Origin of the sequence: Caballeronia hypogeia (assembly GCF_001544875.2) — a bacterium.
GTDB lineage: Bacteria > Pseudomonadota > Gammaproteobacteria > Burkholderiales > Burkholderiaceae > Caballeronia > Caballeronia hypogeia.
The window spans coordinates 167,638-223,397 of sequence record NZ_FCOA02000009.1; the positions used below are offsets into that span (position 1 = coordinate 167,638).

56 protein-coding genes (2 of these 56 only partly in view) are annotated in these 55,760 nt (G+C 64.5%); 36 read left to right on the plus strand and 20 right to left on the minus strand.

The window, feature by feature from the left end; all coding sequences use genetic code 11:
* The 4 genes from AWB79_RS16120 to oxlT all read left to right on the plus strand — a co-directional run.
* Nucleotides 1–783, plus strand: the 3' portion of a protein-coding gene (locus AWB79_RS16120) for an ABC transporter ATP-binding protein (protein WP_061168410.1). 216 nt of this gene lie to the left of the window's left edge; 783 of the gene's 999 nt are visible here — the last part of the coding sequence; the start codon falls outside the window, past its left edge; the stop codon is at nt 781–783.
* A complete protein-coding gene (gene oppF / locus AWB79_RS16125) occupies nt 776–1,759 on the plus strand; it encodes a murein tripeptide/oligopeptide ABC transporter ATP binding protein OppF (protein ID WP_061168411.1) in 984 nt (327 codons plus the stop codon). Before AWB79_RS16120 ends, oppF begins: the two co-directional genes overlap by 8 nt.
* A gap of 202 nt (nt 1,760–1,961) precedes the next feature.
* Nucleotides 1,962–3,383 carry an OprD family outer membrane porin gene (locus AWB79_RS16130; protein WP_374728545.1) on the plus strand — a complete coding sequence of 474 codons (1,422 nt, stop codon included), beginning with the start codon at nt 1,962–1,964 and terminating at the stop codon, nt 3,381–3,383.
* Between the two features lie 348 nt (nt 3,384–3,731).
* The gene (gene oxlT, locus AWB79_RS16135; protein WP_096031548.1) at nt 3,732–5,048 is read left to right on the plus strand and encodes an oxalate/formate MFS antiporter; all 1,317 of its coding nucleotides are present in this window, start codon (nt 3,732–3,734) and stop codon (nt 5,046–5,048) included.
* Nucleotides 5,049–5,108: 60 nt separating this feature from the next.
* Here the strand turns inward: oxlT and AWB79_RS16140 are convergent, their stop codons facing one another.
* The 7 genes from AWB79_RS16140 to hmpA form a co-directional block, all read right to left on the minus strand.
* Nucleotides 5,109–5,873 (minus strand): acyltransferase family protein, encoded by a 765-nt coding sequence (locus tag AWB79_RS16140; protein WP_157695791.1) that lies wholly within the window; start codon nt 5,871–5,873, stop codon nt 5,109–5,111.
* Between the two features lie 81 nt (nt 5,874–5,954).
* Nucleotides 5,955–6,155 (minus strand): acyltransferase, encoded by a 201-nt coding sequence (locus AWB79_RS39530; RefSeq protein WP_157695792.1) that lies wholly within the window; start codon nt 6,153–6,155, stop codon nt 5,955–5,957.
* 203 nt (nt 6,156–6,358) lie between these two features.
* Nucleotides 6,359–6,502 carry a hypothetical protein gene (locus AWB79_RS40095; protein WP_198399038.1) on the minus strand — a complete coding sequence of 48 codons (144 nt, stop codon included), beginning with the start codon at nt 6,500–6,502 and terminating at the stop codon, nt 6,359–6,361.
* Between the two features lie 78 nt (nt 6,503–6,580).
* Complete coding sequence (locus AWB79_RS16145) at nt 6,581–7,810, minus strand: NnrS family protein (protein ID WP_061168413.1); 1,230 nt, start codon at nt 7,808–7,810, stop codon at nt 6,581–6,583.
* A gap of 27 nt (nt 7,811–7,837) precedes the next feature.
* Nucleotides 7,838–8,233: a cupin domain-containing protein gene (locus tag AWB79_RS16150; protein WP_061168414.1), complete on the minus strand. Its 396-nt coding sequence runs from the start codon at nt 8,231–8,233 to the stop codon at nt 7,838–7,840.
* A gap of 10 nt (nt 8,234–8,243) precedes the next feature.
* Nucleotides 8,244–8,681 carry a carboxymuconolactone decarboxylase family protein gene (locus AWB79_RS16155; RefSeq protein WP_061168415.1) on the minus strand — a complete coding sequence of 146 codons (438 nt, stop codon included), beginning with the start codon at nt 8,679–8,681 and terminating at the stop codon, nt 8,244–8,246.
* Nucleotides 8,682–8,886: 205 nt separating this feature from the next.
* Nucleotides 8,887–10,068 carry an NO-inducible flavohemoprotein gene (gene hmpA / locus AWB79_RS16160; RefSeq protein ID WP_061168416.1) on the minus strand — a complete coding sequence of 394 codons (1,182 nt, stop codon included), beginning with the start codon at nt 10,066–10,068 and terminating at the stop codon, nt 8,887–8,889.
* A gap of 125 nt (nt 10,069–10,193) precedes the next feature.
* Between hmpA and norR the strand changes: the two genes are divergently transcribed.
* From norR to AWB79_RS16205, 10 genes are all read left to right on the plus strand, one after another.
* Nucleotides 10,194–11,792 (plus strand): nitric oxide reductase transcriptional regulator NorR, encoded by a 1,599-nt coding sequence (gene norR, locus AWB79_RS16165; RefSeq protein ID WP_061168417.1) that lies wholly within the window; start codon nt 10,194–10,196, stop codon nt 11,790–11,792.
* A gap of 339 nt (nt 11,793–12,131) precedes the next feature.
* The gene (locus AWB79_RS16170; protein WP_082862382.1) at nt 12,132–12,869 is read left to right on the plus strand and encodes a c-type cytochrome; all 738 of its coding nucleotides are present in this window, start codon (nt 12,132–12,134) and stop codon (nt 12,867–12,869) included.
* 13 nt (nt 12,870–12,882) lie between these two features.
* Nucleotides 12,883–14,145: a c-type cytochrome gene (locus tag AWB79_RS16175; protein ID WP_061168418.1), complete on the plus strand. Its 1,263-nt coding sequence runs from the start codon at nt 12,883–12,885 to the stop codon at nt 14,143–14,145.
* A gap of 26 nt (nt 14,146–14,171) precedes the next feature.
* Nucleotides 14,172–14,336: a hypothetical protein gene (locus tag AWB79_RS39110; protein ID WP_096031549.1), complete on the plus strand. Its 165-nt coding sequence runs from the start codon at nt 14,172–14,174 to the stop codon at nt 14,334–14,336.
* A gap of 24 nt (nt 14,337–14,360) precedes the next feature.
* Nucleotides 14,361–14,927, plus strand: coding sequence for a cupredoxin domain-containing protein (locus AWB79_RS16180; protein ID WP_061168419.1), 567 nt, complete (start codon nt 14,361–14,363; stop codon nt 14,925–14,927).
* Nucleotides 14,917–16,542, plus strand: a complete 1,626-nt coding sequence (locus tag AWB79_RS16185; RefSeq protein WP_061168420.1) for a cbb3-type cytochrome c oxidase subunit I — start codon at nt 14,917–14,919, stop codon at nt 16,540–16,542. Before AWB79_RS16180 ends, AWB79_RS16185 begins: the two co-directional genes overlap by 11 nt.
* The gene (locus tag AWB79_RS16190) at nt 16,539–17,345 is read left to right on the plus strand and encodes a c-type cytochrome (protein ID WP_061168421.1); all 807 of its coding nucleotides are present in this window, start codon (nt 16,539–16,541) and stop codon (nt 17,343–17,345) included. The genes AWB79_RS16185 and AWB79_RS16190 overlap by 4 nt, the downstream gene beginning before the upstream one ends.
* Before the next feature lie 145 nt (nt 17,346–17,490).
* Entirely contained in the window at nt 17,491–18,543 is a 1,053-nt protein-coding gene (locus tag AWB79_RS16195; RefSeq protein WP_061168422.1) for an NAD(P)/FAD-dependent oxidoreductase, read from the plus strand.
* Nucleotides 18,540–19,250: an extensin-like domain-containing protein gene (locus AWB79_RS16200; protein WP_082862383.1), complete on the plus strand. Its 711-nt coding sequence runs from the start codon at nt 18,540–18,542 to the stop codon at nt 19,248–19,250. The genes AWB79_RS16195 and AWB79_RS16200 overlap by 4 nt, the downstream gene beginning before the upstream one ends.
* A gap of 164 nt (nt 19,251–19,414) precedes the next feature.
* Complete coding sequence (locus AWB79_RS16205) at nt 19,415–19,939, plus strand: hypothetical protein (protein WP_061168423.1); 525 nt, start codon at nt 19,415–19,417, stop codon at nt 19,937–19,939.
* A gap of 28 nt (nt 19,940–19,967) precedes the next feature.
* Here AWB79_RS16205 and AWB79_RS16210 read toward each other — a convergent pair whose 3' ends face one another.
* Nucleotides 19,968–20,261 carry a hypothetical protein gene (locus AWB79_RS16210; protein WP_061168424.1) on the minus strand — a complete coding sequence of 98 codons (294 nt, stop codon included), beginning with the start codon at nt 20,259–20,261 and terminating at the stop codon, nt 19,968–19,970.
* A gap of 202 nt (nt 20,262–20,463) precedes the next feature.
* On the opposite strand from AWB79_RS16210, the gene AWB79_RS16215 reads away from it, so the two are divergent.
* From AWB79_RS16215 to AWB79_RS16225, 3 genes are all read left to right on the plus strand, one after another.
* Entirely contained in the window at nt 20,464–21,117 is a 654-nt protein-coding gene (locus AWB79_RS16215) for an OmpW/AlkL family protein (RefSeq protein ID WP_198399039.1), read from the plus strand.
* A gap of 192 nt (nt 21,118–21,309) precedes the next feature.
* Complete coding sequence (locus AWB79_RS16220; RefSeq protein ID WP_061168425.1) at nt 21,310–21,834, plus strand: hypothetical protein; 525 nt, start codon at nt 21,310–21,312, stop codon at nt 21,832–21,834.
* A gap of 116 nt (nt 21,835–21,950) precedes the next feature.
* On the plus strand, nt 21,951–22,349 hold the full coding sequence (locus AWB79_RS16225; protein WP_061168426.1) for a GFA family protein: 399 nt from the start codon (nt 21,951–21,953) through the stop codon (nt 22,347–22,349).
* A 4-nt stretch (nt 22,350–22,353) separates the two neighbouring features.
* Here the strand turns inward: AWB79_RS16225 and AWB79_RS16230 are convergent, their stop codons facing one another.
* A complete protein-coding gene (locus AWB79_RS16230; RefSeq protein ID WP_061168427.1) occupies nt 22,354–23,364 on the minus strand; it encodes a zinc-binding alcohol dehydrogenase family protein in 1,011 nt (336 codons plus the stop codon).
* A gap of 205 nt (nt 23,365–23,569) precedes the next feature.
* Here AWB79_RS16230 and AWB79_RS16235 point away from each other — a divergent pair, with 205 nt between their 5' ends.
* Nucleotides 23,570–24,397, plus strand: a complete 828-nt coding sequence (locus AWB79_RS16235) for an NAD-dependent protein deacetylase (RefSeq protein WP_061168488.1) — start codon at nt 23,570–23,572, stop codon at nt 24,395–24,397.
* Here the strand turns inward: AWB79_RS16235 and AWB79_RS16240 are convergent.
* Nucleotides 24,394–25,650: an aminotransferase class V-fold PLP-dependent enzyme gene (locus tag AWB79_RS16240; RefSeq protein ID WP_061168489.1), complete on the minus strand. Its 1,257-nt coding sequence runs from the start codon at nt 25,648–25,650 to the stop codon at nt 24,394–24,396. The genes AWB79_RS16235 and AWB79_RS16240 overlap by 4 nt on opposite strands.
* Between AWB79_RS16240 and AWB79_RS39535 the strand changes: the two genes are divergently transcribed.
* A complete protein-coding gene (locus AWB79_RS39535; RefSeq protein ID WP_157695793.1) occupies nt 25,649–25,876 on the plus strand; it encodes a hypothetical protein in 228 nt (75 codons plus the stop codon). The two genes, AWB79_RS16240 and AWB79_RS39535, sit on opposite strands and share 2 nt — an antisense overlap.
* The gene (locus tag AWB79_RS16245) at nt 25,873–27,558 is read left to right on the plus strand and encodes a methyl-accepting chemotaxis protein (RefSeq protein ID WP_061168428.1); all 1,686 of its coding nucleotides are present in this window, start codon (nt 25,873–25,875) and stop codon (nt 27,556–27,558) included. Before AWB79_RS39535 ends, AWB79_RS16245 begins: the two co-directional genes overlap by 4 nt.
* A 58-nt stretch (nt 27,559–27,616) precedes the next feature.
* On the opposite strand, the gene AWB79_RS16250 is transcribed toward AWB79_RS16245, so the two are convergent.
* The 4 genes from AWB79_RS16250 to AWB79_RS16265 form a co-directional block, all read right to left on the minus strand.
* Nucleotides 27,617–28,054, minus strand: a complete 438-nt coding sequence (locus AWB79_RS16250; RefSeq protein ID WP_061168429.1) for a PRC-barrel domain containing protein — start codon at nt 28,052–28,054, stop codon at nt 27,617–27,619.
* Nucleotides 28,055–28,221: 167 nt separating this feature from the next.
* Nucleotides 28,222–28,437 carry a hypervirulence associated TUDOR domain-containing protein gene (locus AWB79_RS16255; protein WP_061168430.1) on the minus strand — a complete coding sequence of 72 codons (216 nt, stop codon included), beginning with the start codon at nt 28,435–28,437 and terminating at the stop codon, nt 28,222–28,224.
* A gap of 55 nt (nt 28,438–28,492) precedes the next feature.
* A complete protein-coding gene (locus tag AWB79_RS16260) occupies nt 28,493–28,915 on the minus strand; it encodes a DUF1810 domain-containing protein (RefSeq protein WP_061168431.1) in 423 nt (140 codons plus the stop codon).
* Between the two features lie 10 nt (nt 28,916–28,925).
* Nucleotides 28,926–29,849 carry an aldo/keto reductase gene (locus AWB79_RS16265; protein WP_061168432.1) on the minus strand — a complete coding sequence of 308 codons (924 nt, stop codon included), beginning with the start codon at nt 29,847–29,849 and terminating at the stop codon, nt 28,926–28,928.
* Nucleotides 29,850–30,087: 238 nt separating this feature from the next.
* On the opposite strand from AWB79_RS16265, the gene AWB79_RS16275 reads away from it, so the two are divergent.
* The gene (locus AWB79_RS16275) at nt 30,088–31,326 is read left to right on the plus strand and encodes a glycosyltransferase family 9 protein (protein ID WP_061168434.1); all 1,239 of its coding nucleotides are present in this window, start codon (nt 30,088–30,090) and stop codon (nt 31,324–31,326) included.
* On the opposite strand, the gene AWB79_RS16280 is transcribed toward AWB79_RS16275, so the two are convergent.
* From AWB79_RS16280 to AWB79_RS16290, 3 genes are read right to left on the minus strand one after another with little or no spacing between them, the layout of a single operon-like run.
* On the minus strand, nt 31,313–33,097 hold the full coding sequence (locus tag AWB79_RS16280) for a chloride channel protein (RefSeq protein ID WP_061168435.1): 1,785 nt from the start codon (nt 33,095–33,097) through the stop codon (nt 31,313–31,315). The genes AWB79_RS16275 and AWB79_RS16280 overlap by 14 nt on opposite strands.
* Nucleotides 33,098–33,115: 18 nt before the next feature.
* On the minus strand, nt 33,116–33,526 hold the full coding sequence (locus AWB79_RS16285; RefSeq protein WP_061168436.1) for a MarR family winged helix-turn-helix transcriptional regulator: 411 nt from the start codon (nt 33,524–33,526) through the stop codon (nt 33,116–33,118).
* 28 nt (nt 33,527–33,554) lie between these two features.
* The gene (locus tag AWB79_RS16290; RefSeq protein WP_061168437.1) at nt 33,555–34,712 is read right to left on the minus strand and encodes an HPP family protein; all 1,158 of its coding nucleotides are present in this window, start codon (nt 34,710–34,712) and stop codon (nt 33,555–33,557) included.
* Nucleotides 34,713–34,934: 222 nt separating this feature from the next.
* Here AWB79_RS16290 and AWB79_RS16295 point away from each other — a divergent pair, with 222 nt between their 5' ends.
* Nucleotides 34,935–36,806 (plus strand): DUF3857 domain-containing transglutaminase family protein, encoded by a 1,872-nt coding sequence (locus tag AWB79_RS16295; RefSeq protein WP_061168438.1) that lies wholly within the window; start codon nt 34,935–34,937, stop codon nt 36,804–36,806.
* 3 nt (nt 36,807–36,809) lie between these two features.
* Here AWB79_RS16295 and AWB79_RS16300 read toward each other — a convergent pair whose 3' ends face one another.
* The gene (locus tag AWB79_RS16300) at nt 36,810–38,732 is read right to left on the minus strand and encodes an SUMF1/EgtB/PvdO family nonheme iron enzyme (protein ID WP_074169385.1); all 1,923 of its coding nucleotides are present in this window, start codon (nt 38,730–38,732) and stop codon (nt 36,810–36,812) included.
* Nucleotides 38,733–39,061: 329 nt separating this feature from the next.
* On the opposite strand from AWB79_RS16300, the gene AWB79_RS16305 reads away from it, so the two are divergent.
* From AWB79_RS16305 to AWB79_RS16355, 11 genes are all read left to right on the plus strand, one after another.
* The gene (locus AWB79_RS16305) at nt 39,062–39,499 is read left to right on the plus strand and encodes a DUF4399 domain-containing protein (protein ID WP_061168440.1); all 438 of its coding nucleotides are present in this window, start codon (nt 39,062–39,064) and stop codon (nt 39,497–39,499) included.
* Between the two features lie 27 nt (nt 39,500–39,526).
* Nucleotides 39,527–39,985 (plus strand): DUF4399 domain-containing protein, encoded by a 459-nt coding sequence (locus AWB79_RS16310; RefSeq protein ID WP_061168441.1) that lies wholly within the window; start codon nt 39,527–39,529, stop codon nt 39,983–39,985.
* A gap of 350 nt (nt 39,986–40,335) precedes the next feature.
* Entirely contained in the window at nt 40,336–40,623 is a 288-nt protein-coding gene (locus tag AWB79_RS16315) for a hypothetical protein (RefSeq protein ID WP_061168442.1), read from the plus strand.
* 54 nt (nt 40,624–40,677) lie between these two features.
* Nucleotides 40,678–40,977: a hypothetical protein gene (locus tag AWB79_RS16320; RefSeq protein ID WP_063963504.1), complete on the plus strand. Its 300-nt coding sequence runs from the start codon at nt 40,678–40,680 to the stop codon at nt 40,975–40,977.
* A gap of 24 nt (nt 40,978–41,001) precedes the next feature.
* Nucleotides 41,002–41,289: a hypothetical protein gene (locus AWB79_RS16325; RefSeq protein WP_061168444.1), complete on the plus strand. Its 288-nt coding sequence runs from the start codon at nt 41,002–41,004 to the stop codon at nt 41,287–41,289.
* 280 nt (nt 41,290–41,569) lie between these two features.
* On the plus strand, nt 41,570–43,018 hold the full coding sequence (locus AWB79_RS16330) for an efflux transporter outer membrane subunit (RefSeq protein ID WP_061168445.1): 1,449 nt from the start codon (nt 41,570–41,572) through the stop codon (nt 43,016–43,018).
* Nucleotides 43,019–43,278: 260 nt separating this feature from the next.
* Nucleotides 43,279–45,804 carry an FHA domain-containing protein gene (locus AWB79_RS16335; RefSeq protein WP_061168490.1) on the plus strand — a complete coding sequence of 842 codons (2,526 nt, stop codon included), beginning with the start codon at nt 43,279–43,281 and terminating at the stop codon, nt 45,802–45,804.
* Nucleotides 45,782–47,155, plus strand: coding sequence for a beta-barrel domain-containing protein (locus AWB79_RS16340; protein WP_061168446.1), 1,374 nt, complete (start codon nt 45,782–45,784; stop codon nt 47,153–47,155). Before AWB79_RS16335 ends, AWB79_RS16340 begins: the two co-directional genes overlap by 23 nt.
* Before the next feature lie 72 nt (nt 47,156–47,227).
* Nucleotides 47,228–47,980 (plus strand): peptidylprolyl isomerase, encoded by a 753-nt coding sequence (locus AWB79_RS16345; protein WP_061168447.1) that lies wholly within the window; start codon nt 47,228–47,230, stop codon nt 47,978–47,980.
* Nucleotides 47,981–48,005: 25 nt separating this feature from the next.
* Nucleotides 48,006–51,065 (plus strand): peptidase domain-containing ABC transporter, encoded by a 3,060-nt coding sequence (locus AWB79_RS16350; protein ID WP_061168448.1) that lies wholly within the window; start codon nt 48,006–48,008, stop codon nt 51,063–51,065.
* The gene (locus AWB79_RS16355) at nt 51,062–52,366 is read left to right on the plus strand and encodes a sigma-54 interaction domain-containing protein (RefSeq protein ID WP_061168449.1); all 1,305 of its coding nucleotides are present in this window, start codon (nt 51,062–51,064) and stop codon (nt 52,364–52,366) included. Before AWB79_RS16350 ends, AWB79_RS16355 begins: the two co-directional genes overlap by 4 nt.
* A 5-nt stretch (nt 52,367–52,371) precedes the next feature.
* Here the strand turns inward: AWB79_RS16355 and AWB79_RS16360 are convergent, their stop codons facing one another.
* Complete coding sequence (locus AWB79_RS16360) at nt 52,372–53,142, minus strand: PP2C family protein-serine/threonine phosphatase (RefSeq protein ID WP_061168491.1); 771 nt, start codon at nt 53,140–53,142, stop codon at nt 52,372–52,374.
* A gap of 109 nt (nt 53,143–53,251) precedes the next feature.
* Complete coding sequence (locus AWB79_RS16365; RefSeq protein ID WP_061168450.1) at nt 53,252–53,539, minus strand: hypothetical protein; 288 nt, start codon at nt 53,537–53,539, stop codon at nt 53,252–53,254.
* Nucleotides 53,540–54,011: 472 nt separating this feature from the next.
* On the opposite strand from AWB79_RS16365, the gene AWB79_RS16370 reads away from it, so the two are divergent.
* The 3 genes from AWB79_RS16370 to AWB79_RS16380 form a co-directional block, all read left to right on the plus strand.
* A complete protein-coding gene (locus tag AWB79_RS16370) occupies nt 54,012–54,512 on the plus strand; it encodes a lecithin retinol acyltransferase family protein (RefSeq protein WP_061168451.1) in 501 nt (166 codons plus the stop codon).
* Nucleotides 54,513–54,549: 37 nt separating this feature from the next.
* Complete coding sequence (locus AWB79_RS16375; RefSeq protein WP_061168452.1) at nt 54,550–54,798, plus strand: hypothetical protein; 249 nt, start codon at nt 54,550–54,552, stop codon at nt 54,796–54,798.
* A 160-nt stretch (nt 54,799–54,958) separates the two neighbouring features.
* A protein-coding gene (locus tag AWB79_RS16380; RefSeq protein ID WP_061168453.1) for a 4-hydroxyphenylpyruvate dioxygenase family protein crosses the window boundary here: on the plus strand, nt 54,959–55,760 show its 5' portion. The gene runs 296 nt beyond the window's last position; the window shows 802 of its 1,098 coding nt (coding positions 1–802); its start codon is at nt 54,959–54,961; its stop codon lies off the right edge, out of view.

Here is a 55,760-nt window from a genome sequence, read left to right on the forward strand (position 1 = left end):
AACCTCATCGGCATGTCGCACAAGGCGATGAACCGCATACGCGGCAATCGCCTGTCGATGATCTTCCAGGACCCGATGAGCTCGCTCAATCCGTATCTCACGATCGAGCGGCAGATGACGGAAGTGCTGGAGCTGCACAAGAACGTCACGCGCCGCGAGGCGAAGAAGCGCGCGATCGCGATGCTCGAAGCCGTGCGCATTCCCGAGGCGGCGCATCGCATTTCGCAGTATCCGCACGAGCTGTCGGGCGGCATGCGCCAGCGGGTGATGATCGCGATGGCCTTGCTGTGCGAGCCCGAAGTGCTGTTCGCCGACGAACCCACCACCGCGCTCGACGTCACCGTGCAGGCGCAGATCCTGCAATTGCTGCGCAATCTCCAGCATGACTTCGGCACGTCCATCGTGCTGATCACGCACGACCTGGGCGTCGTCGCCGGGCTGTGCGAACAGGTCATGGTCATGTACGGCGGCCGCGTGATGGAGCAATGCGACGCCAGCACGCTGTTTTCGAAGCCTTCGCATCCGTACACCATCGGCCTGTTGCGCGCGTTGCCGCGTCTGGATCACGACGGCGGCGAGCTCACCGGCATTCCCGGCAATCCCCCGAACATGGCGCATCCGCCGGCGGGCTGCCCGTTCCACGAGCGTTGCGCCGATGCGACCGATGACTGCGCGACGAACGCGCCCGCGCTCAAGGCCGTCGATGGCGTGCACTGGCTGCGCGCCTGCCATCGTCCCGTCGACGAGATGAAAACCCGCTATCAGGAAACAAGCCATGTCTGACGCGACGATTCTCTCCGTGCGCGACATGCGCGTGCATTTCCAGGTGAAGTCGAAGAACCGCCTGCCGTGGGCGCCGCGCCGCACGCTCAAGGCCGTCGATGGCGTGAGCTTCGAGCTTGCGGCGGGCGAGACGCTCGGCGTTGTCGGCGAATCGGGTTGCGGCAAGTCCACGCTGTCGCGCGCGATGCTGAATCTGATTCCCGCGACGAGCGGCGAAATCGTGTGGATGGGCTCGCGACTGTCGAACGCATCGAAGCGCGAGTGGCATCGCGTGCGCGCCGACGTGCAGATGATTTTTCAGGACCCGCTCGCCTCGCTCGATCCGCGCATGACGGTCGGGCAGATCATCGCGGAGCCGCTCGTCGAGCACCGGCCGGACATGCACAAACGCGAAATCGACGCCCGCGTGCGCGCGATGATGGCGCGCGTCGGCCTGCGCGAGCAGATGATCAATCGTTATCCGCACGAGTTCTCGGGCGGACAGTGTCAGCGCATCGGCATTGCGCGGGCGCTGATCGTCGAACCGAAGCTCGTGATCTGCGACGAACCCGTCTCCGCGCTCGATGTCTCGATTCAGGCGCAGATCGTCAATCTGCTCAGGTCGCTGCAGAAGGAGATGAAGCTCGCGCTCATCTTCATCGCGCACGACCTGGCCGTGGTGCGCCATATCTCCGATCGCGTGATGGTGATGTATCTCGGCCGCGTGATGGAGCTCGCGCGGAAACACGCGCTCTACGATTCGCCACGCCATCCGTACACGCGCGCGCTGCTCTCGGCGGTGCCGGTGCCCGATCCGGCGGTCGAACGCGGCAAGGTCGTGCAGATTCTGTCGGGCGACATCCCTAGTCCGATCGACCCGCCTGCGGGTTGTGTGTTCCATACGCGCTGCCCGATGGCGCAGGCGCGCTGCGCGCAGGAAGTGCCCGCGTTGCGCACGCTCGGGCCAGATTCGCAGGCGGCGTGCTTGTTCGCTTGAGCCGCTGCCGCGCTGATTAAAAAACCAATGACATTCGAGGAAACGACGTTCCCGCAATAAACCACGCCCCATAAAACGAGGCGGCCCGCGCCGCCCGCTTCCCGGTTCGACAATTCGCCTGTCCATCTCGATGCTTCGCATCGCCGGATGAGGCGATTTGCAATCCTTAGTTTTGTATAAGCCGTCAGCAGCTAGAAAATAAATGGAGATCTTTGTCGTGCAAAAACAAAAACGCTCACTCGCGCTATCGATTTTGCTGTTCAGCGGTGTCATGGCCGTGACGCCCGCCGCGCGCGCCGATGACACGCCACCGCCGCCCGACGCGCCTTCGCGTCATACAGAAGCGCCGCCCGATGCGCCGCCGAACACCGCAGCCGATGCGCCCGTGAGCAGTCAGGCGAAGTCGAATGGTTTCATCGAGGATTCGCATCTGAACCTGCTGTTCCGCTCGTACACCGAACACGACGACTTGAAGGGCGCGGGCAAGAAGGATGCGTGGGTGCTGGGCGCGCAGGCCGTGTTCGAATCGGGCTACACGAAAGGGCTGATCGGGCTGGGCGGCGACGTGTCGCTATTCGGCGCGTTCAAGCTGAACGGCGGCATGGGCGCGGGTAATCGCGTGCACGTCGGCACGGACGGTGGCGGGTCGAATCAGCTCGCGTGGGCATACCCCGGCGTGTGGGACGTGAAGGCGCGCGTGTCGAACACGGTGCTCAAGTACGGTCAGCAACTCTTCGACAACCCGTTCCTCGTGCCGCACGACAACCGTGCATTGCCGCCAACGTATCGCGGCTTCTCGCTCGCCAGTAATGAGATCAAGAATCTGACGCTCAAGGCCGGCACGGTCGACGCGGTGCTGGCGCGCGGCATGACGACCACGAGCCAGTTGCTGACCGAATACGGCGGCACCCACGTTTCGCGCTTCACGTACTTCGGCGGCGACTGGACGCGCGGCGACGATACGGCCGTCTCGCTGTATGGCAGCGTCGCGAACAACGTGTGGCAGCAGTACTATCTGACGGCGACGCAGAGCATCGGCGATCCGAAGTCGATTCGCTGGACCGGTTCGTTGAACTACTACTACACGAGCGCGATAGGTGACAAGCTGCAAGGGCCGATCAACAACAACGCGTATTCGCTGGCGCTCGCCGGCACGCACGGCGCGCATACGGTGCAGGTCGCGTTCCAGCAGATCGTCAGCGACCAGACCTTCGACTACATGGGCCAGTCTGCGGGCGACTATCTCTCGAACTCGCTCGATGTGGACTACAACCAGCCGCATGAAAAATCGCTGAGCCTGTCGTACACGCTGAACCTGAAGGAGTACGGCGTGCCGGGCTTAAAGTTCACGCTGTGGACCGCATACGGCTGGGGCGCCGATGGCAGCAACATGGCTTACGGCGGCAGTTCGCAGGCGGCCAAGTACATGGTCGGCGGCCAGCCGATCGGTGGCACGCACTACGAAGTCGGCGTGATCCCGAGCTACACGGTGCCGGACGGCAAGTTCAAGAACACCTCGGTCAAGTTCTATTACATGCACCATCACAGCAACAGCCCGTACTATCCGGATGGCACGAGCGACGTGTATCGCCTGATGGTGAACGTCCCTGTGAACGTGTTCTGACGGCAGCAATACGCGCCGCGGCGTAAACCCTACAAAAATACCCGTTTACATTACGTTTAGCTTTCGTATATAAAGGATGTGCGTGCTGCGGATTGCCATGTCTCGCCACGCTCATCCGCCCGGCAGGCCTGTCTCTGCCGGGCTTTTTTTTGTCCGCAATTGCGCATCTTACTGCAGCTTTCATACCTTACGAGAAAGCTGTTCGTAATGGAAAGCCCCGCCATTTCTTTCGCTTGACTTACTTGATATATCACATACTGTGTATATGCGGCGACGCATGAAAATCTCGTCGCGGGAGACGCCGTTCGGCGTCCGCATACACAAGGCAATGTTGCCAAGGAGACAGGCATGGGAATGAACCAGATGGACCGCCGGGAAGGGGCGTCGCGTCTCGCGTCGTCGTGGGTGCAGTTGGTTTTCGGCGTGATTTGCATGGCGATGATCGCCAACATGCAGTACGGCTGGACGCTGTTCGTCAATCCGATCGACGAGAAGTATCACTGGGGCCGCGCGGCCATTCAGGTGGCGTTCACGATTTTCGTCGTGACGGAAACCTGGCTGGTTCCGGTCGAAGGCTATCTGGTCGACAAGTACGGGCCCCGTCCCGTGGTCGTCGGTGGCGGTTTGCTGTGTGCGATCGCGTGGGTCATCAACTCGTTCGCGGCGTCGTTGCCGATGCTGTATTTCGCGGCGGCGGTCGGTGGCGTCGGCGCGGGAGCGGTGTATGGCACCTGCGTGGGCAATGCGCTCAAGTGGTTCCCGGAGCGGCGCGGACTCGCGGCGGGCATCACGGCCGCGGGCTTCGGCATGGGGTCGGCGGCGACCGTCGTGCCGATCGCGCACATGATCAAGTCGAGCGGCTACGAATCGACCTTCCTGTGGTTCGGTCTGGGACAGGGGCTGGTGGTCTTCCTGCTCGGCATGGCGCTGTATGCGCCGTCCGCGCAACTGATCGCATCGGTGAAGAGCACGGTCAAGGCCGCGGCCTACAACGCGAGCCCGAAGCAGGTGCTCGCCTCGCCGATCTTCTGGGTCATGTACCTGATGTTCGTCATGATGGCCGCCGGCGGCCTGATGGCGACCGCGCAGCTCGGGCCCATCGCGAAGGACTTCGGGCTGCATGACTCGCCCGTGTCGATTCTCGGTCTGACCTTGCCCGCGCTGACCTTCGCGCTCACCATCGACCGCGTGCTCAACGGGCTGACACGGCCGTTCTTCGGCTGGGTGTCGGACCGAATCGGACGCGAGAACACGATGTTCGTCGCGTTCGCGATCGAGGCGGTCGGCATTGTCGCGCTGTCGAAATACGGGCACAACCCGGTGGCCTTCGTCGTGCTGACCGGCATCGTGTTCTTTGCGTGGGGTGAGATCTACAGCCTGTTTCCGGCGACATGCGGCGACACCTTCGGTCCGAAGTTCGCGGCGACCAATGCGGGCCTGCTGTATACGGCGAAGGGCACGGCGGCTCTGCTGGTGCCGTTCTCGAGCGTCATCACGAACATGACCGGAAGCTGGCACGCGGTCTTCATGCTCGCGGCGGGCATGGCGGCGATCTCCGCGTTCCTCGCGCTCTTCGTGCTCAAGCCGATGCGCAACGCGCACACCCAGAAGCACGCGCGCGCGGCGTCGCTCGACATGGCGTACACGCCGGCCGTGAAGGAATGACGTGTTGAAGTGAGCAGGGCGGGCGACGCGGTGCGTCGCCCGTCTTTAGCCGGTCCGGACTTAAACGACTGCCTTCAAAGGCATCGCTTCCTGTGCTGGCTGGTCGACACGAAGCTTCAGCCGCAAGGCGGGACCTTCGATGAGGTGCCACGACAGGAATGCGAGCGCGAACGTGATGAGAGTCGATGCCGCCAGTTGCATGCCGTACGACCAGTGATTTCCGCAAAGGCAGACGAGCGTCTGTTGCACCGGAAATGCGTAGATATAAATGCCGTATGAGAAGTCGCCGAAGCGCCCGGCATGCCTGATGAACGGAGATGAAGCGGAGCCGAAGAAAATCACGGCCGGCGGCAGGATCAGAAACAGGGCGGCATATTCTCTTCCGGATGCGTACAGAGCCATCGCGGCGATACCGGCCACGGCCAGGATCACTCGCTTGCGAATGGCCCAGAGGTCGCGAAAGTAGTAAAGACACAGGCCATAGCAAAAGAACGTCCCGTATTCCAGACCGACCGATACGCCGGGCTTGTGTTGCACATCCTTGATCTCGAAGACGTAGGCGGCGAACGCGACGGCGCACAGCGCAAGCAACGGGCGCACACGCACCAGCCGGACGACGCCAAGACCGCGCAAGATCAGATACCAGTGGAACTCGAAAGGCAGAGACCACAACGAGCCGTTGACTGCGCGAGGAAACGGGTTATCGGCAAACACGCCCGGGAGTTCGTAGCGCATCGTCAGCTTCAGGACGCGAAAATATTCCCAGGTCTGGGTGTCGCTGAAGTACTGGTCGGCTGGTAGCGTCGTAAGCAGCGGACCGAGCACGAAAACAGTCAGAAGCAGGACGACGATCAGCCCTGGCCAGGTTCGCAGAACGCGTTTCATCAGAAACCGCGCTACGGAGGGTCAGTTATCCCAGCTCTTCGTCACCAGATAACCGCTGATCGAAAAGACGACCATCACGCCGATCAAGCCGAGATCCTTCACGGGCAGATTGGGGCCTGCCCGACCCATCAACGCGAATTGATGGCTGAACAGAACGAGATAAGCGGCGCCGAGACGGAGAAGTCGAAGTTGTTGGACGTGTTCTTGTGCATGCTGCGGCAAGCGTGCTCTCGCCTGCTCGGTTATGTGTTTTTTTAGTATTCGAGAGGGCGAAGGCAATGCTGCCGCAAGCACAATCGAAGCAGCAGCGAAGCGGGCATCGACGCGCGGTCGTTCAGCGGGCGCGATTTTCTCTGACGCAGCTTGTCGATGTCAATAATTGTCGCGTTGCGATAGCTGTCTCGCGCTTTTCGCAACGGGCACGATCAGAACCGCATACCCACGTTGCAGCCGCCGAAGCCGCCGCCATTGGTTGCGAATCCGGCGCAGCCGAACAGGCCGCAGCCGCCGAGTGCGAGACAGGCGGCGACGACAATTGCCGCGGCGCGAAGAGAGGGGAGGTGTTTCATGCTGACATCGGGAATCGGGGAAGCCGGATGCGATTGTCGGCGAACTCGCGCATCCCGATGTCAAAAAGCATTGCGCGATCAGCCAGGCTTGCCGTCCTCGCGCGGCCTGAAGAGCGGCGCTGCATAAGCCGCGACATACAGCGCGAACGCGAGCACCCAGCACACACCAGCGCTCGTGATCCAGGTCGAATGCCACGAAGGCGCGACGAGCGGCCCGAGCACCCGCAGCGCACTCGCCGACAGCACCAGCGCATAGCACGCGATATCGCGCCTGTCCGCGACGAGCGGCCGGCCCGTATGCCCGCGCGCGGTTCGCGTGATCATCGCGATGATCGCGCCGCCGATCGCGCCCGCAGCGAACGCATGGATCGCGAGACTATGCGGCACGCGCGCCAGGCCGAGCGCGGAAAGCGCGAGCAGCGCGAAGCCGAGTGGTAGCCACGCATAGGCCAGGTGCAGGATCGCGAGTATCGGCCGGCCACGCACCGCGAAGGAACGCCAGCCGATCATCCGCGCCAGGTGCACGCCGCACGCCAGCAGGGCGAGCACGGCGACGATGCGGCCATCGAGCGCACAGGCATCCGCGACGAACGCCGCGAGCGTCATCGGCGCGACCGCGAGTTCGACGACGCGCCAGCGGCGTGCGACGAAGCCGGGAATCGCGTTTGCGGTGAACATCGGAATCACGCGGCCGCCGACGACGCCGACCAGCAACACGACGATGCCCGCCGACGCATACAGCGCGCGCATCGCGAGATCGAGACGTGCGTCGAATGAAAAGGCATGGAACGCGGCGTTCAGCGCGCCGAACGCGAGCAACACCGCCGCGACGAAATAGTTGCGCCGGTTGCCCGCTTTCACGAGCACGCGCAGCAGCAGAATCGCGGCGATGGGCAGGAACGCGCTGTCGACCACCGCCGCCGGCAGCGCCGGCCCGCTCCACACGAGCACGCGGCCTGCGAGCCAGAGCAGCGCGAGCGCGGCGAGCGGCGCCCCTTTGGCCGTATCGCGCCCGGTCCACGCGCGCACGGCGGTCAGCAGAAAGCCGACGACGATCGCCGCCGCGAAGCCGAACACCATCTCATGCGCATGCCATCCCACCGGGTCCGCGCGCAGCACATAGCCGCCTGAAAGCGGCATGCCCGACAGCACGAGCAGCCACACCGTCAGGGCGAAAGCGCCAAACCCCGCGCCGCACAGGTAGAACGGCCGAAAACCGAGGTTCAGCAACCCGAATCGCCGCCGATGCCGCGGTTCGCGCCGCTCCGGCGCCGCGATGAAAACGGTGTTGGGCTCTGCGATTTTCATGACGTCCTCACGATGTAATGCCGTCGCTCAATGCGGAATCGGCTGCTTGATGGGGTCTGCGTCGCCCGCGATCGCGAATACCAGCAGCTTCGCCGGCTTCGTCGCGCTCGCGTTCTTCGAGACGATGTGATGCGCGCCGGGTGGCTCGTACCACGATTCGCCCGGGCCATAGGTCTTCGCCGGCGATCCTTCGAGCTGCGAGGTCACGTGGCCTTCGAGCACATAGGCGAAGATCGATCCGGGATGCATATGCGGCTCCGACGCCTGCCCGGGCTTGTAGCTCACCGTGGCCATCAGCACGTTCTTGCCGGCGGCCTCGGGAATGGCTTGCTTCATCACCGGCCTGACCGTTTCCTCGTCGTGCGCGGATGCGTTCATCGCAGCGAGGGCAAGCACGGCTGTCACAACAAGTAGCTTGCGCATGTCTATGTCCTCAGGCCGGCAGCTTGCGGAACGCGATCGCGAAGCGGTTCCAGCTGTTGATCGCGGAGATGAGCAGCGTGAGGTCGACGATCTCCTCGTCGCTGAAGTGCGGCTTCACCGCTTGCCACACGGCATCGGGCACATGCTCTTGCGACACCAGCGTCAACGCCTCGGTCCATTCCAGCGCGGCGCGTTCGCGATCGGTGAAGAAGGGCGTTTCGCGCCATACCACCACGGTCGCCAGACGCCGGTCCGTTTCGCCGCCCTTGCGCGCATCGGTGGTGTGCATGTCGACGCAGAACGCGCAGCCGTTGATCTGCGACGCGCGCAGACGCACCAGTTCGGTCAGCGATTTCTCGAGCGCCGACTTGCCGACGCGCTCCTCGACGCCGATGAGCGCCTTGATCGCCGCGGGATTTGCCTTGTAGAAGTCGAGACGGGATTCCATTTGCGTAGGCTCCTTGCCGGGGTTTGGAAAGTGCGCCAAAGCGGCGCGACAAGGACAGATTAGGCGTTTCGGTGGCTGTGTTAAATGACCGGTTTTCGGGAATTTCAGGTGACCAGCAAGACGCTTCCGATTTGCATCGACGGCGTAAAAAAACCCGCGGCCGAAGCGCGCCGCGGGTAATTGAAACGCAGGGCAGCGCGGGAGGTCAGTCGAGCGCCGCTGCCGGGCCGAAGAACTCGTAGCGGCTCTGCGCTTCGGGCACGCCGAGCGCCTTCAGATGCTTCTTGACGGCCTTCATGAACGCCTTCGGTCCGAGGAAGTACGCGTCGACATCGCGGTTTTGCGGCAGCCACTTGCCGAGCAGCGTTTCATCGACGAAGCCGAGGCCGTGCGCTTCGTGATCGCCATCGCGCTTGTGCTCGTAGCAGTAAAAACGCTTCAGTTGCGGGTGACGCGCCGCCAGATCCTCGATCGCCTCGCGGAACGCATGCACCCCGCCGTGACGCGCCGAGTGGATGAAGTGCACCGGACGCTTCGTTTCGAGCGCGGCCTGCAGCATGGCCAGCGTCGGCGTGATGCCAACGCCGCCGCTGATCAGCACGAGCGGCTTTTCGCCCGCCTCGAGCCTGAAGTCCCCGGCAGGCGGATAGAGGTCGATGCCGTCGCCCGCGTGCAGCGCGTCGTGCAGGAAATTCGACACGCGGCCGTTCGGCTCACGCTTCACGCTGATGCGATATTCACGGCCGTTCGGCGCGGCGGACAGCGAGTAGTTGCGGCGCACTTCCTCGCCGTCGATGACGAGGCGCAGGCCGATGTACTGGCCCGGACGGAAGTCGAGCAACGCGCCGCCGTCTGCCGGCACGAGATAGAACGACGTGATTTCGTCGCTTTCGGCGATCTTGCGCTCGACGATGAAACGCCGCGTGCCACGCCATCCGCCCGGCGCCTTTTCGCGCTCGCTGTAGATGCCTTCTTCCAGCCCGATCAGCAGATCGGCGAGCTGTCCGTAGGCGGCGGCCCACGCTTCGATGACCGCGTCGGTGGCGATTTCCTCGCCGAGCACTTCGCGGATCGACTTGAGCAGGCAGCTACCGACGATCGGATAATGTTCGGGCTGAATGTCCAGCGCGACGTGCTTGTTGATGATCTGGCCGACCAGGCCGCCGAGCTTCTCGAGTTCGTCGATATGACGCGCGTACATCAACACGCCGTTGGCGAGCGCGCGCTGCTGCGCGCCGCTGGCCTGATGCGCCTGATTGAACATCGGGCGAACTTCGGGGTACTCCGTGAGCATCTTGTTGTAGAAGTGCTTCGTGAGCGCCTCGCCGCCGCTTTCCAGAAGGGGGACGGTTGCCTTGACGATGGCGCGGTGTTCTGCTGACAGCATGCTTCGGTTCCTCGTTGTGATGGTGGCGAAAGCGGGCGCTCTCGCATCGAAAACTTTCGGCTGTATCTTATACACGATCCGTGCCAGAGTAGAATCATCGATAAATCAATTGCTTGTGTTTCGACATGGTCGATTCGACTCTAGTCAAAAAGACTGCCGATGTAGTCGCAATGACCTCGCGTGTGTTGCTGGACGCGCTGGTGCCACTGATCGAGGATCTCTCGAACCAGATGCCGGAGGCCGAGCGTTACCGGCGCCTGTTGCACACGTTGCGCGCGCTCTTTCCCGGCGACGCGACCGCGCTCCTTCGGCTCGACGGCGACACGCTGGTGCCGCTCGCCATCGACGGTCTGTCGGGCGACACGCTCGGCCGGCGCTTTCGCGTGAGCGAGCATCCGCGGTTCGCGCGCATCCTCGCCCGCGAGGCGCCGACGCGCTTCGCCGCCAGCTCCGATCTGCCCGATCCCTACGACGGGCTAGTGAAAGGCGTGAGCGGCCATCTCGAAGTGCACGACTGCCTCGGCTGCCCGCTCATCATCAACGGGCGCGCATGGGGACTCCTGACACTCGACTCACTCGATCCCGCGTGCTTCGACGGCATCGACATGGCCTCGCTGCAGGCTTTCCTCAGCCTCGCGGCGGCGACCGTGAGCGTGGCCGAGCGCATCGATACGCTCGCCAGGACCAGCGAGGCCGAGCGGCAGCGGGCCGAAGTCTATCGTCAGGCGAGCGGGCCGCGACGGCGCGAGATGATTGGCAGCAGCGCGCCGCATAACCGCTTGCAGGAGGAGATCGCGATCGTCGCGTCGAGCGATCTGACCGTGCTCGTCACCGGCGAGACGGGCGTCGGCAAGGAGCTCGTCGCCAGCGAGATTCACGCCCTGTCGCCGCGCGCGGACAAGCCGCTCATCAGCCTGAACTGCGCGGCGCTGCCCGATACGCTCGTCGAGAGCGAGCTTTTCGGGCATGTGCGCGGCGCGTTCTCGGGCGCTTCGTCCGACCGGCGCGGCAAGTTCGAGCTCGCCGACGGCGGCACGCTGTTCCTCGACGAAGTGGGCGAGCTGCCGCTGCCCGTGCAGGCGAAACTGTTGCGGGTGCTGCAGAACGGGCAGTTGCAGCGCATCGGCTCGGACAATGAACACAAGGTCGATGTGCGGCTCATCGCCGCGACCAATCGCGATCTCGCGGAAGAGGTGCGTGAGGGGCGGTTCCGCGCGGACTTTTATCATCGGCTGTCGGTGTATCCGCTGGTCGTGCCGCCGCTGCGCGAGCGCGGGCGGGACGTGTTGCTGCTCGCAGGCTTCTTTCTCGAGGAGAACCGCTCGCGGCTCGGACTCCTGAGCCTGCGCCTTTCCGCCGATGCACAGGCCGCGCTGCTGGCCTATCGCTGGCCTGGCAACGTGCGCGAACTGGAGCATCTGATCGGGCGCAGCGCGTTGAAGGCGCTCGCCGCCCATCGCGAGCGGCCGCGCATCCTCACGCTGACGGCCGCGGATCTCACCCTCACCGGCGACGGCGCCGTCGCCCCGGACAGCGCTTCCGCGCCCGTGCTCGCCGCGCCCGCGCCCGGGGCCGACTTCCGCGAGGCGGTCACGGCCTACGAGCGCACGCTGATTCTCGAAGCGCTCGCGCGTCACGACCAGAACTGGGCGTCGGCCGCGCGCGAACTCGGCCTGGATCGCGCCAATCTCAACCGGCTCGCGAAACGTCTCGGCCTCAAATGAGCGACCCACTGCATATCCCGAAATAACGCGCCGGCTTTATCTAATCCGCCATCCGCAAGCCTCACACGATTGAGGTCTTGTGGTTGCGTATCTCAAAAAAATGCGTTTTATTGTTCAAACGCAAAAAACAGCCGGATGTGTCATACGCATCGATGTGACGCATTGAGACAATCTCAAAGCTGGGAAAAACGGGCGGTCTCTTCTAAGATCAGAAAAGCCAAGCGCAACCCATCGGCACCAAGAACATCGCAGCGCCTTGAAGAACCGCGTCGGACGAAACGCTCAACGCGTCCGGCAAATCGAACACGGCAAATCGACAACGGGGGTTACGTGCGAAACGTGGCAAAGCGCAGTGCTTACGTCTTGTCCGCGCTCTTCGCGTTTTTCAGCTTCGGCGCGTCCGCCGCGGACGCCCCGAAGGACGCCGCCGTTGCGGGCGCGCCGCTCGAACGCGCGCCCGACACGATGAAGGCCCGCGTGATGGGCTGTGCGGCCTGTCACGGCGCGCACGGCGAGGGCACCGACAACGACTACTTCCCGCGCCTGTCCGGCAAGCCCGCCGGCTACCTGTACAACCAGCTGCTCGCCTTCCGCGATGGCCGGCGCAAGTATCCGCCGATGAACTACCTGCTCGCGTATCTGCCGGACGCGTATCTGAAGCAGATGGCCGATTATTTCGCGGGCGAACGTCCGCCGTTTCCGCCGCCCGCGCCGGTCACCGTCGATGCGAAGACGCTCGATCTCGGCAAGACGCTCGTCACAAAAGGCGACGCCGCGCGCAACATACCCGCCTGCGTGAGCTGCCACGGCACCTCGATGACCGGCATGGAGCCGGCGATTCCCGGCCTGCTCGGCCTGCACGCCGATTACCTCAGCGCCCAGCTCGGCGCGTGGCGCTACGGCACGCGCAGCACCGTTGCGCCGGATTGCATGGGGCAAGTCGCGAAGCTGCTTTCCGAGCGCGATATCACCGCGATCGCCGCGTATCTCGCGTCGCTGCCCGCGCCGGCCAATCCGGTGCCGGTGGCCGCCGGCTCGTTCAAGATGCCGCTCGCGTGCGGCAGCGTTCACAACTAACCGAGGGACCGACGTGCTCCGTTTCCGATATCTCAGAGCGCTCGCCGTCGCGGTCACCTTCGCGGCGTGCGCCGCACCGATGCAGCAGGCGCTCGCGCAAGGCGCCGACGCCGCCACCATCAAGCGCGGCGAATATCTGGCGCGCGCGGGCGATTGCATCGCGTGCCACACGCTGCCGGCGGGCAAGACCTTTGGCGGCGGCCGCCCGATGGACACGCCCTTCGGCACGCTGTACACGCCGAACATCTCGTCGGACAAGGAGACGGGCCTGGGCGCCTGGACCGCCGACGAGTTCTACACAATGATGCATACCGGCAAGTCGCGCGACGGCTCGCTGCTCTATCCGGCGATGCCCTTTGCGTCCTATACAAAGGTCACGCGCGCCGACTCCGACGCCATCTATGCGTTTCTGATGTCCACGCCGCCCGTGCATCAGCCGAACCGTCCGCATGAACTGCGCTTTCCGTTCAACAAGCGGCAACTGCTGCTCGGCTGGCGTTCGCTGTTCTTCAGGGAGGGCGAGTATCAGCCCGATCCGAAGCAGTCCGTCGAATGGAATCGCGGTGCGTATCTCGTCGAAGGTCTGGGACATTGCTCGATGTGCCATACGGCGATCAACGCGCTCGGCGGCAACGTCACGTCCAAGGCATTCGAAGGCGGCCTGATCCCGATTCAGAACTGGTATGCGCCTTCGCTCACGTCGAACAAGGAAGCGGGGCTGGGCGACTGGGGCATGGACGACATCGTCGGTTTGCTGCATGCGGGCGTCAGCAATCGCGGCGCGGTATACGGACCGATGGCCGAAGTTGTCTACGACAGCCTGCAATATCTGACCGAAGACGACGTGCGCGCGATGGCAGTGTATCTCAAGGCCTTGCCCGCGCGCTCCGGCGACAAGGCCGAGCCGCCGAGCCAGGCGGTCGTCGAACAGAAGACGAATCTCTCGCCCCTCGGCAAGAAAATCTACGACGCCCAATGCGCCGAATGTCACGCGGCGCAGGGCCAGGGCAAGCCGCCCGATTTCCCGCCGCTCGCGAACAATCAGTCGATCGTGATGAGTTCCGCCGTCAATCCGATCCGCATGGTGCTGAACGGCGGCTATCCGCCGGGCACGTTCAAGAACCCGAAGCCGTATGGCATGCCGCCGTTCGCGCAGTCGCTGTCGGATGTGGAGGTGGCGGCGGTGGTCACATATATCCGCACCGCGTGGGGCAATCGCGGCACGCCAGTTTCGGTGAAGGAAGTGAACGACCTGCGTTCGGCACCGCTTTACTGAGTATCGACTGAGCATTCGACGACACCATGAACGAAGACCAAGACGCGAAGGACGACGCGAAGCTCGACGAGATCGTGAGGCGCGGCCCGTCGGGTGCGGTCGCGCTCGCGGGCATCTCGACCGCGATCGTGATCGCCATGTGGTTCATCTTTTACTTCGCCGTGTTCCTGCCACGCGGCGTGATCCAGTGATTCACTAGGGCATTTCAATTTCATATGGCCATCAATCCAGACTCGCACGAAGTCGCCGAACGGGTAGAACGGCGCTGGGCGATCCTCGTTCTCGCGATCATCGTGGTGCTCGTCGCGATGGTGGTCTACACCGGCCTGCACTGGGCGATGATGCCGCCCTCGCGGGTCGAGACCGTGCGCCCCGAGACACTCAGCGTGTCGGGCGAATTCATCGAGAGCAATCTGGGCAGCGCGCCCGAGGCGGACGGCTCGGTGACGGTGCGGATCGTCGCGCAGCAGTATTCGTTCACGCCGCAGTGCATCGTCGTGCCGGCGGGCGTGCCGGTCACCTTCCGCGCGACGAGTTCCGATGTCGTTCACGGCTTTCTGATCACCGACACCAACATCAATTCGATGCTCGAGCCGGGCTACGTCTCGACCTTCAAGACGACTTTCAGCCAGCCCGGCGAACATCTGATGCCGTGTCACGAATACTGCGGCACCGGGCACCAGAACATGTGGGCGCACGTGAAGGTGGTGGATCGCGCCGAGTTCATGCAGATGGCTGACAAGCAGCCGGCCAATTCGCGGAGAGTCTCCTGTGTTCAATAGCAAGCGCCTCGTGCTCGCGCATTTCTGGCTGGCGTTCATCCTGTTCGGCGTCGCCCTGCTGCTGGGCGCGTGGCAGATGTACGTGCGCAGTCCATTGCATCCGTGGCTGCAGAATGCGGAGCTTTACTATCGATCGGTGACGCAGCACGGCGTCGTGATGGGCTACGCGTTCCCGACGCTCATCGCGATGGGCTTCGGCTACGCGGTCAGCGAGCTCGCGCTGAAAAAGCCGCTCGTCGGTCCGCGCTGGGCGTGGCTCGGCTTCTGGCTCGTGGCCATCGGCGCGGTGACCGCGACGGTGCCGATCGCGATGGGCCTCGCATCGGTGCTCTACACGTTCTATCCGCCGATGATCGGCAACGTGTTCTTCTACGTGGGCGTCGTGCTCGTGGTGGTGGGCTCGTGGGTGTGGGTCGCGCTGATGTCGGTGAACCTGGCTTCGTGGAAGCGCGAGAACCCCGGCAAGCCGGTGCCGCTCGCGATGTTCGCGACGGTGGCGGGCGCGTATCTGTGGGGCTGGACGGCGGTGGGCGCGGCCATCGAAGTGCTGTTCATGATCCTGCCCGTGGCGATCGGCTGGAAGACGACCATCGATGCGGGTCTCGCGCGCGTGTTCTTCTCGTGGACGCTGCACGCGATCGTCTACTTCTGGCTGATGCCGGCATATATCGCGTACTACACGATCATTCCGCGCGCGATCGGCGGCCGTTTGTACAGCGACGGCATGGCGCGCATCTCCTTCATCCTGTTCCTGGTGGTGTCGATGCCGATCGGCATTCACCATCTGTTCGCCGATCCGCAAGTCGGCTCGGGCTTCAAGTTCATGCACTCGGTGTTCACCGCGCTCGTCGCGGTGCCGACCTTGCTGACGGTGTTCACGATTACGGCGTCGGTCGAGATCGCTGCGCGCCTGCGCGGCGGCAAGGGGCCGCTCGGCTGGCTCAAGGCATTGCCGTGGGATAACCCGATGATGCTCGCCGTGGCGTTTTCCTTCGTGATGCTGGGCTTCGGCGGCGCGGGCGGTCTCATCAACATGAGCTATCAGCTCGACTCGACCGTGCACAACACGCAATGGATAACGGGGCACTTTCATCTGATTTTCGGCGGCGCGATCGTCATCATGTATTTCGTGATCGCGTATGACCTGTGGCCGCATCTGACGGGCCGCGCGCTGCAGAGCGTGAAGCTGATGCGCTGGCAATTGTGGCTGTGGTTCATCGGCATGATCGTGCTGACGTTTCCGTGGCACTTCGTCGGCATTCTCGGCATGCCGAGGCGCATGGCCTTCTACGATTACAGCGATCCGGCGATCGCCGCGCAGGCGTCTTACGTGATCATTTCGGTGGTGGGCGCGCTGATCCTGGTGGCATCGGCGGTGCTGTTTTTCATCGTGCTGATCAAGGGGCATCGCGCGCCGCAGGTGAAGCCCGAGGAGTTCCGCTTCAGCCGCGCGCTGCATGAGCCGCACCGCATCCCGGTGGCGTTGAACAGCTTCGCGCTGTGGCTCGCGCTGATGATCGGGCTCACGCTCGTCAACTACGGCTATCCGATCGCGCAACTGCTCGCGCGATCCGACACAGCGGTGCCCGCAGTGCCGATCGGAGCACAGCGATGAGCGACGAACGTCTCTTCACATTCCGCAATCGCTGGTTCACGGTCAGCGTGTTGGGGACCATCGGCATCGCGGTGGTGTCGGCGCTGATCGGTTTCGTGTGGCTGCCTTCCGTGCATCGCGATGCGCAGTTCACCGGCGTCTGGAACGCCATCTGCAGCGCGGCGGGCTTGCCGCGCAGCTGGTATTCGGAGGGCACGATCGTCGAGTCGAAGACGAAGCTGACGAGCGTCGAGATGACGCCGCAATTGCTTGCGAACGTGAGCGCAAATTCGATCGGGCGTGGCGCGACGCTCGCCTTGCGCTGCACGATGTGCCACGGCGAGCGCGGCATGAGCGAGGCCAATTCGCCGAATCTCGCCGGGCAGTTCGCGTCGGTGATCTACAAGCAACTGGTCGATTTCCAGCAGGGCGTGCGCACCAACGCGGTGATGTCGCCGATGGCGGCGAATCTGAGCGATCAGGACATGCGCGATCTTGCCGCGTATTACGCGAGTCTGCCGCGGCCGCCCGCGCAACGAAAGGTGAGCGATGCGCTCGCGCCGCCGGTCGTGGCCCATGGCGCGCCGATGAGGAACATCGCGCCATGTGCGGCGTGTCATGGCGGAATCGATACGAAGGCGGGGAGTCCGTGGCTCGATGGTCTGCCTGCGGCTTATACGAAATCGCAGCTGATCGCGTTCGCCAATGGCACGCGCACCAATGACATCGACGGCGTCATGCGCAACGTCGCGCGCAACATGACGCCCGAGGAAATCGACGCGGCGGCGATGTATTACGCGAGGGAGTTGAACGGGAAGCCGTGATCCGTTCGACGGCTTGCCGGAGAGTCAGGCGCAGGATCGGAATCGCCGCTAGCCCATCAGGGGCTTCATTGCCGCACGGATACGCTTTCTGTATCGTGGCCCGAAGAATGCTGGAATCTCCAGCAGACCAAGGAAAGCCAGCGAAATGGAACCCAGAAGCGAAGCAATAAAAACCGACGTCCTGATCATAGGCGCAGGCCCCGTAGGGTTATTCGCCGCCTTCGAAGCCGGCGTGATCGGCCTCACGTGCCAGATCGTCGATACGCTCGGCCGCATCGGCGGGCAGTGCATCGAACTCTATCCCGACAAGCCCATCTACGACATCCCGGCGATTCCGTCCTGCACGGCGCGCGAACTCGTCGATCGACTGCTCGAGCAGATCCGTCCCTTCGACGTGCCGATCCATCTCGATCAACGCGTGCAGTCCGTCACGCAGCGCGACGATCATCGCTGGACGGTGACCACTGAAAACGGCATGACCTTCGATTGCGCCGCCATCATGATCGCCGCCGGCAACGGCGCCTTCGTGCCGCAGCGCCTGCAATTGCCGGAGGCCGCCGCGCTCGAAGACAAGGACGTGCATTACAGCGTGTCGCGTGTGGCGGATTTCGCGGACAAGGAGGTCATCGTCGCGGGCGGCGGCGACTCCGCGCTCGACTGGGCGCTCGCGCTCAAGGACATCGCGAGGAAGCTCACGCTCGTGCATCGGCGTCAGGGGTTCTCCGCGGCCGCGAATTCCGTCGCGGCGATGAAGCGCGCGGTGGAAGCAGGCGAGATGGCATTCGTCGTCGGCATGATCGAATCGCTCGATGCGCCCGAGGGTGCGCTGCGCGGCGTGCGCATCAAGCAGGTCGAAGGCGCGACCGATATCGCCGCCGACAAGGTCGTCGCGCTCTACGGACTCGTCTCCGAACTCGGTCCCATCGCGACCTGGAATCTCGACGTGCGCGGCGGACGCATCGAAGTCGACACGTCGAACTATGAATCGTCGCGGCCGGGCATCTTCGCGGTCGGCGATATCGCCAACTATCCAAACAAGCAAAAGCTCATTCTGTCGGGCTTTCATGAAGCATCGCTCGCGTTGCGGCGCGCGTATGCCTACGCCTATCCCGACAAGAAACGCGTGCACGTCCATTCGAGCTACGACGCGAAACTCGCTGAACGCGTGAGCGCCGCGCACACAGCCGACGGCGCGTGATCGCGCGCGTCGTCGCGTGGATGTTTCTCGCGTTGCTCGCCGGCGCGGCGATGTTCGTCTATGCCGTGTATTCGAAACGCGTCGTGTTGCCCCAGCGCTACGATCCGTTCGCGCCGCTCGACGTGCGCGCGCCGCAAGGTCCGCTCACGCGTTTCAAGCTCTGGCGCACGATGCGAGACCCGCAACTTTGCGATGCCGCGCTTGTGCATTCCGGTCTCGTCTATTGCGACATGGCCGACTCGACGGGGCGGGGCGGCTGCGAACTGAAGAACGTGGTGCGCGTCACGCAGGTCGAAGACGTGCGCTTTAGTGCGCCGTTTATCGCGACCTGTCCGCTCGCGCTCGGCATCGCCTATTTCGAGCATCAGTACCTTCAACGCGCCGCACTCGAGACTTACGGAGAAGGTGTCGCGCGCATCGAGCACGTGGGCAGTTACGCGTGCCGCAACGTGAATCATCAGCAGGACACGGCGCTGAGTCAGCACGCGAGCGCCAACGCGATCGATCTCACGGGTTTCGTGCTCGACAACGGACGACGCATCACACTGGCGCGCTGGGACGACGCGACATCGCCCGATGGCGTCTTTCTGCGCCGCGTGCACGAGGGCGCATGCGCGTCGTTCGACACGACGCTCGGACCCGACTACAACGCGCTGCACAAGGCGCACTTTCACGTCGATATGGGACCCTACCGCGTCTGCCGCTGAATCATGCGTGCCGAGGCGTGGAATCGCGGCCCGCGCGCTTTTCGAATCGATTCGGCTCGCGAGCGCACCGACGTGTCGCGGCGGGTTCGTTAAAATTGTCATGAACGCGGCGCGCGCGCAGTATCCGCGCCGCCAAGCCCACCCTCGACATATCGGAACAGCGAATGACGAAACAAGAGACCGCCAAGCAAGATCCCTGGGAACGACGTGCGTTGCTGCTGCATTTGGGCGACGTACTGGAGACGGTGTTCTGCCTGAGCCAATGCGCCGACGAATACGCGAGCATCGGCGATGCGGTGAAGGGCAACGACGCGCTTGCGGGATTCTCGTGGCTCGCCTTCATCGATGAAAGGATGACGCCGCGCGATTTCATCCGCCGCGCTTCGGGTGCGTTTTTCGTCTGGCCGAAGGCGCTGCTCGACGAGACACTGAATCGCCCGATGCTCGCGAATACGGTCAGGCATGATCTCTTCGCGGACAACGCGAAGGGCTGGAATGCTTACGTGGAAGAGCGGCGCCGTGAGGTGCCGTGGTTCGGCGAGGATCTGCCGCAACTTGCGAAGAGCGCGGCCCCGGCTCATGAAGCGAAGCCGTCCCCGACGCCGCAAAAACATAAGGACGAGCCCGCCACCGACACCCCTTCGCGCTACTCGACGTGGCCGTGGCCCGACAAGTCCGACGACGCGTGAACGAAAAGGACGGACACGCCGTCGCGCTTTATTCCTTTTTGCCCATGCCGCTCGCGCCCGCATCGAAACCGAGTCCGTTCGGCCGATCGGGTGCGGCGCCTTTGCCCGAAGATTTCTTGCCCGGCCGCGTCTTCAGCGCGTCGCTGGCGTTGGCTGCCGCGGCTGCGGGCGGCGTGACATTGCGTTCCTGATACGCGGGCGTGCTGTCGTAGTCCAGTTTGTTCGGCGTTTGCGGCGCCTGCTGCGCGCTTGCCACAACGGCGAGCGTGCCGCCGAGCAGAATCCCCGCCGTGCGCCCGAGTGCTTTGAATGTGGCTCTCATCTGCTGCCTCCCGTTTGTTCTGCACTTTCCCTTGATTCAGCAAAGCGTGGGCCTGCATGCATGCGGCCTGTGCGCACGCCCTTGTCGCACCGCAAGCCTTGTCGATGCCGCCCGTGCGTGCGCGCGAACGCGTTGATGGCCATCAACCGCTCAGGCGAAATCAACCGGGAAAATCCCTGCTTTAAACGGGGAAAAAACGGCAATGAAAAAGGGTATCGGGGCTGTGGTGGTGGCGTGCGCGGCGATGTTCGGGGGCGCGGCGCAAGCGGCGCAAGCGGCAGGCGATGCATCGCCCGGCGATTCGGTGGGCGGCATCCATGCAGGCGACATTCTCGTGCGTCTGCGGGCAATCAGCATTCAGCCGGACGTGACGGCGGGCGGCACGCTCGGCACGCTCGGCGTCGGCGTGAACAACGCGATCGTGCCGGAACTCGACTTCACCTACATGATCCGCGATCAGATCGGCGTGGAACTCATCCTCGCGACGTCGCGGCATCAGGTGACATCGAACATCGGCGGGCTCGGCGGCATGGGCGTGCTGCCGCCGACCGTGCTGCTGCAATATCACTTCAATCACGCGGGCCGGGTGCGTCCGTATGTCGGCGCGGGCCTCAACTACACCTACTTCTACAACGACAAGCTGAAAGCGGGCGACACGCCGGTATCGATCAGGCACAGCAGCTTCGGCCCGGCGCTGCAGGCGGGCGTCGACGTGCAGATCACGAAGAATCTCTTCGTCAACGCCGACCTGAAAAAGATCTGGATGCGCACCAGCGCATCCGCCGGCGGCGCGGATCTCGGCTCGCTGAAGATCGATCCGTGGGTGCTTGGCCTCGGCGTCGGCATGAAGTTCTGACACGCGATGATGCCCGTTCCCGCGCACCTGGCCTGAAAATTGGCGGATGATGCCGGTGCTTCTGGCGTGGATGGTTGCGCGGTCGCGGTATCCTTGACAGCAGGCCCGGCGCAGATCGGCGCTGCCCGAACGTTGGCGGGCGGCGGGCGATCTGCAACGACTAATAACACCGCATCGGGGAACTGCAAGCCAATGAGACCTTCCACTTACGCGGGAATCGCCTTGCTCGCGGCCTGCGGCGCCGCGTTCGCGCAACAGCCTCTCGCCGTGCCCGGACGCAGCCAGAGCCCGTGGCAGCAATCCATCGATACCGCCGCTTGCTACGCCTTCGCCAATCAGACGACGAAAGTGAACATGGCGCGCGAGTCGCAGGCGCCTCCGCGCGAAGCGACCCACGAAACGCGCTCGCTCAATCCGCCGCGTCCGGTCGAGCCGCCGCTGCCGCCGGGCGCATCCGGTGCGTCGGGCGCTCTCGCGGCGTCGGCTGCGGCGCCGGCATCGGGTGCATCGGCGGCCGTGGTCGCCGGCGCTTCCGAGCCGCAAGGCGCATCCGGCGCGATGCCGGCCTCGGGCGTGGCAATCGCCTCGGGCGCATCGGACGCGATCTATGGCGGCGACATGAAAATGCCGCCGCTGCCTCCGCCCGAGCCGCCGATGGTGCGCTACTGGCGCGCCTACAGCGACTGCATGCAGGGCCGCGGCTACTTCGTGCGCTGATTCATCGGACGTGCGCCCGTTGTTCCGGGCGCGCTTTGCTTTCGCGCAATCGTGCGCGCGAACACGCCGGCGGAAGACACATTCGAAGTACGAAATTATTTCGCGCGAGGCGGCGCATGAACGCTCAGCCGATTCATGAAGGACGATGCGCATGCGGCTCGGTGCGCGTGCGCGTTTCGGGCGAGCCGAAGGAAGTGAACCTGTGCCACTGCATGACGTGCCGGCGCATTCACGGCGCGCCTTTCGGCGTTTATGCGATTTTCCCGCGCGACGCGGTGGAGGTGTCGGGCGACACCGTCGCATGGGCCAGTTCGGCGACGGGCAAGCGGCACCACTGTCCGGCGTGCGGCTCGCCCGTGTTCCTTGCGTTCGACGGCGTGGATGAAATCGAAGTGCCGACCGGCCTTTTCGACGAAACCGGCCTTTATCCGCCGCAGTACGAAATCTGGTGCAAGAGCGCCGAGCCTTGGCACGACGCGCAGGGGCGCCGCCGTTTCGCGCGCGGCGCGCCCTGATCCCTCAGCACTCGACGATCGCCTTCACGACGCCCGCCTTCGGATCCAGCAGGGAGGAGAAGCGCTCCGGCACGTCGGAGAGCGTCAGGCGATGCGTGTTGAGGGCATCGGTCGGCACTTCGCCCGCGCGCATCGCGGCGAGCACGGTTTCGAAGTCCTCGGGCGTGGCGTTGCGGCTCGCGAGCAGCGTCGCCTCGCGCTTGTGGAACTCGGGATCGGCGAAGGAAATGCGATCCGGCACGATCGACACCAGCACATACTTGCCGCCATGCGCGATGAACTCGAAGCCGCGCTCCATCGCCTTCGAATTGCCGGTCGCGTCGAACACCACATCGAAGAATTCGCCGTTCGTGAGCTTCGACAGTTCGTCCTTGTCGTGCTCGCCGATCTTCACGGCCGCGTCCGCTTTCAGTTCGCGCCTGCAGAAGGCGAGGCGGTCTTCGCGCGTGTCGAGGGCGGTGACATTCGCGCCACGCAGCCGCGCGAAGGTGATCGCCGCCATGCCGATCGGACCCGTGCCGACGACCAGCACGCGTTGACCCGGCTTCACGTCGGCGCGACGCACCGCATGCGCGCCGATCGCGAGGAATTCGACCATCGCCGCCTGATCGAGCGTGACGCCTTCGGCCTTGTGGACGAACTGCGCGGGCAGATTCAGATATTCGGTGAACGCGCCGTCGCGATGCACGCCGAGCACCTGGATGTTCACGCAGCAATTGGTCCTGCCCTGACGGCACGCTATGCACTTGCCGCACGACAGATACGGCATCACGTAGACCGTGTCGCCGGCCTTCAGGCCGCTGGCCGGATCGGCTTCCTCGATCACGCCGGAGAGCTCGTGGCCCATCACGCGCGGATAGGAAAGATACGGCTGGTTCCCGGTGAAGATGTGCAGGTCGGTGCCGCACACGCCGACGCGCTTCACGCGCAGCAGCACTTCGTTGTCGCCGCGCTGCGGCTTCTCGCGCTGTTCGGCTTTCAGGGTTCCGGGGGTTTCGCAGATGACGGTCAGCATGCTTGTCTCGTGGATGTCGTTGGAATGGGGCGCGTCCGACAATCTATCGATGACCGCCGATTTGGTCAAGCCAATTTCAATATTGTAAAAGTGGTAAGGCCAGAAAGGGCGATTGTCCGGCGTCAGCGACGGGGCGCGTTTCGCCTTATATTTGCACGACGGAACGCGCACCCCACGCGCCTTCACGCGTCTCCAAGGACTCAACGTGCAGCAGCTTCATGACTTCGTCGAACGGCATCCACGCTTGTTCGTGCTTTCGGGCGCCGGCATCAGCACCGAATCGGGCATTCCGTGCTATCGCGACCGGGAAGGCCAGCGCACCGGCCGCGCCCCCATTCTGCTCAAGGATTTTATCGGCTCGGACTACGCGCGCCGCCGCTACTGGGCGCGCAGCCTGATCGGCTGGCCGGTGGTCGAAAAGGCGCAGCCGAACGCCGCGCATCATGCGGTGCGGGCGCTGGCGGCGCGCTCGCGGGTGCATCGGCTGGTCACGCAGAATGTCGACGGCTTGCATACGCGCGCGGGCAATCCCGATGTGATCGAGCTGCACGGCAATATCGGCCGCGTGATCTGCATGGAATGCGGCGAGCGGCATACGCGCGCGGCGGTGCAGCGCATGCTGGAGGCGGCGAATCCGGATTTCGTCGGCTACACGGCGCCGGCGGTGCCGGATGGCGACGCGCTGATCGAGGACCTCGACTTCGCTTCGTTCGACGTGCCCGGCTGCAGCCGCTGCGGCGGCGTGCTCAAACCCGATGTGGTGTTCTTCGGCGAGAGCGTGCCGCGCGCGCTGGTCGACGACGCCGCGCGCTCGCTCGACGCCGCCGACGCGATGCTGGTCGTCGGTTCCTCGCTGATGGTGTACTCCGGCTATCGCTTCTGCGAGTGGGCCGCGAAGAGCGGCAAGCCGATCGCCGCGATCAACATCGGCAAGACGCGCGCGGATGCGCTGCTCGCGCTGAAAATCGAGGCGCCGTGCTCGGAGGCGCTCGAGCGGCTGATCGAGCGCCTCGACGCGCGGGCCGGGGTTTAGCGGGCCTCGCGCGCCAGCGTTTCGATCCCTTCGAGCAAACGCTGTGCGTCCGACATGCGCGAAAACAGCGCGGGCGTCACGCGCACGACTGCGCCCGCATCGGGGCCCGGGCGCATGACCGTGAACACGCCGAAGCGGTCGCGCAGCGCGGCTGCGATCGCCTCGCATCCTTCTTTCGTCGCGTGCCCTTCGATGCGGAACGCGGTGATCCCAGCGGTCATCGACGGATCGCTGGGCGTCGTGATCTGCACGCCAGGCAGCGCGCGCGCCGGTTCCGCCCACGCGTCGCGCAGGGCCCGCAAACGCGCTTCCTTCGCCTGCGCGCCGATACGCCGGTGCACGTCCAGCGCGGCAGGCAGCGTGAACCACGCGGCGAAGTTCGGCGAGCCCGTATGCACGCGCGCGCGAATGTCGCCGGCGGGCCAGGTGCGGTCGCCGAGATACGGGTCGATCGATTCGACGTGACCCCGACGGATATAAATCGCGCCGCAGCCGAGCGGCGCGCCGATCCACTTGTGCAGATTCAGCGCGGCGAAGGGCGCATTCAGGTCGGGCACGTCGAAGTCGAGCTGACCCCAGGAGTGCGCGGCATCGACGATCACGTCCGCGCCGGCATCCTTCGCCAGCGCCGACAACTCCGCGACGGGCGGCACGAGGCCGGTCGCGAAGCACACATGCGAAAGCAGCACGAGCCGCGTGCGCGGATGATCGCGCAGCGCCTTCGCATAGGTTTCGAGAACCGCTTCGCGCGTCGCGGGCTCGGGTATCGAAATGCGCACGGGCGTTACCCCGCGCCGCTCGCGCAGCCATTCCATCGCGTCCTTGCCGCACGGATAGTCGAGGTCGCTGTACAGCACGACATCGCCCGGTGACAGACGGTTGTAGCCGCTGATGAGCGCGAGCAGCGCCTCTGTCGCGTTGCGCGTCAGTTCGATTTCCTCCACCGCGCAACCCATCGCCGCCGCGACGCGTTCGCGCAGGCCGTGATACAGCGGCATCAGATGCGGGCGGATCAGCAGCGTTGTCTCGCGGTTCACGCGCTCGGTCCAGTAATGGAACATCGCCTTGACCGGCTCGGTCATCGCACCCCAGAAGCCATTCTCCAGGTTGATCAGCGCGTCCGACTGGCAATACAGGCCGCGCACCGCGTTCCAGTAGTGCTCGTCGGTGGCGATGCCGGTGGCGGGCGCGGCCGGAAGCGCCGCCAGCGCGGCTTCGAACTCAGGCGTGCGGTAATCGAGGAGATCGGGCATGAGCGATGGAAGTTCGTTGAAAGGACGCGAAAGCGTGCTGAATATCGGTGAAATCACATCGTACGGGATTACCGATGAACTGAACAAAATCCAGACGATTCGCCTCTCTTGCTCTTCAGAGCCCGGATCGGCTCGCCGTAATCAGCAGGAAGAGCGCTGCATCCCACCGACGGCAACGATGGCGCCGAATGTCCCACGACGGACTCTGAGAGTACTTAAAACATGAACCTGAAAAATATCACGATCAAGAACCGGTTGATCGCTGGATTCGGCATTCTCGCTGTGCTGGTCGTGCTCGTGGCCGGCATGTCGCTGCGTGCGTTGTCCGCCGCGACGGACGGTTTCGCGCATTACGTGAACGGCATCAACGCGCGCGCCGATGTGGCGAACCAGATTCGCACCGCCGTCGACCGGCGCGCCATCGCGGCGCGCAATCTGGTACTGGTCACGAAACCCGCCGACCTGGAAATAGAAAAAGCCGAAGTAACGCGCGCACATCAGGACGTGCAGACGCGCCTCAAGCAGCTTCAGGAGATGATCGCCGTCGCGACCGACACGAGCGAGAAGGCCAGGAGCCTGGTCGCCGAGATGGCGCGCGTGGAAGCGCTGTACGGGCCGGTCGCGACCGATATCGTCGAGACGGCGCTCGCGGGCCGGCACGAGGAAGCCGTCGCCAAGCTCGACGACCGGTGCCGTCCGCTGCTCGCGCGCCTGGTCCAGGCAACAGACGACTACGCGACCTACACGGCCACGCGTCGCGAGGAAATCGTGCGCGCCGACGCGGCCAGCTATCAGACGCAGCGCGACGTGCTGATCGCCCTGTGCACGGTGGCGGCGCTGTTCGCGATCGGCGCGGGCGTGACCGTCACGCGCTCCATCACGACGCCGATCAGCGAAGCGGTCGGCATCGCGCAGACGGTGGCGCGCGGCGATCTGACGAGCCGCATCGAAGCCCGGACGAAGGACGAAACCGGCGACCTGCTGCGCGCGCTCGCGGCCATGAACGCGCGCCTCACCGAAACCGTCGGCCGCGTGCGCGAGAGCAGCGGAGCGGTGGGCGGCGCGGCCAGGGAGCTCGCGACCGGCAATACCGATCTGAGCCAGCGCACCGAGGAACAGGCCGCGTCGCTTCAGGAGACGGCGGCGAGCATGGAGGAGCTCACGTCGACGGTGCGTCAGAACGCCGAGAACGCGCAGCAGGCGAGCACGCTGGCGTCGAACGCGTCGGAGATCGCGAGAAAGGGCAGCGATGTCGTTGGCCGCGTGGTGGATACGATGAACGGCATCAGCGACAGCTCGGGCAAGATCGCGGAGATCACCGGGATCATCGAGGGCATCGCGTTTCAGACCAATATCCTCGCGTTGAACGCGGCCGTGGAAGCGGCGCGCGCAGGCGAGCAAGGCCGCGGCTTCGCGGTCGTCGCGAGCGAAGTGCGCAGTCTCGCGCAGCGTTCGTCGACGGCGGCGAAAGAGATCAAGGAGCTGATCGCGGATTCCACGACCAAGGTGCGCGACGGCTCGATGCTCGCGGACGAAGCCGGCACGACGATGGCCGAAGTCACGCAGGCGGTCGCGCGCGTGACGGACATCATGCAGGACATCGCGGCGGCGTCGGCGGAGCAGGGGCGCGGCATCGAGCAGGTGAATCAGGCAATCACGCAGATGGACGAAGTCACGCAGCAGAACGCGGCGCTCGTGGAGGAAGCGGCGGCGGCTGCGGCCTCGCTGGAGGACCAGGGGCGCAGGCTCAATGAGGCAGTGGCGTTCTTCAAGGTGGAAGGCGCGGTTCCGGCGTTCACGCCGGCCGCCGCCCAGGCGGTGCGCAAACCGCAGGCGAGGCCCGCGCCGCGTGTTGCGCAAGCGGCGCTCGCCAAACCCGGGAGCTCAGACGGCTGGAGCACCTTCTGACGTTCGCGCGTCACGCGAAGCGAGGCGGCGCGAAGCCGCCCCCGGTCATGCAGACGGATCAGTGATGCTCGAAGTCGGCGCGCGCCACCGGCGTCGACTTCACCTTGTTGTACTGGAACTCGGGGAGCGCCTTGATAGCCTGCTTGGTCGCGCCCGCGAGCACGAACTTGCCGTCCTTCGCATCGAGTTGCTCGATCGGAATCGCGACATCGTGATGCGACACGCCGAGGAACTGGTTCGCCGCGATGATCGCGAACGAGACCGACTTGTCCGGCGCGACGATGATGTCATGGATCACGCCGACCTTCTGTCCCTGCTCGTTCACGACGGACTTGTTGAGGATGGATTTCTTGACGCTCCAGCCGTCGATGATGGCCGTCGACACCTCAACGGAGACACCGAGGGGCTGCGCGCCCGCCACTTGCGCGAACGATGCCGTGGAAGTCAGGCCGAGTGCCGACGATGCAACGAGCAGTGCCACGAGTCTGGATTTCATTGTTTCGATCCCTCAAAGGATTGGCAAACCGGTTCAATGGAATGCGCGTTTCAAGCTTTCTGCGCGGAGGAAGTTTGAACGGTTCTCGTGGTTTTTGCAGAAACGGTGTAAGGAGGCATGGCCGCACCGCATTAGTGCGAACGGTCGACGTTTTTGCGGCGTGATGTTCAGTGCGGCAGGCGTGTCAGCGCATCGCCCTTGTGCACGGCGCGCTTGCCGCTCTTGTCGCTTTCGACCTCGAAATGCGGATCGTCGCGCGACGCATTCACCCGATGACCATCGAGCTTCATGCGCGCGGTGATGACGCGCACGATGTGGCCGGTCGTCTCGCCCTGCGGCGTGTTCCAGCGGACGTGATCGTGGAGCTTGAGGGACTTGCTCATGGCGTTGCGCTCCCAGAGGACGATTGGCCTGCGAGCGGCGCAACGGGCGTGCCCGTCACAGCAGACGCTCGAGCGTTGCGTCGTCGGACTGGCCGTGGAAGTAGCGGCGCAGTGCTTCGTAGAAGACATCCGGATCGTCGGCAGTGTGCGCGAACAGGGTCATCGACGAATGAAATTTCATGTCGTCCGGATAGCCGAAAATCTGCTCGACGCCACGGCCCTGCACGCCGTTGACGACCCGCGTCAGTTCGACGAGCCGCGCGCCCAGCACCGGGTGCGCGAGATAGGCGCGCGCTTCCTCGCGCGAGGAGATCGCGTAATGCTGCGCCATCGCGCTGTGCCCGAGTCCGGCGATCTGCGGGAACACGAACCACATCCAGTGCGTGCGTTTGTGGCCGGCGGCAAGCTCGGCGCGCACGTCGTCGATGATGTTCTCCTGCGCGTCGACGAAACGCTGCAGGTCGAAAGGATCGCTCATGATTCGCTCCTCAGGCGACGGCGTCGGAGATGCGCTTTCTCATCGCCGCGTCGGGATAGTCGCCGTTGCCGGCGTGCACGTTGTCGATCATGTACTCGCGGCGTCCGGTGCCGGGAATCACGCAGGTCACGGCGGGGTTGCCCAGCACGAATTTCAGCAGGAGTTGTGCCCACGAGGCACAGCCGAGTTCTGCGGCGAACGCGGGCAGTGGCCGGTTTTTCAGGCTCGCGAGCAGCGAGCCGCCGCCGAACGGCTGATTGACGATCACCGCGACGCCGCGTTCGGCCGCGAGCGGCAGGAGGCGTGTTTCGGCGTCGCGGTCGTTGGCGGCGTAATTGATCTGCACGAAGTCGACGCGCTCGGCGCGCAGCACGGCTTCCACCTGGGGAAACGCGCCCGACGTGTAATGCGTGACGCCGATATAGCGCACCCGTTTCGCGGCTTTCCACTCGCGCAACGTGGCGAGGTGCGTACGCCAGTCGAGCAGGTTGTGAATCTGCATCAGGTCGATGCGATCGGTCTGCCACAGGCGCATCGACTGCTCCATCTGCGCGATGCCGGCATCGCGTCCGTCGGTCCAGACCTTGGTGGCGATGAACGCCTTGTCGCGCGTCTTCGATTCGGCGAGCAAGGCGCCCGCGACGGCTTCCGACGAACCGTACATCGGCGATGAATCGATCACCGAGCCGCCCGCGACGAAGAGCGCGCGCAGGACCTCGGCCAGTTCGCGGCGGCGGCTGGCGTCGTCGCCTGCGTCGAAGGTGCGCCAGGTGCCGCAGCCGATCACTGGCAGCGGTTCGTTCGTCGAGGGGATGGGGCGCGCGTGCATCGGCGGTGTTGGCGGGGAAGCCTGCGCGGCGTGCGCGACGCGATCGGCCTGCGCGGCGAGGGCGGCGGCTGCGCTGACGCGGAGGAAGTCGCGGCGGGTGGTCATGGATGGCGCACCCGGGCTGCGCGATTCAGCGTTTCATGCGTCATCTCGTGAACTCCTTCGAGTGGCCGTCGGTTCGATTCTTTCGCTTTCGGATGCGCGGAATCGCGCAAAGTTCGTTGCCGTTTCAAAACTGGCCCGCCTACCTTGAAGGTACGCTTTTTTGCTTCTCCGGTTCCCAGGCGAGCTAGCATCCGGGACTTGGTCACCTGGTCAGCGAATCTCCCCGGCAACACCCGTCATGTCCATTTCAAGCCAAACCTCGCACGCCGCTCCGCTCGATCTCATCCGCGCCCTCCGCCGCGCCGGACGCGCCGCGCAGGCGCGCGCCCTCGGCGCGCAACTCGCCGCGTCGGAGAATCCCGGATGCCATCCCGGCCAGCTCGGCGTCGACCTGAGCTATCTCGCCCTGTACAGCGAAGCCGAACGATTCCTCATGCTCGGGCTTGCGGATGCCTCCCTGTCTCTGGCGAATCGTTATTCGCTGACCGACGAGTTGTGCGGCGTGCGAGCCATCCTCGGCAAATATTCGGAGGCGCACGAGGGCTACCGGACGATCCGCGGCCGCGCCTATGCCGAAGCCTTCCGGCATCTGATTCTCGGTGATCATCCGCTGTGGCGCAGTCTCTTGCCGGACAAGCTTCTGGACATGGACGAGCCGGTTTCGGGCAAGCGCATTCTCATTCTCGGCGAAGGCGGTTTCGGCGATTTCGTGATGTTTTCGCGCTATGTCGAGGCGCTTTTGCGGGAAGGCGCGCGCGAGGTCGTACTCGAGCACGTGCCGGGATGGGAAGGCGTCTTTCGACAGTGCGAGCGAGTGTCGCTGTTTCTGCCGACGGAGGAGCGGCGCGACCTCGAAGCCGCGCGCAGCGATCGCGCGACCTTTGGCTTCAGCCTGTACGCGCGCTATCAGCGTTCACCGGACTTTCCGTTCCAGGATGCTTCGGCGCGAATCGCCATCGATCCGGGCAAGGTCTTGTCCGATGCGGCCCGCGCGCTGCTGCACGAGGCGCCGGCGGGGCTGAAGGTCGGTCTGATCTGGAGAAGCGCGAGCGGCGTGCGCCACGCGCCGTATCGTTCGATGCCGCTAAACGCGCTTCAGCCCATCTTGAGCAACGGCAAATGCCGCTTCCATTCCCTCCAAGTGGGCGCGCTGAGCGATGAAGAACGGTCGCTCCTGAATCAATACGAAGTGACCGATCTCGCGCCGCATCTCGCCGATTTCGGCGACACCGCGCGCGTGCTCGAAGCGCTCGATCTGCTCGTCACCATCGATACGGGCGCGGCGCATCTCGCGGGCGCGCTGAATCGCCCGGCGTGGGTGCTTCTGCCGCAGGCGTGCGACCCGCGCTGGCTCGACTGCCAGCGCTGCACGCCATGGTATCCGTCGATGCGGCTCTATCGGCAGAGCGAACTGGGCGAATGGGCGCCGCCGCTCGCCGATCTCGCCGCCGACCTGTCCTCCCTCAGTGCTTCTTGAGCACCGGCGTCGTGCGCCGGAATCCCCTGAAGCGTTCGCGCTGATGTTCTTCATCGAAATGCGCGCGCGCCGGCTTGACCAGATCGCTGCGCGAAACGATGCCGACGAGTCGGAGCGTGTCCTTGTCCGCCACCACCGGCAGACGCTCCAGTTCGCGGACCGCGAGACGCGTCGCGGCGAGGCGGCACGGCTCGCCCGGCAGCGCGAACGCCGGCGCGGCGTCGGAGAGCTTGCGCAGGGCATCGCCGATGCTCACGCCCGCCTCCTGCATCGACGAGGCCCCGATCAGACTGCCGAGCGAAGCGCGGTCCAGCATGCCGACGAGCATGCCGTCGCGCACCACCGGATACGCACGATGCACCTGCTGCGGGCCGAAGTGGCGCGCGAGGACATCGGAGAGCGGCGTCGTGGCGTCGATGGTCAGCACGTCGCGCGTCATGACTTCATCGACATGATGGCGCTCCAGCGGGTCCACGCCGTACTCGCGATAGATGTGATAGCCGCGCCGCGCGATCTTCTCCGTCATGATCGAGCGCTTCATCACGACGGTCGCGAAACCGTGCGCGACGAGCGTCGCGGTGAGCAGCGGCAGCAGCGCGTTGGCGTCATGCGTCAGACCGAACGCGAAGACGATCGCCGTGAGCGGTGCGCCGAGCGTCGCGCCGAGCGTCGCGGCCATGCACACGAGCGGCCAGAGCGCGGCGTCGTGGCCCGGCAGGATCGCGCCGAGCGCGGTGCCGAGTCCGGCGCCGAGCATGAGCAGCGGGGCGAGCACGCCGCCCGAGGTGCCTGAGGCGAGCGCCACGACCCAGATGATCGCCTTCACGGCGAGAATCGACAGCGCCACCTGAACCGCGATGTGCTGATGCAGCAGGTCGCCGATCACGTCATAGCCGACGCCGAGCGCGCGCGGCTCGATATACCCGCCGATGCCGACGAACACCGCGCCGATCGCGGGCCACCACATCCAGTGCACCGGCAGCTTGTGGAACAGGTCTTCGAGCTTGTACAGCGCCGCCGACAACCCCGACGCCAGCGCGCCCGACAGCAGCCCGGCCACGAGGCACGACAGCAGCGAAATCATGTGCGGCGCCTCCGTCTGGAGCGGAAACAGCGCCTCCGTGCCGAACACCGACGCGCGCGCGAAGCCCGCGACCGCGCACGCGAGCGCCACCGGCAGGAAGCTGCGCGGACGCCATTCGAACAGCAGCAGCTCCACCGCGAGCAGCACCGCCGCGACCGGCGTGCCGAACACGGCGGTCATGCCCGCCGCCGCGCCCGCGACGAGCAGCGTCTTGCGCTCGGCCGCGGTCACGTCGATGCACTGCGCGATCAGCGAGCCGAGCGCGCCGCCGGTCATGATGATCGGGCCTTCCGCGCCGAACGGGCCGCCCGAGCCGATCACGATGCCCGAGGACAGCGGCTTCAGGATCGCCACTTTCGGCGACATGCGGCTCTTGCCGAAGAGAATCGCCTCGATGGCCTCCGGAATGCCGTGGCCGCGAATCTTGTCCGAGCCGAAGCGCGCCATCATCCCGACGATCAGTCCGCCGATCACCGGGATCGCGATGACCCAGGCCCCGAGCGTGTTCAACGCCGGCGAATGATCCTCGATGGAGAACGTGCCGAAAAAGAAGATGTTCGTGAACAGATGAATGAGCGCCAGGAGCACGACGGCCGCGAGCGTGGCGATTGCGCCGATGATCGCGGCGAGTCCGCAGATCTTCAGCAGCCGGTCATTGACCGAAAAGTCGCGTTTGTGATGGTCCATGTGAGTGCTCCGGGAGAATCAGAGGTCGATCTGGGGCACGCGAAACGCGCCTTCGAGCGATTTGAGTTCCGCGCGATGCAGCGCGGCGAGACGCGCGAGCACCTGCTCGCCGCGCGCTTCGAGAAAAACCTGCACCTGGCGACGGTCCTCGGCGCTTTGCGCGCGTCGAACGAGTCCGGCGGCCTCGCAGCGCGTGACCAGCGCCACGACGCCGTGATGGTGCGACTGCATGCGCTCCGCGAGCTCGCCGACGGTCGCCCAGTTGCGGCGCGGATAGCCCTTGATATGCAGCAGAAGAAGATATTGCAGCGGCGTGATGCCTTCGTCCTGCGCGGCGCGCTCGGAGAAGCGCTCGAAGCGCCGCATCTGATAGCGGAATTCGGACAATTGTTCGAAGTCCGGTTTGTCGAGAGTGCGCGAGTGGTTCATCGGTAATTCGCTCGATACGCTGCGCGGATCAGGCAGTCTTCTGCTCGCCCGCGAATGATTGCCGGTAGAGGCCGGAAATCAGGTCGGTCTCGGTGATCATGCCGGCGAGCTGATCGTGCGCGCCGATCACCGGAATGTGGTGGTGCCCGAAGTGCGCGAACATCGGCACCAGTTCCGCGATGGCCGTATTCGTCCGCACCGTGCACACGTCGGTCGTCATCAGTTCGGCGACGCGCGCCGGCGCGGTCGACGGGCCGCGCATCAGGCGTTCGATGCCGCGCCGCGCGCCGTGCAGCACGCCCGCGCGATGGCCGGCCGCCGGAAGGTCGGCGCGCGTGATGATGCCGCACACGCGGCGCGTGCCGTCGATCACCGGCAGCGCCTTCACGCGATGCCGGTCGATCAGCGCGAGCGCCGCCTGCGCGCTCGTGTCCGGCGTCACGGAGACGACCGCGCGCGACATGATGTCCGCGCAGGTGAACTCGGTGAAGCGGCGCGCGTAGGCCTGCAACTGAGTTTCGCGCAGCAGCGCTTCGAGGTCGTCCGGATCGACGTCGAGCATTTCGCTGCGGCGCGCGAGCACGGCTTCGAGATCGGCGCGCGTAAAAGATGACGCGTCGGGCGTCGTCGTCGCGGGCTTCGGCGCGGCGTGGCCGTGCGGATAGCGGTGGCCGGTCAGCGTGTGGAATACGATCGCCGACGACAGCAGCGCCGCCGACTGGATCGCCACCGGCGCGATCACGAAGCCGTAGCCCAGCGCGTGGATCGACGGCCCGCCCAGCACCGCCGTCAGCGCGACCGCGCCCGAAGGCGGATGCACGCAACGCAGCGCGAACATCGCGCAGATCGCCAGACACGCGGCGAGCGCGGCGGCGTCGATCGGATCGTGCACGAACAGCGCGCAGGTCACGCCCACCGTCGCCGACACGACGTTGCCGCCGATGATCGACCACGGCTGCGCGAGCGGACTGGCGGGCACGCCGAAGAGCAGCACGGCGGAGGCGCCCATCGGCGCGATCAGATAAGGAATCGCGGCCGCATCGCCGACCAGCAGATGCGCGATGCCGCCCGTCAGCGCAATGCCGATCAGCGCGCCCAGTCCCGCGCGCAGGCGCTCGGTCCAGCGCAGGGTGACGGGAGCGGGGAGAAAGCCATGCAACCAGCGAAGCAATGCGATGCGCGACACTTTTCAGCGTTCCGATAGAGGTCAGTGGAAATACACACTGGCCGGCCGGGTGGTGGGCTTGAAAGCAAGCGTGCGTCGTCAATCTCAAAATTATATCGCGATATGATACAAATTGTCGCGTATCTTGATATTTTGCATATGAACGCGCGTGCGCATCGGCATCGCCGGGTGCGGTAGGATGACTTTTCGCTCGCGCGGCGCGAGCCTCTTCGGGCCATTCACATGGCGCGCTCTTTCCTCGTTCGTCTGGCGTGCGTGCTCGCCTGCGTGTACGCGTGGTCGTGCGCGTCTGCCGCGCCGGCCGACGATCCCTCGACCATCGTCAGCGACGAGCACGCGTTCGTCGTCGCCGCGGACGGCTCGCTGACCGAGGAGGACGCGACCGTGCTGCGTGCGAACACCTCGGCGGGCGTCGATGAAATCGCCCAGCGCTACGTCTGGTACGACAAGAGCGTGTCGAAGGTGGAGATCGTCGAGGCGTATTCCGTCGATGCGAACGGCGCGCGCCACGACGTCTCGCCCGACCAGATGCGCGACATTCAGGAGCCGCGCTCGGCGGGCGCGCCGACCTTCCAGGACGCGAAGCTGCGCGCGGTGATCTTTCCGGCGGTGGGCATCGGTTCGACCGTGCATCTGCGCTTTCGCAAGAGCCAGGCGGCGGCGGTGATTCCCGGACAGTTCAACTACTTCGTCGAGCCGGGCCAGCGTCCGGTCCTGCAACAGCGGCTCGTATTCGATCTGCCCGCCGACAAGCCCCTCTATGCCGATGCGCGCGGCTACGTCGCCGAGCCGCCCGTCACGCAGAACGGGCGCACGCGCTACGCGTTCGAATACCGGCGCGCGCATTTCGCGCGGATCGAGCATGGCTCGGTCGGCTACGCGCAATACGGCGACCGGCTGATGGTCACGACCTTTCCCGATTACGCGAGCTTCGCGAAAAGCTATCGCGACGCCGCCGCCGATCCGGGCGCGAGCGATCCCGCCATCCGCGCGCTCGCGCAATCGCTCACGCAAAACGACACTGACGATCGCGCGAAGGCGCAGACGCTCTACGACTGGGTGCGCCGCCACGTTCGCTATGTCGCGATGTTCATCGGCCAGAGTCCGGCCGTGCCGCATCGCGTGACGGAGGTGCTCGCGAACCGCTACGGCGACTGCAAGGATCATGTCGCGCTGTACGGCGCGCTGCTCGATGCCGCGGGTATTCGCAACGAGCCCGCGCTGATCGGTCTGGGCTCGGTGTACGCGCTGCCATCCGTGCCGGGTTACGGATCGGGCGCGATCAATCACATCATTACGTGGCTGCCGGACCTGAACGTGTATGCGGACAGCACGGCGGCGAGCGTCGAATTCGGCTTTCTGCCGCTTGCGGACATGGATCGGCCCGCGCTGCTCGTGAACACCGGCGCGCTCGCCCGCACCCCGCCGACGCAGTCGCTCACGCGCGCGGCACGCCTGCAGATCGACGTCGGGCCGCAAGGCGAGGCGAACTTCGCTTACTGGGTCGAGGACGCGGGATGGAGCGCGGAGATCGAACGCATGATGTTGCGCACCGCGACCGCGCAGCGGCGCGACCAGATTGCCGCGGACCGGCTGCGCTTCACGAACCTGCGCGGCGCGGCGGCGCTCACGACCAGCGATGTCGATGCGACCAGCGGCCCGTTCGCGACCACCTTGCGCGGCACGCTCGACGACATCGTCTGGCCGACCGGCACGACCGCCTTGCAGGCGCTTTCGAGTCTGTCGGGCGGCATCGCCACGCAGACGCGCAACTGGCTCGCCGAGCGCACGCGCACGCAGCCGTATCTGTGCATCGGCGGGAGTTTCGACGAGGTCTCGCAGATCACCTTGCCCCGGCAGATGCGCGTGACCGAAATGCCCGACGATCTCGAACTGACGAGCGACTTTTTTCGTTATCGTTCGCGCTATCTGCTCGATCCGGCGACCAACGTGATCCAGATCACGCGCACGCTGGATGCGCGCTTCGGCCGACAGGTGTGCTCGCCCGGCGATTACCAGGCGGCGCTGCCCGCGCTCAGGAAGATCGAGCGCGATACGCAGGCGCAGATCATCGTCAAGGCGGCCGGCGGCTGAGGCTCACTCCATGTCGCGCACGACGCGAAAGCCGTTCTGCGATTGCCGCACGCTCGCGCTGTATTTGAAGCGCGTCGCCGACTGCATGTAGGCCGCGCCTTCGCGCCACGAGCCGCCGCGAATCACGCGCACGGAGCACGACGGATCGTCCCACGCGCGGCCATCGGCGGGTGCGCTCTTGTACGAGCTATGCCAGCAGTCGGCGACCCACTCCCAGACGCTGCCGTTCACGTCGTAGAGGCCGTAGGGGTTCGCCGCGAACGAGCCGACCGGCGTGGGCGCGTCGGGCTTGTACGGATCGCCGCAATCCTTGCAGTCGGCGGTCCCTTTCTTCATCTGATCGCCCCACCAGTAAGTCGATTGCGTTCCGCCGCGCGCGGCGTATTCCCATTCGGCCTCCGTCGGCAGGCGATACGACTTGCCGGCCACTTTGCTCAGCCATTTGACGTAGACATTGGCGTCGTCCCAGCTCACGTTGCGCATCGGCGAATTGGCGGGCGGCGGCGTGCTCGACTCGGCGTCAGGCGCGATGCGCGTGCATGCGCCCGCATCGGTGCAGGCGTTCCATTGCTCGACCGTCACCTCGTACTTGCCGATCGCGAACGGATGCGCAATCGATACGCGATGCGGCGGCTTCTCGGCGGGATCGTCGTTGTTGCTGCCCATCGTGAAGCTGCCTGGCGAGAGTGGAATGAGCACGGGGCAGGACGGGCAGTCCTTGATTTCGCCGCTTGCGGCCTTGCTTGCCGCCTTCACGGCGGCGGGCGCGGCGGCTGTCGTTGCCGGCGGCGGCTTCGGCGCGGGAGCAGGCGCCGCGGCGGTCGATGCCGGCGCGGGCTTGGGCGCGGGCGCGGCGGGCGTGGCCGTCACCGCCGGCGGCGCGGGCGCGGTCGACGAAGCCGCCGGTTTCGCGTTTCCCGCCGCGCGCAGCCGTTCGATGCGCGCCTTCGCGAGCGCCGCGAACCGGCCATTCGGATAGGCCTTCAGATAAGCCTCGTAATCGCTCGGATACGTGCTGTCCTTGATCGATTCCCAGAACGTCAGTTCGTACTGCTCGTTGCTGTCCTTCGGCAGAATGCCGCGCGTGCGGATGGCGTTGGCGGATTGCTCCGCATCGATGGCGTTCTCGGACGCCATGCGCATGTCGCTCGATGCATCGGCGATGGCGAAGCGCGCATCGAATGTCGATGCGATCCAGGGCCGCTGCGCACCGCGCGATGCATGGATCACATCGGTGGCGGCGGATTCGAAGGTCGCGGTCGTCACGGTGGATTGCCGGCCGAGCGCGCGCAACAACGAAGCGGTGAAGCGGCCGTTGCGCGCGCCCTCCGCGGCGGCATCGCCCGGCGCGGCGCCATAGGCCACGAGCGTGCGCGGCGGCAGCGTCCAGGTTTGCGCAGGCACTGGCTCGAACGGAGCGGTGAGGCACATGTCGAGCACGACGATATTCGGTGCGCCCGGCCGCGCCCGCGCCATGCGCTCGACGATCTCGCGCGCGGTGAGCGCTCCGCGCACGAGCGTCGCGGGTTCGCGCTCGCGTGCGCCGAGTGGTACGAGCAGCGCATCGCCGCCGGCCTGCACGCCGTGGCCGGCGAAGTAGACGAGCGCGGTGTCGCGCGCTCCGAGGCGTGCGGCGAAGGCATCGAGTGCTTCATGCATCGCGTGGTCATCGAGATCGGTACGGCGGGTGACGTCGAACCCAAGCGAGGCGAGCGCGGCGCTCATGTCGCTTGCATCGAGGACGGCGCTCGCGAGCGGACGATCGGCATAGTCAGCATTGCCGATGACGAGCGCCATGCGATGCGGCGCCTCTTTGACTGTCGCATGAATGGAAGAGGGCGGCGGCGCAACCGGAGCCGCGCTCGCTGGCGCGAGCGCACCGCCGATCACCCCGAACATGCCTGCGATTAGAAGAGTTCGCCACATATTCACACCCTGTCCGTTCGGCTTTGAGTGGGCGGCATGGCGAAGCGATCGCGCCTCCATGCCGAGGCTGCACGGGCGAGGTCCGCGCCCTTGATATCCAGCATCAACAACGATAGCACGCGCTCCGCGCGCCGCTTAATCCCCATCAAGAAGGGGTGCTTCCCGGGGGAATGGAGCCCCCGCCTCGGTACGTATCTTTTTTAAACGTAACGTCCTAATCTAAAAAGCGAAGGCGCTGCATGACGCTTCGAGCACGGGCGTTCGCCCGTGGCGCAAGCGTTTTTCCTGGCCCGTCCGCGAGGCCTTTCAACGAGAGAGGCGTGCATAACATGCTGAGAAGAACCGTGCTTGGCGCGCTGGCGGCCATCGCCGCGCTAGCGGCCGATTCGTCGTTTCCCGCCGCGCGTGCGCGTACGCCCGCGCCGCCCAACGCCGAGGCGTACATCATCTGGCCACCCGACGGCGCCGTCATCTCCGGCGGCAAGCTCTGGGTACGCATGGGCCTGCGCAACATGGGCGTGTGTCCGAAGGGCATCGATCTGCCGAACGTGGGGCATCACCATCTGCTGATCGATGTCGATCTGCCGCCGCTCGATCAGGAAATTCCGTCCGACCGCAATCATCTGCACTACGGCGCGGGAGAGACCGATGCGCGCATCGAGCTGCCGCCCGGGAAACACACGCTGCAATTGCTGATGGGCGACCTGAACCACGTTCCGCACGATCCGCCGGTGTATTCGAAGAAGATCACTATCACCGTGAAATGAGCCGGGCACTTGCCGAGGGCAAAAGACATGACCAAACGAACCGCTCACGCGCTCGCGCGCTCGCGCACGATCCTCGTCGCCGCGGCGCTGGCGAGCGCGCTCGCCGCGCCCTGCGCGCTGGCCGGGACGACGCCAGCGCCCGCCAACGCCTATGCGTATATCGGCTATCCGAACGATGGCCAGACCTTGCCCGCGGGCAAGCCGTTCAAGGTCTGGTTCGGGCTGCGCTATATGGGCGTCGCGCCGCGTGGCGTGAAGTTTCCGAATACGGGACATCATCATCTGCTGATCGATGTGGACTTGCCGCCGATGGATCAGGAGATTCCATCGGATCGCAATCATCTGCATTACGGCGCGGGCGAAACCGAAACCATGATCGAGCTGCCGCCGGGCAAACACACGCTGCAGCTCTTGATGGGCGACGACAAGCACATACCGCATAACCCGCCGGTCTATTCCAGAAAGATCACGATCTACGTGAAGTAAATCCGGGCGCCGCGCGAGCAGAACCTGAGCGGCGCATTTCCCCTTTTGACCTCAAGTCCGCGACCTGTCGCGCGGATGGAAACGCACGCCTGTTTGCCTTGACGAACGATGTCGTCTCGAAACCAACAGCCTCTGTGTGAAGTGTCGGAGAACCAGCGTCAGGCGTGATCGGAACAAGCAGGGAGCAACATGATGACGACGGAGACGGAAGCCTTATGCAGCATGGGACAGCGAGAAAAATGCGCAATGCGTTCAGCGATTGGCACAGGCCATGCATATAACTGGCCCGAGCAGACAAGTTGCTCGAAACCACCACCGAACGCGCGATGCGCATCTCAAGGAGAACCGAAATGAAAACGCTGACCATCAAAGACCTGCCTGTTACCGAACAACTCGACAGCCGCGCGATGTCCGCGGTGCGCGGCGGCTACAGCATCTATTTCCCGAGCTACCAGTCGTCCTTCGATTTCAGCGCGACGGTGCAGCAGCTCGCGAACCAGTCGCAAAACACCAACGTCGTGAACGGCAACAACGTCGCGTTCGCGCACGACATCACCGCGAACACGCATCCGGTTCAGGACGCGAAGAACATCAGCAACATCAACTTCGGCAGCGCGCCGGTGCGCGAGCTGACCTGATTCATCCAGACACCATCACATTCACTACGTCACGAACGCCAGGAGCCCACCATCATGTCAACTCTTACCATCCGCGATCTCGCCCACAGCGCAGAAATGGGCCGCAACGAAATGTCCGCTGTGCGCGGCGGCAATAGCGTCTTTTTCCCGAGCTATCCGAGCTTTCAGTCGTCGTTCGATTTGAGCGCGACGGTGCAGCAGCTCGCCACGCAATCGCAGAACACCAAGGTCGTGAACGGCAACAACGTCGCTTTCGCGCAGGGCATCACCGCCGACACCGACCCGCATCAGGACGCCAAGAACACCAGCAACATCAACGTATTCCCGAGCAGCGGCCTCGTGCGCGCACTCTGAACGAAACCATTCAGGGAGACCAGCATGTCGACTCTCGTCATCCGCGATCTCGCCCATGCCGCAGAAATGGGCCGCAGCGAAATGTCCGCCGTGCGCGGCGGCTACAACTTCTACTTCCCGAGCACGAAGTCCACGTTCGATGTGAGCGCGTCGGTGCAGCAGCTCGCCGACCAGAAGCAGAACACCGGCGTGTTCAACGGCAATAACGTCGCGTTCGCGCATGGCATCGACGCGTTCACCGACCCGCATCAGGACGCGAAGAACAAGAGCAACATCAACATCGATCCGGGCTACTCGCCGCGCGAGATGTGAAGTCGCGGTCGCAGGGAATGAATCGAGTGTTCATGCAGTAAGAGCGGGGTGCGGGGAACTCCGCTGCAATACCGCCCGATGCCTGGGCGTCACGGTCCGGACGCGCGACGCGCCACAGAGCACGCGCGCGCCACGTGACCAAGCCGTGATTCAACCCGTGACTTAACCCGTATGGAGTCGCGGCCCGCCGTGTGATTTACTGAATGTATCCGGCGGCGGGCGTCGCGCTTTTCACCTCTGAAACCTCAACCGTCGGTGCGCGTTCACCGGGAGCGAGATCGTGCGAGCCTTATTGCCATCGTTGCGCGTGTTCGTCGGACGCCAGTGGATCGCGCTGCCGGGCCTGCTCGCCGCATCGCTGCTGGCGGGCTGCCTCGACCTGAAGGTGCCGGCGTACCAGCGTCCCGACACGCCCGAGAAGACCGCCTTCACGAAGATCGACGCGCCGAAGGTCGCCGCCTCCGACACCATTCAGCCGGACTGGTGGAAGCAGTTCAATGACCCGTATCTGGATGCGCTCGTGCAGCGGGCCATCAACGGCAACTTCGACATCAAGGTGCTCGCCGCGCGCATTCAGGTGGCCGGCGCGCAGATCGGCGAGGCGCGTGCGGGCGCGCTGCCCTCGATGGACCTGGGCGCGGGCGCGAGCTTCGAAAAGACCACAGGCCAGCCGTTCTCGAAGCAGTACAACGTGGCGACGCAGGTCAACTGGGACATCGACATCTGGGGCGCGGTCGAGAAGGGCGTGCAGGCGCAGAAGGCCGAATTCCGCGCGACCGAGGCAGACTGGCGCGCGGGCTATCTCGAGCTCGTCGCGAGTGTATCGACCACCTACTTCCAGATTCTTCAGTTCGACGACCAGATCGAGCAGCAGAAGCAGACCATCACGACGAACCAGCAGATCCTGACGATCTTCGAAGGCATGCAGAAGAACGGTCTCGTGCCCAAGACGCAGGTGCTCACGCAGCGCGCCGAGCTCAATCGCCTGACCCGCGATCTGCTGGAACTGCGTCGCTCGCGCGACCTGGCCGACAACGCGCTCGCCACGTTGATTGGCGTGCCTGCCGGCGAGTTCAAGGTGCCCGACGGCAAGCTGCAAAAACGCGTGCAGATTCCGCCGGTGCCGAGCGGCCTGCCTTCGCAACTGCTGGCGCGGCGTCCCGATCTGATCGCGGCGGAGTACCGCGTGCTGGAAGCGTATGACCTCGTCGGTCAGGCGAAGCTCGCGCAACTTCCGACCATCAGCCTGACCGGACGCGGCGGCTCCGCGAGCTTTCAGCTCACGGACCTGCTCAAGTCCTTCACGTTCAGCTTCCTGCCCAGCATTAACATCCCGATTCTGGATCCTTCCGTGCGCGCACACGTGAAGACCACCGAAGCGCAGACCACGGTGGCGGAACAGCAATATCGCAGCACCGTGATGGGCGCCTTCGAGGAAGTGGAGAACGCGCTCGTCAATCTCGATTCGCACATGAAACAGCGCGTCGAACTGCAACAGGAAGTGGATCAGTTGACCGTGGTGGCCGCGCAGATCGACGCGCAACTGAAAGAGGGCGTGATCTCGCAACTCGAAGTGTTCGAGACGGAGCGCACGCTGCTCGCCGCGCAACTCGCGCTGCTCGCCAATCATCAGCAGATTTTGTCCGATACGGTGACGCTCTATAAGGCGCTCGGCGGCGGCTGGCCGACCATCGACGTGCAGAGCGCCAGCAAGGACGGGTTGAAGTGAAGCGATCTACGAATTGCACGGCGATCGTTACGACAGCGCACGCAAGGAATGCCGACGATCATTTCTCAACCGCCGATTCATGGCGTTTTGCACCAGTGCCGCGTGATTGACTACGACGATGCGTGACTTAAACTTTCAACAGCCGCCGTTTGCAAACGACATCCATGACGGCGCGGTCCAACCTGTCCATGCGCCCGGGCTTGCCGGGCATTCCTCTGGCGCGTCGGCGGCAGCGGCTGGACATACCTCGTGACATGGACATGGCTCAAGGCTTATCCGTTGCGGAGCAACAGCCGGGCGTGGGCGAGGCTTTCGATGTCATCCTGAAGCCCGTACCGCATCGCGAGCTCGCGGCTGAAGTGGCCGACCGGCTGACGGAAATCCGCATCGACGAAAATCTCTTCGCGATCGGGCGCGCCGAAGCGCCGTTCGACACGAGCCCGCCCGAGGCCGTGGCGCAACTCTCGCGTCGTCATGCGCGCATTTTCATCGAGCACGGGTTTGTTTATATCGCGGACCTCGCGAGCAAGAACGGCACGGCCGTGAATGGCACGCCCGTGCGCGATACGCCCGCGCGACTGCGCAATGACGATGTGATCTCATTTGGCAGCCGGCTGTCGTATCGCGTGCAGTTCGCGCCGCGCACGCGACGGCTCAACGCACCCAGGGCGGTCGGCGTCACGCTCTTGCCGCAGCGCGACGATCTCGGCCTGCAGCCGATCGAACTCGCGCAGTTCCCTTTTCTCATCAGCAAGACCGACGACACCTTCGCGCGCTATCGGGAGCGCTATCCGCATCAGGTCAATTACGTGTCGCGCCGGCACGCGCATGTGTTCGTCAAGGGCGGCGCGCCGTTTGTCGAGGATCTCGGCAGCACCAATGGCACCTTCGTCAACGGCGAGCGACTCGGCGCATCGGCGGTCGAACTGAAGAATGGCGATACCGTCGCTTTCGGCGGATCGCACTTCGGGTACAGCGTGCATGTGCACGGCGACGAGGGCGAATCCACGCTCACGGAGATGGCCCAGGCTCAAGCGCAGTCGATGCAAACGGAAGAGCCGGACGGCGACAAGACGACCTTCGTCGGCTCGGCGCATTCGTTTCTCGATATCTTCTGCGTCGATCAGGCTGCCGCGCGCGAGGACGAAGTCAACGAAGAGGCGCAGCAGAAACCAGCGGAGGAAAGTCGCGCGGTCGCGCGCACGGCACAGCGCGGCAAGTTCGCGCTTTTCGTCGGTGAATTACGCAAGGTGCTCGCGAGCGACGACCGCCGCGCCGCGCGACGCACGCGCATCATCGTGGCAGGCGTGCTTGCGGCGATGGTTGCGATCGGTGCGACGCTCTTTTTTGCCGGCTCGCCCGAGCGTCAGGCGAGGTCGCTGATGGCGCACGGCGAGTTCGCCGAAGCCGCCAGCGTCACGAACGCCTATCTGCAATCGCATCCACAGGACGCGCACTTCGCTTCGATGAACACCGAAGCCGTGCTCAAGTCCGACGTGCCGCGCTGGCTCGCCGCGATGAAGAAGGGCGACTTCGCGGGCGCGGACGAGATCATCGCGCAGATGCGCGCGCTCAGCGAGCACAACCCGGACGTGCATTCGCTGCTCGACGAACTGCAGTGGATCGGCAAGCTGGAAAGCTTCGTGATGAGTCGCGGCGGCGCCGACGCGCCCATTCACATATACGGCGACGAGCCGCGTATCGGCGCGATCCTCAAGCATTGGGAAGCAGACGCATCGGGGCATCAGCGCGATCTCGACCGTATCGCGGGCTATGTGCCCGAGTTTCGCGATCCGTATGCGCTCGCGTTGAGTCATCTGCGCAAGCTGCAAAGCGACGACTCCGTGTATCTCGCGGCCATCGACCGGCTGGACGCGAGCATCGTCAAAAGTCTTGGTCAGGACGATCTCGACGCGATCAACGCGACGCTCAAGGATTACGCGGACAAGTATCCGCGTCTTGCCGGCCTCGACCGCGTGCGCGCCGATCTCGACGCCTACAGCGGATTGCGCCGCAATCTCGGCGGCGCGAGCCTCGCGCCGCTGGCGGGATCGGTGACGAAAGCGAATTTCTCGACGCCGCCGTTTCAGGAAAAGCTTCGTCAGATGAGCGCGAGTCAGTTGCCGCCGCCCGATGTGCTGGCGCAGTACGCCGTCGTCGCCGATGCCTGGAATCACGGCAAGAGCGCGCAGGCGATCGATGCGCTGCAAAAGTTGCCGCAGGGAACGTGGTCGCCCATGGTGCAAAAGGAGCTTGCGCACAAGAAGGCGATAGCCGCGCAATTTTCTGACTTGCAGAAGGCGCGCGGCACGAAGGGCTATGAAGACGCGCTTTTGTCCTTTTACGAAACGCTCGATCTCGACAGCGACACGTATTACGCGCAAGCGGTTGCGCCCGAAGTCGCATCGCTGAAAGACAAGGCGATCGGCCGCGCGCAAGGTCTCATGGCGCAGGCGCAAACGTCGTGGCAGCAGTATCGGACGAATGGCGGCATTGGCGGATCGCAGCGGCTCGAATCGGGTGTGTCGGATGCATTCAGGACGCAGGCGCGGCTCTTGTCCGATGCGGAAGACGCGGCCACGCGCGGCATGCGCATCTTCAGGCAAGTGAAGGCGGACAGCGCCACGGCGAAGTGGAGCACGCTCGCCAGCGAGATCGGCACCGAAGCGGATTTGCAGCGTCGCTCGCTGCAGGATCTGCGCATGGTGCTCGAACCGGGGCTTCTCAACACCAAGCTGAGTCTGATCGGCGGAGGCACGAGCAGTGAAGAGAGACGCACACCTTAAACCGCTGTCGGAAGCGCTCGGGGACCACGGCGCCGACGGCATCTCGATCCTGACCGCCGAGCCGCTGAGGATCACGCACGCGCTCGTGTATGCGATGGTCGCGCTGGTCGCGTCGGCGCTCGTGTGGTCTTTCGTCGGACATGCGGACGTGATGGTCACCGCGCAAGGCACGCTCGCGCCGGAATCGGAAGTGCGCCGCTTCTATGCGCCGATCGATGGCGAACTCGCCGATCTCTATATCGCGGAAGGCCAGCCCGTGCGCAAGGACGACGTGATCGCGCGGCTGAATGCGCGCGGCGCGATCGAGGCTGCATCCAACGCGCTCGAAGCCCAACTGAAGCTCGACGACGCCGAGCGTGAATGGAAGCAGTTCCCCGAGAAAAAGCTTCTGATGGAGCGCAAGATCGCCGCGCTGAAAGATCAGATGGATGTGGAGGAGCATCAGCATCAACTGCGAGTGTCGGAAGGCACGAGCAAGCTCGCGGAAGGCCAGAAGGCGCAATTGCAGGAAGCGCGCAGCACGCTGGAAAACGCGCGTCGCGCGCGCGATGCCGCGAAGGTCGATCTCGATCGTTTTCAGCGCCTGATCGCATTGCCGGGTGGCGGAGGCGTATCGGAGGCGCAGGTCGATGCGAAGCGCAATACGTATCTCGAAGCGGACGGCGCGTATCGCGTGGAGCAGTCGCGGCTGGCGGAACTGGACTTCAAGCTGAGTCACGATTTCACGCAGGCGAAACGGCAGCTCGAAACGAGCGGCCAGGAAGCGACCAATCTGCGGCTGCAATACGAAGCGGCGATGCGCGAAGTCGCAAGCACCGAAGACAAGCTGCGCCTGCAATTACAGACCGCGCGGCTGGTCGCCGATGCCGCCGCGCGCATCAAGTTCGAGAACATCGACAAGGATAATTTTCTGTTGATTCTCGCGCCGGTGTCGGGCGTGGTCACCGATGTCACCTCGACGCAGCCCGGCGACAAGATTCAGGCCAACACGCCCATCGGCGGCATTGCGCCCGCGAATGCGAAGCCGGTGCTGAAGATCGAGATCGCCGAGCACGACCGCGCGTTCCTGCGCGAAGGGCAGCGCGTGAAGCTCAAGTTCAACGCGTTTCCGTACCAGCGCTACGGCGTGATCGACGGCACCCTCGCGTTCATCTCGCCCGCGACCAAGCCGAGCCCGGGCACGAAGCAGCCGGTCTATGAAGGACGCGTGACGCTGGATCGCGATTTCTACCAGGTCGCCGACACGAAGTATCCGCTGCGCTACGGCATGACGGCGACCGCCGAGATCGTGGTGCGCGAGCGGCGCCTGATCGACCTCGGGCTCGATCCGTTCCGCAATGTGGCGGGATAGCAAAGGAGGGTTTCACGCACGACGAAGCAGGGACATGCTACGAGATCTCTATATTTCCGAACGGAGAACGACATGACGGCGATTGTGCGTATCGACGACGAAGTGGTCGACGTCGGCGAATTCATCAGGTTGCTGAAGCTGAATGGCCAGTTCGACGGACTCATCGAGCAACTGGTGCGCGACAAGATCACGGTGCGCGCCGCGAAGAAATCCGGCGTCGAGGTCAGCGCCGATGAAATCCAGAATCGCGCCGACCAGTTCCGCCGCATTCGCGGCCTGCATCGCGCGGCGGACATGAACAACTATCTCGACGCGCTCAACGTGAGCCTCGACGAATTCGAGGTGTTCGTGACCGACACGCTCTATCAGGAAAAGATGCTGGATAAGGTCGGCACCGAACGTGAGGTCGAAGAGTACTTCCAGTTGAATTCGCCGAAATTCGACAGCATTGAAGTGAGCCACATTCTGCTCGACACCGAAGGCAGCGCGAAGGAAATGATCTCGTATCTCAACGACGATCCCGACAGCTTCGCCGACATGGCGCGCGAGCATTCGCTTGCCGACACGCGTGACGAAGGCGGCGTGATCGGCCGCGTGATGCGCGGGCAGCTTAAGCCCGATATCGAAGCCAAAGTATTCAACGCCGAAGTCGGCGACCTGCTGGGGCCGTTCGTGGCGGCCGACGGCGCATCGTATGAGATTTTCGCGGTGACAGCGAAGTATCCCGCGAAGCTCGACGAAGACGTGAACGCGGAAATCCGCCGCCTGTTGCGCGACGACTGGATGATGGCGCGCGCACAAGAGCATGTCATCGAAGCGCGCTGACCGGAACGCGATAACGAGATTATTCATGGACGCGCCCTCGAACCTCGATTCCCCCGCCGACTTTCTTGCCTCGGTCGAGATTCTTTCGCCGTTCACGCGCGAGGAAATCGCGCAACTCGCGCTGCAGGCCGAATCGCGCCGCTTCGGCTTCGGCGAGACCGTATGCAACGCCGGCGACGCCGCCGATGGGCTCTATGTCGTGAAAGCGGGCTCCGTGCGTATCTTCACGGAGGAGCACGGCAAGGAAATCAGCATGGGAGTGAAGAAGGAGCGCGAGACTTTCGCGGATATCGCGATGCTGCGCGACTATCGCCATGAGTCGTCGGTGCGTTCCTCGGGCAAGACCGAACTGCTGCACATTCCGCGCGCCGCGATCGAGCCCGTCATCGCGAGGAATCCGGCCGCGCTCGCGTTCGTCACGAGCTACGTCGCGATCAATTCGGCGGGCGGCTTCGTCGCCAGGCTCTTCGATCTGCGCGGCAAGCTCAACAAGGATGAGCTCGAAGAATGCGTGCGCAGTGTGGGCGTGAAGCGCGTCGGCGAAGGCAAGGAGATTCTCAGGCAGGATTCGCGCGAGGACCGGCGTCTGTATGTCGTGCGTCAGGGCGAAGTGCGCATCGAGCGCGAGGAAGGCGGTGAACACCATGTGCTCGCGACGCTCGGGCCGGGCGAGATCTTCGGCGAAAAGGCCTGCGTGATGCGTCAGGAGCAGATGGCGTCCGCCATTGCGAGCGCCGATACGCGCCTGCTCGTGATCCCTGAGAAGACGGTGCATTTCATCATCGAACGCAACGTGAAGCTGCGCGAGGTGCTCGAAGAACGCATCCGTTTCACCGAGCGCGAATTGCAGCGGCAAAAGAAGCTCGCCGAACGCCGCAAGCTTCCCGCGATGCTCGATCTGCACACGAAGCCCGAACTCGGCGAGCGCGTGATCAAGCGCTTCGCATGGGTCGAGCAGGCGGAAGAGATGGACTGCGGCGCGGCGTGTCTCGCGATGATCTGCCGCCACTACGGCATCAACATGACGGTCGGCAAGCTGCGCGAACTGGCGAACGTGACGACGCAAGGCGCAACGCTCGATTCGTTGGCGCGCGCGGGCGAATCGCTCGGCTTCACGACGCGCGGCGTGCAATGCACGTTCGAATCTCTGCGCGGGTTCGAAGTGCCGTTCATCGCGCACTGGGAGGGTTACCACTACATCATCATCTACGGCATCTCGAAGGAGAACGTGTGGGTCGCGGACCCGGCGATCGGCTTCAAGAAGATGACGGTGGGCGAGTTCGAGCGCGGCTGGAGCGGCACCTGCCTGCTCTTCACGCCGGGGCAGGACATGACGCAGAAGGCCGTTTCGCGCTCGCCGTGGATACGTTTCGTCGGCTACCTGAAGCCGTACAAGAAGATCCTGCTGCACCTGTTTCTCGCGACCTTCGTCATTCAGGTGCTGGGCGTGATTCCGCCGCTCATCATCCAGAACATTCTCGACGGCGTTATCGTGCATCAGAACGTCGGGCTGCTGCATGTGCTGATCGGCGGGCTGATCATCGCCAATCTGTTCTCGCAACTGATGTCGTCGATACGCGCATACCTCGCGAACTTCATGGTGCGAAACATGGACTTCTCGATGATGTCGCAGTTCTTCAAGCACACGTTCTCGCTGCCCTTCGGCTTCTTCGCGAAGCGCAAGACCGGCGACGTGTTCGCCCGCTTTCAGGAGAATCACACGATTCGCGCGTTCCTCACGGAATCCACCGTTTCGACCGTGCTGAACCTGCTGATGATCTTCATCTACTTCACGATCATGTTCCTCTACAACGTGAAGCTGACCTTGCTGCTGATCGCCTTCGTGATCCCGATGATGGCGCTCACGATTCTCGCGACACCGCGAATCAAGCAGAACGCGCGCGAAATGTTCTCCGCGGGCACCGATGCCCGTTCGTACCTGATGGAGGCGCTCGGCGGCGTGGAGACGGTGAAGGGCATGGGCATCGAGCGCGCGGTGCGTTTGAAGTGGGAAAAGAAGTATGCGAAGTCGCTGGAAGTGCAATACAAGGCGCAGCGCTTCAATATCGCGGTGGGCTTGTGCAGCCAGTTGCTGAATGCGGCGACGACCATCGGCGTGTTGTGGGCCGGCGCGAATCTCGTGCTCGCGCGCGAACTGACCATCGGGCAACTCATCGCGTTCAATGCGTTCATGGGCAGCGTGCTGTCGCCGCTGATGGGCCTCATCAACTTGTGGAGCCTGCTCAATGATGCCGGCGTCGCGATGGAGCGCCTCGGCGACGTGCTCGATATCGAGCCCGAGCAAAAGCCGCAAGAGATGCAGCAGCGCGTGATGCTGCCCGATCTTCAAGGCGAAATCAGTTTCAACGGCGTGTATTTCCGTTATGGCGATGGCGAGACGCCCTACGTGCTGGAGAACATCAGCTTCGATATCAAGCCGGGCGAGCTGATCGCGATCGTCGGGCGCAGCGGCTCGGGCAAGACGACGCTCGCGAAGCTGCTCGTCGGCTTCTATGCGCCGAGCGAAGGCAAGATGACTGTCGATGGCTACGATCTCAATGTGATCGACAAGGGTTTCTATCGCGCGCAGATCGGATATGTGATGCAGAGCAATCTGCTGTTCTCGGGGACGATCGCGGAGAACATCGCGAGCGGCGACGAGACGCCCGACCGCCGGCGCATCGAGGAAGTCGCGAAGATGGCCGACGCGCATGGCTTCATCGCGAAGATGCCGCTCGGTTATGAGCAGGTTGTGGGCGAGCGCGGCGTGGGATTATCGGGCGGGCAGATCCAGCGGCTTTGCATTGCGCGGGCGCTGTATCACGATCCGCGTCTGCTGGTGTTCGACGAAGCGACTTCCGCGCTCGATACGCAATCGGAGAGCAATATTCTCGGCAACATGCAGGAGATTTTGAAGGGACGCACGGCGGTCATCATCGCGCACCGGCTCTCGACGATCATGCGCGCCGACAAGATTCTCGTGCTGTATGAAGGCGGCATCGTCGAGCAGGGCAAGCATGACGAACTCGTCGCGAGAAAAGGCATGTATTACCAACTCGTGCAGAAGCAACTGAGCGCAGCATGAAGATACTCGACCAACCGGAAAGCGACAGCAGCGCGCCCGCATCGGCAATTTCGTATGCGGGGCTCATCGAAAAGATCGAGATACTGCGCTCGACGCTCAGATGGACCTCACGGCTCGAACGGCCCGAAATCGAAAAGCTGTTGCGTCAGGCGAGTGCGTTGCGTGACGAAGTGATGCAGATGTCGCACAAGGAGCGTTTCGTGCAGGCTGCGGCCGCGGAGCCGAAACGCGATCTCACGCCGGGCGCGCGGCGGCAGGCCCTGATCGAACGCAGCTTCGTGTTCGAAGGCACGTTCGGCGATAACCCCAAGCTGCTCGAAGCGCTGGAAATAGCGGAGAAAGCCGCGCCGACCGATCTGCCCGTGCTGATCGACGGCGAGAGCGGCACCGGCAAGGAGCTGATGGCGAAAGTCATACACGCGAACGGCTCGCGCGCGGACAAGCCGTATATCTCGGTGAACTGCGGCGCGATTCCAGATAACCTGCTGGAGTCGGAGTTGTTCGGGCATCGCAAGGGCGCGTTCACGGGCGCGACCAACGATCGCAAGGGCAAGTTCGAGAGCGCGCATACGGGCACGATCTTTCTCGATGAAATCGGCGAGTTGCCGCTGTCTGGGCAAGTCAAGCTATTGCGCGTGCTCGAAGCGCACGAGATACAGCGAGTCGGCTCGGATCAACCGATCGCGGTGGATACACGCATCGTCGCGGCTACCAATCGCAATCTGCGCAAGTTCTGCGATGAAGGGCGCTTTCGCGAAGACCTGTTTTATCGGCTGAGCGTGATTCATTTGACCTTGCCCGCGTTGCGCGAGCGGCGCGACGAGATTCCGCTGTTGCTCGCGTATTTCGGCGATGAAGCGGCGGCGACGTTGAAGCGCCGGCCGGTGAAGTTGTCGCCGCGTCTGCGCGATTTCCTGCGCAATTACGACTATCCGGGGAACATCCGCGAGTTGCGCAACGTGGTGTATCGGCTGGCCTGTCTTGCGGGCGATATGGCGGACATCGATCACCTTCCGGTCGATATCCGGCCGAAGTCGTCGCTTTCACTGGCGATGGGCGGGCCCGCCGCGAGCGGCAACGGCATCGCGACGGCGAGTTCGCTGGCGGAGGCAAAGCGCGTCGCGAGCGATGAAGCCGAACGCGCGTTTCTCGAACGCGGTTTGCAGGAAGTGGGCGGAACAGTGGCGGAGCTTGCGCGCCGGTATGAGATGAACCGGTCGCATCTGCAGATGCTGCTGAAGAAGCACGGGCTGCATTCGAAGGAGTTTCGCGCGGCGGCGAAGAGCCGGGAGGGGGAGTAGGAGCGCTAAATCCCCGGATTCACCTGCGTCTTGTCCAGCGCCATCAGATCCTCGGCATGCGCGACGATCACCGAAATATTGTCGCGCCCGCCGCGCGCCAGCGCGATTTCCAGCAGCCGCTGCGCCGCCACTTCGCAATCCCCCGGCGCAAGCTCGCTCGCCATCTCCGCTTCGCTGACCTCGTTCGACAATCCGTCGCTGCATAGCAGAAACGTATCGCCGTCGTTGAGCGCGAGCGTGTGTTCGTCGAGTTCGAGCACGTCGAGCGCGCCGACCGCGCGCGTGATCAGATGCTGCGCCGGATGATGCAGCGCTTCTTCCGCCGTCAGTTGCCCGCGCGCCTTCAGTTCCTCGACGTGGCTGTGATCGCGCGTCAACTGCACCAGGCGTCCGTGGCGGAACAGATAGACGCGGCTGTCGCCGGCCCAGACATAGCCGCACGCGCCTTCGCACGCCGCGAGCAGCACCACCGTGCTGCCGATGCGCGACACCTGCCGCCGCGCCGCTTCCGCGCGCAATTGCTCGTTCACGTCGAGGAGGCGCGCGCGTGCGTCCGCGACGACGCTGGCGAGTCCGTTCGTCCCCGACACCTTCGCAAGACTCTCGATCACCATCCGGCTCGCGAGGTCGCCGACCGCGTGCCCGCCCATGCCGTCGGCCACGGCCCACAAGCCGCGCTCCGGCGCATCGAGCAGCGCGTCTTCGTTGATCTGCCGCACGCAGCCGGTATCGGTGCGGGCGGCGGAGGTCCATCGAAACTCGGTGGTGAAGGTCACGGCAACCTCCGAAATGCTGGGTGGCGTGTCGGCGCACGGGCGCGGCTCGCGGCCCCGCTCATTGTGCGCCAACGTGCGCCGAAACGAATGCCGGCGTGCACGGCGCCGCTCAGCCCGCGCGATTGCCGGCCGTCGACGTCGGATTGACCGTGAGCGTCGCGCCGTTGCCGGTGTTGTTGACGTCGACGTTCTGGAACTGGTTGATCATCTGTCCCGCCGTGAAGTTGTTGGTGATGTCGTAGATGTTCACGACACCGCCGAAACCTTGCTGCCCGTTCGAAAACGGCGTGATCCAGCCATAGATCCACGGCGCCCCGCCGCCGCCGCTGATGGCCGACATCGCCGCGTGATCGAGTTCGCGGTCGTATTCGAGGTCCGTGACGGTGATCGTGCTCATTTCGTTTCTCCGCAGAGTGCTTGGAAGCAGAACGCACGGTGTCAATGCAAGGCTTGTGCCGATGCGCGCTTCTATCCGGCGCGTTCGCCCGACTGGCCGATCAGGCGGGCTTCGGGCGGCATCGTCCGATGGGCCGGTGGGACATGCCGGCATCGTTTCCGTTGGATCGGCGCCAACAATCGGCGTCCGCGCGACGGCCGGGAACCAACAGTTCGCGCGGACTCCCTGAAGGGCTTTTTCAGCGCTTGCGCCGGTCGTCTGAGGCAAGGCGATTGTGGCGTTCGGAGACCAACAAAACGCGCGAAAAACTGTTGGTCTGGAAAAAACAGGAGCGCCCCGAAAATCGTCCAAAAGGAGGCATTAATCCAGTTAAATCATAGACTTGTAATAACTGGCAAGAAAGATGCACATGACATGGCAACCCGGCGCCAGACAAACACTCGGCGCCAGAAGAGAAGAATCGGAGCCAGCCATGTCAACCACCCAGCAATCCGGACTGATCGATCAGCAAGCCGTACGCGGCTTCTCGTTCGACGACGAACCGGCTCCCGGGACCGAGCTCGTCACGCTCCGCTCCGGCTACGAGCATCACGGCATCTATGCGGGCAACGGCATGGTCATTCACTACGCGGGTTTCGCGAAGTCGCTGGACCGCGGCCCGGTGGAGGAAGTCAGCGTCGAGCAGTTCGCCGCCGGCCATGAAATCACGATTCGCCAGAATCCCGCCGCCCGCTACGTCGGCATGGAAGCGGTGCGCCGCGCGCGCAGCCGCCTTGGCGAAGACCAGTATCGGCTGCTCACCAACAACTGCGAGCACTTCGTGACCTGGTGCCTCGACGGCCGCGCCCGCAGCCGTCAGGTGCAGGCCTGTTTCGCGCATCCGCGCGCCGCTTGCCGCGCGGTGACGGGGTTGTTCCGCGCTTACCTCGCCGCCCAGCGCCGCAGCCATATGGGCGCGGCGCTCGCGGCCTGAACCGCAGGCTTCATCGACGCATCCCGAGGAGACCATCATGCAATCCGCCGAAAACTCGCTGCACTGGGCCGTCGATAAATGGCTCGCGCCGACCCCCGCGCACCCGGCACGCGTCGTGCGGCTGTGCCGTTCGCATGTCACCGGCGCGCGCTATGTCTGTATCGAGGCAGAGCATCCGGCCGGGCCGCTCGCGATCGTCTTCTTTCGGCACGACGACGGCACCTGGAACGTGTTCCCGCCTCAGGCGCGGCGTCCGTCGATGAGCGCGGAGCGCCTCGCCGCGTGAAGCCGCGTTCGGGCCGGGACGCGTCGGGCTGTCCCGGCTTTGACACGGAAAGCGCGCTGCCGCTACTCTAGCGGCAGATTCCGGAAGGGTCGCGCGGACGCCGCAGGTCGTGGTAGCTTTGCGTCCGTGAACCAGTTAGACCATTTTCGAGGTATTGCCGATGACCCAGCCCGACTCCTCTTCCTCCGCCCGCGCGACGCCCGCTCCCACGGCGGGCGACAATCCGCTCGGCATCGCGGGGCTGGAGTTCGTCGAGTTTTCCAGTCCCGATGCCGAAGGGCTCGCCAAGTTGCTCAAGACGCTCGGGTTCGTGCCGGTGGCGCAGCACGTCAGCAAGGCGGTGACGCTGTTTCGCCAAGGCAGCATGAACTTTCTGCTGAACGCGGAGCAGGATTCGTTCGCGTCGCGTTTCGCCGAAACGCACGGCGTCGGCATCGCCGCGATCGCGATTCGCGTGCTCGACGCGCAGGTCGCTCATGAACGCGCGCTCGAATATGGCGCGTGGGATTTCGAAGGAGAAAAGATCGGCCCGAACGAACTGGCGATTCCGGCCATTCAGGGCATCGGCGACTCGCATATCTATTTCGTCGATCACTGGCCGGGCAAGGGCAGCGACAGCGTGGCGTCGATCTACGACATCGACTTCCGGCCGATTCCCGGCGCGAGCGCCGAACTCGCCGGCGCGGGCCTGCTCGAAGTGGACCATTTCACGCAGACGGTCGGTGCGGGACGCATCCAGGAATGGCTCGATTTCTACCGCGAAGTGCTGCACTTCGAGGAGATTCATCAGGTGCATCCGGACTGGCACGTGTCGCAGGATTCCGCCGTCACGATTTCGCCGTGCGGCTCGATCCGCATTCCGGTCTATGAGGAAGGCACGTATCGCACGGACCTGATGCAGCAGTACTTGCCCGATCACGAAGGCGAGGGCGTGCAGCATATCGCGCTCGCATCGGCGGATA

Excerpts from the sequence above, each read along its gene's own strand:
- AWB79_RS16370 (WP_061168451.1), top strand. The coding sequence starts at position 54,012 with ATGTCAACCACCCAGCAATCCGGACTGATCGATCAGCAAGCCGTACGC.
- AWB79_RS16305 (WP_061168440.1), top strand. The coding sequence starts at position 39,062 with ATGCTGAGAAGAACCGTGCTTGGCGCGCTGGCGGCCATCGCCGCGCTA.
- AWB79_RS16195 (WP_061168422.1), top strand. The coding sequence starts at position 17,491 with ATGGAACCCAGAAGCGAAGCAATAAAAACCGACGTCCTGATCATAGGC.
- AWB79_RS16335 (WP_061168490.1), top strand. The coding sequence starts at position 43,279 with ATGGCTCAAGGCTTATCCGTTGCGGAGCAACAGCCGGGCGTGGGCGAG.
- oxlT (WP_096031548.1), top strand. The coding sequence starts at position 3,732 with ATGGGAATGAACCAGATGGACCGCCGGGAAGGGGCGTCGCGTCTCGCG.
- AWB79_RS16215 (WP_198399039.1), top strand. The coding sequence starts at position 20,464 with ATGAAAAAGGGTATCGGGGCTGTGGTGGTGGCGTGCGCGGCGATGTTC.
- oppF (WP_061168411.1), top strand. The coding sequence starts at position 776 with ATGTCTGACGCGACGATTCTCTCCGTGCGCGACATGCGCGTGCATTTC.
- AWB79_RS16275 (WP_061168434.1), top strand. The coding sequence starts at position 30,088 with ATGTCCATTTCAAGCCAAACCTCGCACGCCGCTCCGCTCGATCTCATC.
- AWB79_RS39535 (WP_157695793.1), top strand. The coding sequence starts at position 25,649 with ATGAGCGATGGAAGTTCGTTGAAAGGACGCGAAAGCGTGCTGAATATC.
- AWB79_RS16375 (WP_061168452.1), top strand. The coding sequence starts at position 54,550 with ATGCAATCCGCCGAAAACTCGCTGCACTGGGCCGTCGATAAATGGCTC.
- AWB79_RS16350 (WP_061168448.1), top strand. The coding sequence starts at position 48,006 with ATGGACGCGCCCTCGAACCTCGATTCCCCCGCCGACTTTCTTGCCTCG.
- AWB79_RS16230 (WP_061168427.1), bottom strand. The coding sequence starts at position 23,364 with ATGCTGACCGTCATCTGCGAAACCCCCGGAACCCTGAAAGCCGAACAG.
- AWB79_RS16145 (WP_061168413.1), bottom strand. The coding sequence starts at position 7,810 with ATGAAAATCGCAGAGCCCAACACCGTTTTCATCGCGGCGCCGGAGCGG.
- AWB79_RS16220 (WP_061168425.1), top strand. The coding sequence starts at position 21,310 with ATGAGACCTTCCACTTACGCGGGAATCGCCTTGCTCGCGGCCTGCGGC.
- AWB79_RS16300 (WP_074169385.1), bottom strand. The coding sequence starts at position 38,732 with ATGTGGCGAACTCTTCTAATCGCAGGCATGTTCGGGGTGATCGGCGGT.
- AWB79_RS16190 (WP_061168421.1), top strand. The coding sequence starts at position 16,539 with ATGAGCGACGAACGTCTCTTCACATTCCGCAATCGCTGGTTCACGGTC.
- AWB79_RS16345 (WP_061168447.1), top strand. The coding sequence starts at position 47,228 with ATGACGGCGATTGTGCGTATCGACGACGAAGTGGTCGACGTCGGCGAA.
- AWB79_RS16255 (WP_061168430.1), bottom strand. The coding sequence starts at position 28,437 with ATGAGCAAGTCCCTCAAGCTCCACGATCACGTCCGCTGGAACACGCCG.
- AWB79_RS16240 (WP_061168489.1), bottom strand. The coding sequence starts at position 25,650 with ATGCCCGATCTCCTCGATTACCGCACGCCTGAGTTCGAAGCCGCGCTG.
- AWB79_RS39110 (WP_096031549.1), top strand. The coding sequence starts at position 14,172 with ATGAACGAAGACCAAGACGCGAAGGACGACGCGAAGCTCGACGAGATC.
- AWB79_RS16245 (WP_061168428.1), top strand. The coding sequence starts at position 25,873 with ATGAACCTGAAAAATATCACGATCAAGAACCGGTTGATCGCTGGATTC.
- AWB79_RS16180 (WP_061168419.1), top strand. The coding sequence starts at position 14,361 with ATGGCCATCAATCCAGACTCGCACGAAGTCGCCGAACGGGTAGAACGG.
- AWB79_RS16315 (WP_061168442.1), top strand. The coding sequence starts at position 40,336 with ATGAAAACGCTGACCATCAAAGACCTGCCTGTTACCGAACAACTCGAC.
- AWB79_RS16310 (WP_061168441.1), top strand. The coding sequence starts at position 39,527 with ATGACCAAACGAACCGCTCACGCGCTCGCGCGCTCGCGCACGATCCTC.
- AWB79_RS16225 (WP_061168426.1), top strand. The coding sequence starts at position 21,951 with ATGAACGCTCAGCCGATTCATGAAGGACGATGCGCATGCGGCTCGGTG.
- AWB79_RS16130 (WP_374728545.1), top strand. The coding sequence starts at position 1,962 with ATGGAGATCTTTGTCGTGCAAAAACAAAAACGCTCACTCGCGCTATCG.
- AWB79_RS16280 (WP_061168435.1), bottom strand. The coding sequence starts at position 33,097 with ATGGACCATCACAAACGCGACTTTTCGGTCAATGACCGGCTGCTGAAG.
- hmpA (WP_061168416.1), bottom strand. The coding sequence starts at position 10,068 with ATGCTGTCAGCAGAACACCGCGCCATCGTCAAGGCAACCGTCCCCCTT.
- AWB79_RS16325 (WP_061168444.1), top strand. The coding sequence starts at position 41,002 with ATGTCGACTCTCGTCATCCGCGATCTCGCCCATGCCGCAGAAATGGGC.
- AWB79_RS16205 (WP_061168423.1), top strand. The coding sequence starts at position 19,415 with ATGACGAAACAAGAGACCGCCAAGCAAGATCCCTGGGAACGACGTGCG.
- AWB79_RS16150 (WP_061168414.1), bottom strand. The coding sequence starts at position 8,233 with ATGCGCAAGCTACTTGTTGTGACAGCCGTGCTTGCCCTCGCTGCGATG.
- AWB79_RS16295 (WP_061168438.1), top strand. The coding sequence starts at position 34,935 with ATGGCGCGCTCTTTCCTCGTTCGTCTGGCGTGCGTGCTCGCCTGCGTG.
- AWB79_RS16320 (WP_063963504.1), top strand. The coding sequence starts at position 40,678 with ATGTCAACTCTTACCATCCGCGATCTCGCCCACAGCGCAGAAATGGGC.
- norR (WP_061168417.1), top strand. The coding sequence starts at position 10,194 with ATGGTCGATTCGACTCTAGTCAAAAAGACTGCCGATGTAGTCGCAATG.
- AWB79_RS16265 (WP_061168432.1), bottom strand. The coding sequence starts at position 29,849 with ATGACCACCCGCCGCGACTTCCTCCGCGTCAGCGCAGCCGCCGCCCTC.
- AWB79_RS16355 (WP_061168449.1), top strand. The coding sequence starts at position 51,062 with ATGAAGATACTCGACCAACCGGAAAGCGACAGCAGCGCGCCCGCATCG.
- AWB79_RS16155 (WP_061168415.1), bottom strand. The coding sequence starts at position 8,681 with ATGGAATCCCGTCTCGACTTCTACAAGGCAAATCCCGCGGCGATCAAG.
- AWB79_RS16260 (WP_061168431.1), bottom strand. The coding sequence starts at position 28,915 with ATGAGCGATCCTTTCGACCTGCAGCGTTTCGTCGACGCGCAGGAGAAC.
- AWB79_RS16210 (WP_061168424.1), bottom strand. The coding sequence starts at position 20,261 with ATGAGAGCCACATTCAAAGCACTCGGGCGCACGGCGGGGATTCTGCTC.
- AWB79_RS16365 (WP_061168450.1), bottom strand. The coding sequence starts at position 53,539 with ATGAGCACGATCACCGTCACGGACCTCGAATACGACCGCGAACTCGAT.
- AWB79_RS16285 (WP_061168436.1), bottom strand. The coding sequence starts at position 33,526 with ATGAACCACTCGCGCACTCTCGACAAACCGGACTTCGAACAATTGTCC.
- AWB79_RS40095 (WP_198399038.1), bottom strand. The coding sequence starts at position 6,502 with ATGAAACACCTCCCCTCTCTTCGCGCCGCGGCAATTGTCGTCGCCGCC.
- AWB79_RS16250 (WP_061168429.1), bottom strand. The coding sequence starts at position 28,054 with ATGAAATCCAGACTCGTGGCACTGCTCGTTGCATCGTCGGCACTCGGC.